54 protein-coding genes and 2 pseudogenes (2 of these 56 cut by a window edge) are annotated in these 56,205 nt (G+C 71.2%); 37 read left to right on the forward strand and 19 right to left on the reverse strand.

Translation table 11 applies throughout. The features are described 5' to 3' along the window. The 22 genes from C3492_RS16955 to C3492_RS17060 all read left to right on the forward strand — a co-directional run. Positions 1-816: the 3' portion of a homoserine dehydrogenase gene (locus C3492_RS16955; RefSeq protein WP_103812673.1), read on the forward strand. It extends 474 nt beyond the left edge of the window; 816 of the gene's 1,290 nt are visible here — the last part of the coding sequence; its start codon lies off the left edge, out of view; the stop codon is at positions 814-816. Positions 817-822: 6 nt separating this feature from the next. Further along, the gene (thrC, locus tag C3492_RS16960; RefSeq protein WP_103812593.1) at positions 823-1,881 is read left to right on the forward strand and encodes a threonine synthase; all 1,059 of its coding nucleotides are present in this window, start codon (positions 823-825) and stop codon (positions 1,879-1,881) included. Positions 1,882-2,405: 524 nt separating this feature from the next. Then, positions 2,406-3,323 carry a homoserine kinase gene (gene thrB, locus C3492_RS16965; protein ID WP_103812594.1) on the forward strand — a complete coding sequence of 306 codons (918 nt, stop codon included), beginning with the start codon at positions 2,406-2,408 and terminating at the stop codon, positions 3,321-3,323. 421 nt (positions 3,324-3,744) lie between these two features. Continuing rightward, positions 3,745-5,760 (forward strand): transcription termination factor Rho, encoded by a 2,016-nt coding sequence (rho, locus tag C3492_RS16970; protein ID WP_103812595.1) that lies wholly within the window; start codon positions 3,745-3,747, stop codon positions 5,758-5,760. Between the two features lie 353 nt (positions 5,761-6,113). Continuing rightward, a complete protein-coding gene (locus C3492_RS16975; protein WP_103812596.1) occupies positions 6,114-7,247 on the forward strand; it encodes an LCP family protein in 1,134 nt (377 codons plus the stop codon). A gap of 227 nt (positions 7,248-7,474) precedes the next feature. After that, entirely contained in the window at positions 7,475-7,699 is a 225-nt protein-coding gene (rpmE, locus tag C3492_RS16980) for a 50S ribosomal protein L31 (RefSeq protein ID WP_014675000.1), read from the forward strand. 106 nt (positions 7,700-7,805) lie between these two features. Beyond that, positions 7,806-8,873 carry a peptide chain release factor 1 gene (prfA, locus tag C3492_RS16985; protein ID WP_103812597.1) on the forward strand — a complete coding sequence of 356 codons (1,068 nt, stop codon included), beginning with the start codon at positions 7,806-7,808 and terminating at the stop codon, positions 8,871-8,873. Positions 8,874-8,918: 45 nt separating this feature from the next. After that, on the forward strand, positions 8,919-9,764 hold the full coding sequence (gene prmC, locus C3492_RS16990) for a peptide chain release factor N(5)-glutamine methyltransferase (protein ID WP_030656095.1): 846 nt from the start codon (positions 8,919-8,921) through the stop codon (positions 9,762-9,764). A gap of 52 nt (positions 9,765-9,816) precedes the next feature. Beyond that, positions 9,817-10,464, forward strand: a complete 648-nt coding sequence (locus C3492_RS16995; RefSeq protein ID WP_103812598.1) for an L-threonylcarbamoyladenylate synthase — start codon at positions 9,817-9,819, stop codon at positions 10,462-10,464. Next, on the forward strand, positions 10,461-11,138 hold the full coding sequence (locus C3492_RS17000) for a protein-tyrosine-phosphatase (RefSeq protein ID WP_103812599.1): 678 nt from the start codon (positions 10,461-10,463) through the stop codon (positions 11,136-11,138). Before C3492_RS16995 ends, C3492_RS17000 begins: the two co-directional genes overlap by 4 nt. 84 nt (positions 11,139-11,222) lie before the next feature. Continuing rightward, positions 11,223-12,461, forward strand: a complete 1,239-nt coding sequence (gene glyA / locus C3492_RS17005) for a serine hydroxymethyltransferase (RefSeq protein ID WP_103812600.1) — start codon at positions 11,223-11,225, stop codon at positions 12,459-12,461. A 128-nt stretch (positions 12,462-12,589) separates the two neighbouring features. Further along, positions 12,590-13,915, forward strand: coding sequence for an MraY family glycosyltransferase (locus tag C3492_RS17010; protein WP_103812601.1), 1,326 nt, complete (start codon positions 12,590-12,592; stop codon positions 13,913-13,915). 300 nt (positions 13,916-14,215) lie between these two features. Further along, positions 14,216-14,653, forward strand: a complete 438-nt coding sequence (locus tag C3492_RS17015) for a hypothetical protein (RefSeq protein WP_103812602.1) — start codon at positions 14,216-14,218, stop codon at positions 14,651-14,653. Positions 14,654-14,926: 273 nt separating this feature from the next. Beyond that, on the forward strand, positions 14,927-15,697 hold the full coding sequence (gene atpB, locus C3492_RS17020; RefSeq protein WP_031100754.1) for a F0F1 ATP synthase subunit A: 771 nt from the start codon (positions 14,927-14,929) through the stop codon (positions 15,695-15,697). Positions 15,698-15,775: 78 nt separating this feature from the next. Continuing rightward, positions 15,776-16,021 (forward strand): ATP synthase F0 subunit C, encoded by a 246-nt coding sequence (gene atpE, locus C3492_RS17025; protein WP_014675009.1) that lies wholly within the window; start codon positions 15,776-15,778, stop codon positions 16,019-16,021. A 39-nt stretch (positions 16,022-16,060) separates the two neighbouring features. Continuing rightward, a complete protein-coding gene (locus tag C3492_RS17030) occupies positions 16,061-16,609 on the forward strand; it encodes a F0F1 ATP synthase subunit B (protein WP_103812603.1) in 549 nt (182 codons plus the stop codon). Continuing rightward, positions 16,606-17,421, forward strand: a complete 816-nt coding sequence (locus C3492_RS17035) for a F0F1 ATP synthase subunit delta (protein WP_103812604.1) — start codon at positions 16,606-16,608, stop codon at positions 17,419-17,421. The genes C3492_RS17030 and C3492_RS17035 overlap by 4 nt, the downstream gene beginning before the upstream one ends. Positions 17,422-17,553: 132 nt before the next feature. Further along, positions 17,554-19,146, forward strand: a complete 1,593-nt coding sequence (atpA, locus tag C3492_RS17040) for a F0F1 ATP synthase subunit alpha (protein WP_103812605.1) — start codon at positions 17,554-17,556, stop codon at positions 19,144-19,146. A 21-nt stretch (positions 19,147-19,167) separates the two neighbouring features. Next, positions 19,168-20,085 carry a F0F1 ATP synthase subunit gamma gene (locus C3492_RS17045; RefSeq protein WP_014675013.1) on the forward strand — a complete coding sequence of 306 codons (918 nt, stop codon included), beginning with the start codon at positions 19,168-19,170 and terminating at the stop codon, positions 20,083-20,085. After that, positions 20,086-21,522, forward strand: coding sequence for a F0F1 ATP synthase subunit beta (gene atpD / locus C3492_RS17050; protein ID WP_014675014.1), 1,437 nt, complete (start codon positions 20,086-20,088; stop codon positions 21,520-21,522). Between the two features lie 119 nt (positions 21,523-21,641). After that, the gene (locus C3492_RS17055; RefSeq protein ID WP_014675015.1) at positions 21,642-22,016 is read left to right on the forward strand and encodes a F0F1 ATP synthase subunit epsilon; all 375 of its coding nucleotides are present in this window, start codon (positions 21,642-21,644) and stop codon (positions 22,014-22,016) included. A gap of 149 nt (positions 22,017-22,165) precedes the next feature. Then, positions 22,166-22,612, forward strand: coding sequence for a DUF2550 domain-containing protein (locus tag C3492_RS17060; protein WP_014675016.1), 447 nt, complete (start codon positions 22,166-22,168; stop codon positions 22,610-22,612). A gap of 5 nt (positions 22,613-22,617) precedes the next feature. Here C3492_RS17060 and C3492_RS17065 read toward each other — a convergent pair whose 3' ends face one another. From C3492_RS17065 to C3492_RS17075, 3 genes are all read right to left on the reverse strand, one after another. Beyond that, positions 22,618-24,438 carry a glycoside hydrolase family 18 chitinase gene (locus C3492_RS17065; RefSeq protein WP_103812606.1) on the reverse strand — a complete coding sequence of 607 codons (1,821 nt, stop codon included), beginning with the start codon at positions 24,436-24,438 and terminating at the stop codon, positions 22,618-22,620. Between the two features lie 125 nt (positions 24,439-24,563). Further along, positions 24,564-25,205 carry a response regulator transcription factor gene (locus tag C3492_RS17070; RefSeq protein WP_103812607.1) on the reverse strand — a complete coding sequence of 214 codons (642 nt, stop codon included), beginning with the start codon at positions 25,203-25,205 and terminating at the stop codon, positions 24,564-24,566. After that, complete coding sequence (locus C3492_RS17075; RefSeq protein WP_103812608.1) at positions 25,202-26,371, reverse strand: sensor histidine kinase; 1,170 nt, start codon at positions 26,369-26,371, stop codon at positions 25,202-25,204. The genes C3492_RS17070 and C3492_RS17075 overlap by 4 nt, the downstream gene beginning before the upstream one ends. Positions 26,372-26,522: 151 nt before the next feature. On the opposite strand from C3492_RS17075, the gene C3492_RS17080 reads away from it, so the two are divergent. Further along, complete coding sequence (locus C3492_RS17080) at positions 26,523-27,119, forward strand: hypothetical protein (protein ID WP_103812609.1); 597 nt, start codon at positions 26,523-26,525, stop codon at positions 27,117-27,119. Then, positions 27,116-27,619: a DinB family protein gene (locus tag C3492_RS17085; RefSeq protein ID WP_103812610.1), complete on the forward strand. Its 504-nt coding sequence runs from the start codon at positions 27,116-27,118 to the stop codon at positions 27,617-27,619. Before C3492_RS17080 ends, C3492_RS17085 begins: the two co-directional genes overlap by 4 nt. Positions 27,620-27,629: 10 nt before the next feature. Here the strand turns inward: C3492_RS17085 and C3492_RS17090 are convergent, their stop codons facing one another. From C3492_RS17090 to C3492_RS45815, 3 genes and pseudogenes are all read right to left on the reverse strand, one after another. Continuing rightward, on the reverse strand, positions 27,630-28,202 hold the full coding sequence (locus tag C3492_RS17090) for a cob(I)yrinic acid a,c-diamide adenosyltransferase (protein ID WP_103812611.1): 573 nt from the start codon (positions 28,200-28,202) through the stop codon (positions 27,630-27,632). A gap of 13 nt (positions 28,203-28,215) precedes the next feature. After that, positions 28,216-28,854, reverse strand: a pseudogene (locus tag C3492_RS17095) (ABC transporter permease); the annotation flags it as partial. Further along, positions 28,854-28,961 (reverse strand): annotated as a pseudogene (locus C3492_RS45815) (XRE family transcriptional regulator); the annotation flags it as partial. The pseudogenes C3492_RS45815 and C3492_RS17095, both read right to left, overlap by 1 nt. A gap of 256 nt (positions 28,962-29,217) precedes the next feature. On the opposite strand from C3492_RS45815, the gene C3492_RS17105 reads away from it, so the two are divergent. From C3492_RS17105 to C3492_RS17115, 3 genes are all read left to right on the forward strand, one after another. After that, entirely contained in the window at positions 29,218-30,066 is an 849-nt protein-coding gene (locus C3492_RS17105; RefSeq protein WP_103812613.1) for a 3-hydroxyacyl-CoA dehydrogenase family protein, read from the forward strand. Between the two features lie 158 nt (positions 30,067-30,224). Further along, positions 30,225-30,548: an STAS domain-containing protein gene (locus C3492_RS17110; protein WP_030656141.1), complete on the forward strand. Its 324-nt coding sequence runs from the start codon at positions 30,225-30,227 to the stop codon at positions 30,546-30,548. Between the two features lie 223 nt (positions 30,549-30,771). Further along, positions 30,772-33,390, forward strand: coding sequence for an ATP-binding protein (locus tag C3492_RS17115; protein ID WP_103812614.1), 2,619 nt, complete (start codon positions 30,772-30,774; stop codon positions 33,388-33,390). 148 nt (positions 33,391-33,538) lie between these two features. Here the strand turns inward: C3492_RS17115 and nucS are convergent, their stop codons facing one another. Further along, positions 33,539-34,210: an endonuclease NucS gene (nucS, locus tag C3492_RS17120; RefSeq protein WP_103812615.1), complete on the reverse strand. Its 672-nt coding sequence runs from the start codon at positions 34,208-34,210 to the stop codon at positions 33,539-33,541. A 275-nt stretch (positions 34,211-34,485) separates the two neighbouring features. Between nucS and C3492_RS17125 the strand changes: the two genes are divergently transcribed. Beyond that, a complete protein-coding gene (locus C3492_RS17125) occupies positions 34,486-34,878 on the forward strand; it encodes an SCO5389 family protein (RefSeq protein ID WP_103812616.1) in 393 nt (130 codons plus the stop codon). A 119-nt stretch (positions 34,879-34,997) separates the two neighbouring features. Here the strand turns inward: C3492_RS17125 and C3492_RS17130 are convergent, their stop codons facing one another. Next, positions 34,998-36,026, reverse strand: a complete 1,029-nt coding sequence (locus tag C3492_RS17130; protein WP_103812617.1) for an LLM class flavin-dependent oxidoreductase — start codon at positions 36,024-36,026, stop codon at positions 34,998-35,000. 222 nt (positions 36,027-36,248) lie between these two features. Here C3492_RS17130 and C3492_RS17135 point away from each other — a divergent pair, with 222 nt between their 5' ends. Beyond that, a complete protein-coding gene (locus C3492_RS17135; protein ID WP_103812618.1) occupies positions 36,249-36,581 on the forward strand; it encodes an ATP/GTP-binding protein in 333 nt (110 codons plus the stop codon). 40 nt (positions 36,582-36,621) lie between these two features. On the opposite strand, the gene C3492_RS17140 is transcribed toward C3492_RS17135, so the two are convergent. The 4 genes from C3492_RS17140 to C3492_RS17155 form a co-directional block, all read right to left on the reverse strand. Then, a complete protein-coding gene (locus tag C3492_RS17140; protein ID WP_103812619.1) occupies positions 36,622-37,488 on the reverse strand; it encodes an ABC transporter permease in 867 nt (288 codons plus the stop codon). Further along, a complete protein-coding gene (locus C3492_RS17145; RefSeq protein WP_103812620.1) occupies positions 37,485-38,903 on the reverse strand; it encodes an ABC transporter ATP-binding protein in 1,419 nt (472 codons plus the stop codon). The genes C3492_RS17140 and C3492_RS17145 overlap by 4 nt, the downstream gene beginning before the upstream one ends. A 131-nt stretch (positions 38,904-39,034) precedes the next feature. Next, positions 39,035-39,808 carry an ABC transporter permease gene (locus tag C3492_RS17150; RefSeq protein WP_103812621.1) on the reverse strand — a complete coding sequence of 258 codons (774 nt, stop codon included), beginning with the start codon at positions 39,806-39,808 and terminating at the stop codon, positions 39,035-39,037. Between the two features lie 4 nt (positions 39,809-39,812). Beyond that, positions 39,813-40,766 (reverse strand): ABC transporter ATP-binding protein, encoded by a 954-nt coding sequence (locus C3492_RS17155; protein ID WP_103812622.1) that lies wholly within the window; start codon positions 40,764-40,766, stop codon positions 39,813-39,815. Positions 40,767-40,866: 100 nt separating this feature from the next. On the opposite strand from C3492_RS17155, the gene C3492_RS17160 reads away from it, so the two are divergent. Beyond that, entirely contained in the window at positions 40,867-42,396 is a 1,530-nt protein-coding gene (locus tag C3492_RS17160) for a PQQ-like beta-propeller repeat protein (RefSeq protein ID WP_258055741.1), read from the forward strand. A 63-nt stretch (positions 42,397-42,459) separates the two neighbouring features. On the opposite strand, the gene C3492_RS17165 is transcribed toward C3492_RS17160, so the two are convergent. The 3 genes from C3492_RS17165 to mce form a co-directional block, all read right to left on the reverse strand. After that, on the reverse strand, positions 42,460-43,395 hold the full coding sequence (locus C3492_RS17165) for a cellulose-binding protein (RefSeq protein ID WP_014675036.1): 936 nt from the start codon (positions 43,393-43,395) through the stop codon (positions 42,460-42,462). 187 nt (positions 43,396-43,582) lie between these two features. Further along, positions 43,583-47,683, reverse strand: a complete 4,101-nt coding sequence (scy, locus tag C3492_RS17170) for a polarized growth protein Scy (RefSeq protein ID WP_103812623.1) — start codon at positions 47,681-47,683, stop codon at positions 43,583-43,585. A 206-nt stretch (positions 47,684-47,889) separates the two neighbouring features. Beyond that, positions 47,890-48,330, reverse strand: coding sequence for a methylmalonyl-CoA epimerase (mce, locus tag C3492_RS17175; RefSeq protein ID WP_030656158.1), 441 nt, complete (start codon positions 48,328-48,330; stop codon positions 47,890-47,892). A gap of 149 nt (positions 48,331-48,479) precedes the next feature. Between mce and C3492_RS17180 the strand changes: the two genes are divergently transcribed. Beyond that, the gene (locus C3492_RS17180) at positions 48,480-49,688 is read left to right on the forward strand and encodes an acetyl-CoA C-acetyltransferase (RefSeq protein ID WP_181140411.1); all 1,209 of its coding nucleotides are present in this window, start codon (positions 48,480-48,482) and stop codon (positions 49,686-49,688) included. Between the two features lie 63 nt (positions 49,689-49,751). Beyond that, positions 49,752-50,708: a methylmalonyl Co-A mutase-associated GTPase MeaB gene (gene meaB / locus C3492_RS17185; RefSeq protein WP_103812625.1), complete on the forward strand. Its 957-nt coding sequence runs from the start codon at positions 49,752-49,754 to the stop codon at positions 50,706-50,708. 353 nt (positions 50,709-51,061) lie between these two features. On the opposite strand, the gene C3492_RS17195 is transcribed toward meaB, so the two are convergent. The 4 genes from C3492_RS17195 to C3492_RS17210 form a co-directional block, all read right to left on the reverse strand. Further along, positions 51,062-51,538, reverse strand: a complete 477-nt coding sequence (locus C3492_RS17195) for a MarR family winged helix-turn-helix transcriptional regulator (protein WP_103812626.1) — start codon at positions 51,536-51,538, stop codon at positions 51,062-51,064. A 92-nt stretch (positions 51,539-51,630) separates the two neighbouring features. Further along, complete coding sequence (locus tag C3492_RS17200; RefSeq protein ID WP_103812627.1) at positions 51,631-52,440, reverse strand: AIM24 family protein; 810 nt, start codon at positions 52,438-52,440, stop codon at positions 51,631-51,633. Continuing rightward, complete coding sequence (locus tag C3492_RS17205) at positions 52,437-53,087, reverse strand: AIM24 family protein (protein ID WP_030656171.1); 651 nt, start codon at positions 53,085-53,087, stop codon at positions 52,437-52,439. Before C3492_RS17205 ends, C3492_RS17200 begins: the two co-directional genes overlap by 4 nt. A gap of 1 nt (position 53,088) precedes the next feature. Next, positions 53,089-53,721, reverse strand: coding sequence for an AIM24 family protein (locus C3492_RS17210; RefSeq protein ID WP_103812628.1), 633 nt, complete (start codon positions 53,719-53,721; stop codon positions 53,089-53,091). Positions 53,722-53,874: 153 nt separating this feature from the next. Here C3492_RS17210 and C3492_RS17215 point away from each other — a divergent pair, with 153 nt between their 5' ends. From C3492_RS17215 to C3492_RS17235, 5 genes are all read left to right on the forward strand, one after another. Beyond that, the gene (locus C3492_RS17215) at positions 53,875-54,219 is read left to right on the forward strand and encodes a DUF3817 domain-containing protein (RefSeq protein WP_030992282.1); all 345 of its coding nucleotides are present in this window, start codon (positions 53,875-53,877) and stop codon (positions 54,217-54,219) included. Continuing rightward, the gene (locus C3492_RS17220) at positions 54,216-54,509 is read left to right on the forward strand and encodes an MTH1187 family thiamine-binding protein (protein ID WP_028420262.1); all 294 of its coding nucleotides are present in this window, start codon (positions 54,216-54,218) and stop codon (positions 54,507-54,509) included. The genes C3492_RS17215 and C3492_RS17220 overlap by 4 nt, the downstream gene beginning before the upstream one ends. Before the next feature lie 139 nt (positions 54,510-54,648). Continuing rightward, entirely contained in the window at positions 54,649-55,401 is a 753-nt protein-coding gene (locus C3492_RS17225) for a hypothetical protein (protein WP_103812629.1), read from the forward strand. After that, positions 55,398-56,078 (forward strand): DUF4166 domain-containing protein, encoded by a 681-nt coding sequence (locus C3492_RS17230; RefSeq protein ID WP_103812630.1) that lies wholly within the window; start codon positions 55,398-55,400, stop codon positions 56,076-56,078. Before C3492_RS17225 ends, C3492_RS17230 begins: the two co-directional genes overlap by 4 nt. After that, positions 56,075-56,205, forward strand: the 5' portion of a protein-coding gene (locus C3492_RS17235; RefSeq protein ID WP_103812631.1) for a TetR/AcrR family transcriptional regulator. The gene runs 520 nt beyond the window's last position; only the first 131 of its 651 coding nucleotides appear in the window; its start codon is at positions 56,075-56,077; the stop codon falls past the right edge of the window. Before C3492_RS17230 ends, C3492_RS17235 begins: the two co-directional genes overlap by 4 nt.

Genomic DNA, 56,205 nt, shown 5'->3' on the forward strand with positions numbered 1-56,205 from the left:
GTCAACGGCACCACCAACTTCATCCTCGACAAGATGGACTCGACCGGCGCCGGGTACCAGGAGGCCCTGGACGAGGCCACCGCGCTGGGGTACGCCGAGGCCGACCCGACCGCCGACGTCGAGGGCTTCGACGCCGCCGCCAAGGCCGCCATCCTCGCCGGGATCGCCTTCCACACGCGCGTGCGCCTCGACGATGTGTACCGCGAGGGCATGACCGAGGTCACCGCCGCCGACTTCCGCTCCGCCAAGGAGATGGGCTGCACGATCAAGCTGCTCGCCATCTGTGAGCGGTCCGCGGACGGTACGGCCGTCACCGCGCGCGTGCACCCCGCGATGATCCCGCTCAGCCACCCGCTCGCCTCGGTGCGCGGCGCGTACAACGCCGTCTTCGTGGAGAGCGACGCGGCTGGGCAGCTGATGTTCTACGGCCCGGGCGCCGGCGGTTCGCCCACCGCCTCGGCCGTGCTCGGTGACCTGGTCGCCGTCTGCCGCAACCGGCTGAACGGCGCGACCGGGCCGGGTGAGTCGGCGTACGCCGACCTGACCGTCTCCCCGATGGGCGACGTCGTCACCCGGTACCACATCAGCCTCGACGTGGCCGACAAACCGGGCGTGCTCGCCCAGGTCGCCACCGTCTTCGCCGAGCACGGCGTGTCGATCGACACGGTTCGGCAGCAGGGCAAGGACGGCGAGGCCTCCCTCGTCGTCGTCACCCACCGGGCCTCCGACGCCTCCCTGTCCGGGACCGTCGAGGCACTGCGCAAGCTCGACACCGTGCGGGGTGTCGCCAGCATCATGCGGGTTGAAGGAGAGTAACCAGCAATGACCCACCAGTGGCGCGGAATCATCGAGGAGTACCGGGACAGGCTGCCGGTATCCGACACCACGCCGGTCGTGACGCTCCGTGAGGGCGGCACGCCCCTCGTGCCCGCGCAGGTGCTCTCCGAGCGCACGGGCTGTGAGGTCCACCTGAAGGTGGAGGGGGCCAACCCCACCGGGTCCTTCAAGGACCGCGGTATGACCATGGCCATCAGCAAGGCCAAGGAGGAGGGGGCGAAGGCCGTCATCTGCGCCTCCACGGGCAACACGTCCGCCTCCGCCGCCGCGTACGCCGTGCGGGCCGGGATGGTCTCCGCCGTGCTCGTGCCGCAGGGCAAGATCGCCCTCGGCAAGATGGGCCAGGCCCTCGTGCACGGCGCGAAGATCCTCCAGGTCGACGGCAACTTCGACGACTGCCTCACCCTGGCGCGCGCACTGAGCGAGAACTACCCCGTGGCGCTGGTGAATTCGGTCAACCCCGTGCGCATCGAGGGCCAGAAGACGGCTGCCTTCGAGATCGTGGACATGCTCGGCGACGCGCCCGACATCCACGTCCTGCCGGTCGGCAACGCGGGCAACATCACGGCCTACTGGAAGGGTTACAAGGAGTACGCCGCCGACGGCATCTCCGGCAGGACCCCCCGCATGTGGGGTTTCCAGGCATCCGGCAGTGCCCCGATCGTGCGGGGCGAGGTCGTCAAGGACCCGTCGACCATCGCCACCGCCATCCGCATCGGCAACCCCGCGTCATGGAGTTACGCCCTGGCCGCGCGGGACGAGTCCGGCGGTGCCATCGACGAGGTGACGGACCGTGAGATCCTGCGCGCCTACCGCCTGTTGGCCGCGCAGGAGGGCGTCTTCGTGGAGCCCGCCTCCGCCGCCTCCGTGGCCGGTCTGCTCAAGGCCGCCGAGCAGGGCAAGGTGGACCCGGGCCAGCGCATCGTGTGCACCGTCACCGGCAACGGCCTGAAGGACCCCGACTGGGCCGTCGCCGGCGCCCCGCAGCCGGTCACCGTCCCGGTCGACGCGGCCACCGCGGCCGAGCGCCTCGGTCTGGCCTGACCCGGTCTGGCGTGAGCCGGTCCAGCCTGAGCGCCGGGAGCCGGAGCACGGACCGAAGCCGGAATCCGGACCGGAGCCGGAGCACGGACCGAAGCCGGCATCCGGACCGGAGCCGGGGCTCGCGCACCCGGGTGCCCGAGCCGGAGCGCGGGGGCAGCTGAGCCCCAGGCACCGGCGCCGGGGCTCCAGCGCACCGGCGCCGGGGTTCCAGCGCACCGGCGCCGGGGTTCCAGCGCACCGGCGCCCGGGCCCCAGCGCACCGGCGCCCGAGCCCGGGCGTCGGCCCGAGCGCTCCGGTCCGGGGCATCCCTGTCAGGGTGCACAGGGGGCTTGCGACACGCATCGTGCGCCTCCTGTGCGCCCTATGTCGCCACAGAACCTTCCTTCGATAGGCTGTACCGAACCCCGCCCGTGGCACATGCCCTCGCACATGGGCGACGCCGCGCCGGCCGCGCGGCCTGAGGGTCTCCCGTACGTATCGAATGTCTTCGACAGTCACGCAGCTCAAGGAGAGTCAACGAGCGATGGCCGGTCCAGCGTTCCGCGCCGCCGCCGTCCGGGTGCGCGTTCCCGCCACCAGCGCCAACCTCGGTCCGGGCTTCGACGCCCTGGGCCTCGCGCTGGGGCTGTACGACGACGTCGTCGTCCGGGTGGCCGACTCCGGGCTGCACATCGACATCGCGGGAGAGGGCAGCGAGACCCTGCCGCGGGACGAGAGCCACCTCCTCGTCCGCTCCCTGCGCACCGCCTTCGACCTGCTGGGCGGGCAGCCCCGGGGCCTGGAGATCGTCTGCGCCAACCGCATCCCCCACGGCCGGGGCCTCGGCTCCTCCTCCGCCGCCATCTGCGCCGGCATCGTCGCCGCCCGCGCGGTGACCATAGGCGGCGAGGCCCGCCTGGACGACGCGGCGCTGCTGGAGCTGGCCACCGAGATCGAGGGCCACCCGGACAACGTGGCCGCCTGTCTGCTCGGCGGCTTCACCCTGTCCTGGATGGAGGCCGGCGCCGCCCGGGCCATCAGGATGGAGCCGCACCGTTCCATCGTTCCGGTGGTTTTCGTGCCCGGGAAGCCGGTCCTGACCGAGACCGCGCGCGGTCTGCTCCCGCGCTCCGTACCGCACGTCGACGCCGCCGCCAACGCGGGCCGCGCCGCCCTGCTCGTCGAGGCCCTGACCAGGCGCCCCGAGCTGCTGGTGCCCGCCACCGAGGACCGTCTGCACCAGGAGTACCGCGCGCCGGCCATGCCGGAGAGCGCCGCGCTGGTGGAGCGGCTGCGGGCCGACGGCATCCCGGCCGTCATCTCGGGCGCCGGGCCCACCGTCATGGCACTGGCCGACGCCGAAAGCGCCGACAAGGTCTCCCACCTCGCGGGTGAGGGATGGGCCGCCAACCGGCTGGACCTGGACGTCCAGGGAGCGAGCGTGCTGCCGCTTGCGACCTGACACACGGTTGCCGGATTTGGAGAGGGGGAATGTTTGTTGGATCCGGTAGTGTTAACCTCAAGTCTGCACCCGACCCCACCATGGCGAGGTGCCTCGTGTCCCCGTCCGGGACAGACATTCTTCCGGGAGCCCCCCGCGCCACTCCGTGTTCCTTGCGTCGTACCTGGGCAGTACGTCGTATGCGAGCACTGAGCGGGCCGCCGGTGGGGGTACCCCCTCTGGGGGAGCTCCGGAATCGGTGCTACCACGCCACGTGACACTGGGTGCCACGGCTCGCGGAAGCGCCATCACCGCACATTTCTTCCGCCGCTTTGGCGGACCACCGCCCCGGCACGGTTCACAGAAGACAGGACCGTAGCCGGACAGCACAACCGGTCGCCGAGCCAGACAGGCCGACGTCCGCTCCAGGGAAGGACCCTTCGTGAGCGACACCACCGATCTGATGGGCGCACGTGTCGAGGAGACCGCTGCCGCGCCCGCCACGGACGCCTCCGCGCCTGCCACCGGTGCCGGCTCCCGGCGGCGCCGCGGTACCGGCCTTGAGGGCATGGTGCTGGCCGAGCTGCAGCAGGTCGCCTCGGGCCTCGGGATCAGGGGCACCGCGCGGATGCGCAAGAGCCAGCTGATCGAGGTCATCAAGGAGGCGCAGGCCGCCGGGGGTGCCCCCGCTGCCAAGGCCGACACCGCCGCCGAGACCAAGCCGAAGCGCCGGGCCACCTCCAAGGCCCGCACCGGCGAGTCCGCCGAGAACGGCGAGAGCACGGCGAAGAAGGCGGAGGCCAAGAGCGAGGCCGCCGCCGAGAAGGCCGTGGCCCAGCAGCAGATCGAGATCCCCGGCCAGCCGGCCTCCGACGACGCCCCGGCCGAGCGCCGTCGCCGCCGCGCCACCGCCGAGGCGGGCAGCCCGGCCGCGGGCGGCGCCGAGACCGTCGCCGCCGAGGCCAGGAGCGAGTCCAGGGCCGAGACGCCCGCGCAGCAGCAGTCGCAGCCGCAGGGCGAGGCCAAGGGCGACGCCGACGGCGACGGCCGTGGCCGCCGGGACCGCCGCGAGCGCGGCCGGGACCGCGACCGCCGCAACAAGGGCGACGACCAGCAGGGCCAGGGCGGCGGCCGCCAGGACCGCCAGGACCGGCAGCAGCAGGGCCAGCAGCAGGGCGGCGGCCGGCAGGACCGCAACACCGGTCCGCAGGACGACGACGACTTCGAGGGCGGCCGTCGCGGCCGTCGGGGCCGCTACCGCGACCGCCGGGGCCGCCGTGGCCGCGACGAGATCGCCGAGCCGCAGGTCGCCGAGGACGACGTCCTGATCCCCGTCGCGGGCATCCTGGACATCCTCGACAACTACGCCTTCATCCGGACCTCCGGCTACCTGCCCGGCCCGAACGACGTGTACGTCTCCCTCGCCCAGGTCCGCAAGAACGGCCTGCGCAAGGGTGACCACATCACCGGTGCTGTCCGCCAGCCGAAGGAGGGCGAGCGCCGCGAGAAGTTCAACGCGCTGGTCCGGCTGGACTCCGTCAACGGCATGGCGCCCGAACACGGCCGTGGCCGCCCGGAGTTCAACAAGCTGACCCCGCTCTACCCGCAGGACCGGCTCCGCCTGGAGACCGACCCGGGTGTGCTCACCACCCGCATCATCGACCTGGTCTCGCCGATCGGTAAGGGTCAGCGCGGTCTGATCGTGGCCCCGCCGAAGACCGGTAAGACCATGATCATGCAGGCGATCGCCAACGCGATCACGCACAACAACCCCGAGTGCCACCTGATGGTCGTCCTCGTCGACGAGCGTCCGGAAGAGGTCACCGACATGCAGCGGTCGGTCAAGGGCGAGGTCATCTCCTCGACCTTCGACCGCCCGGCCGAGGACCACACGACCGTCGCCGAGCTGGCCATCGAGCGGGCCAAGCGCCTGGTCGAGCTGGGCCACGACGTGGTCGTGCTGCTCGACTCGATCACGCGTCTGGGCCGTGCCTACAACCTGGCGGCGCCCGCCTCCGGCCGCATCCTGTCCGGTGGTGTCGACTCGACCGCGCTCTACCCGCCGAAGCGGTTCTTCGGTGCGGCGCGCAACATCGAGGACGGCGGCTCGCTGACCATCCTGGCCACGGCCCTCGTGGACACCGGCTCCCGCATGGACGAGGTGATCTTCGAGGAGTTCAAGGGCACCGGCAACATGGAGCTGAAGCTCGACCGGAAGCTCGCCGACAAGCGCATCTTCCCGGCGGTGGACGTGGACGCGTCCGGTACCCGCAAGGAAGAGATCCTGCTCGGCAACGAGGAGCTGGCCATCGTCTGGAAGCTCCGCCGCGTCCTGCACGCGCTGGACCAGCAGCAGGCGATCGAGCTGCTTCTCGACAAGATGAAGCAGACCAAGTCGAACGTCGAGTTCCTGATGCAGATCCAGAAGACGACGCCAGCGCCCGGCAACGGCGACTGACGGTCCGTCCCAGGGAACAGAACAGAAGCCCGCCCCGTCCACAGTGACGGGGCGGGCTTCTGCCGTCCGGGCTTCCGGCACAAGGGACGCAAGGGAGATCTTTGCCACAGGGGCCCCGGTGGGCACCGGCTTCCGGGCGTGCGACGTCCTGGTCTGAACGCGCAGGTGAGCGCAGTGCTCCCGTACCGAACGACTACACAGCGTGCTCATCGCCGTACCCGGTGGGCACCGTGCGTTGTGCAACCCTTTCCCGAGTTTCTCCGTCTGATCGGGCGGAGCGACGATGGAGCGGTGACGACCGCGCCTGACCCTGACCGCAGGGGGTAACCGACCACACGAGACCTAGGAGCGAAGTGGCCGCCGAGAGCACGCCTCAGCCCGCCATAACCGAGCCGGGCACCACCTCGCGCCGCCGGGGCAAGGGCCGCCGCCGCAAGGCGCCCAGCGCGGGACGCAAGGCCCTGCGCGCGACCGCCTGGACGGCGGCCGGCGTGGTGGTGCTGGGCGGGTCCGGAGCCGCCTACGTGTACTTCAAGCTCAACGGCAACCTCCACAGCGTCGACATCAACCAGGCCCTCGGCACCGACCGGCCCTCGAAGGTCGACAACGGCTCCGAGAACATCCTGGTCCTCGGCTCGGACACCCGTTCCGGCAAGAACAAGAAGCTCGGCGGCGGCACGGACGACGGCAGCGCCCGCTCCGACACGGCGATGATCGTCCACGTGTACGAGGGCCACAAGAAGGCCAGTGTGGTCTCCATCCCCCGGGACACCCTGGTGGACCGCCCCCGGTGCACCGACACCAAGGGCGCCACCCACCCCGCCGCGTCCGGCGTGATGTTCAACGAGGCGTACTCCACCGGCGGCGCGGCCTGCGCGGTCAGGACCGTCGAGTCCATCACCGGCATCCGCATGGACCACTACCTGGAGGTCGACTTCGAGGGCTTCCAGAAGCTCATCGACGACCTCGGCGGGGTCCGGGTCACCACGACCAAGGACATCGACGACCAGCAGAGCCACCTGAGGCTCAAGGCCGGCACCCACACCCTGAACGGTGAGCAGGCCCTCGGCCTGGTCCGCACCCGGCACGGCGTGGGCGACGGCTCGGACCTGGGCCGCATCCAGCTCCAGCAGGCGTTCATCAAGGCCCTGATCGACCAGGTCAAGCACGTCGGCGTCCTCTCGAACCCGAAGAAGCTGTACGACCTCGCCGACACCGCCACCAAGGCCGTCACCACCGACTCCGACCTCGGCTCGGTGAACTCCCTGATCGACTTCGCCGACGGCCTGAAGGGCATCAGCTCGTCCCACATGAAGATGGTGACGATGCCGGTCCAGTACGACCCGGCCAACCCCAACCGCGTCCTCCTGGCCAAGACCAAGGCCCAACTGGTCTGGAACGCCCTGAAGAACGACAGACCGATCCCGAAGCCGGCCACGGAAGGCACGGCCACGGGTGAGGCCAAGGGCGTCGTCAGCGCCGGTTAGGGGCGCGGGGAACCTCGCGGACCACCCACGACGACCCGCAGCCGCACACGGTGACCAAGCGGCTCCCCCCGGGGCGGGCCCACCGCTCACCTGAGCCGGAATAGAACAACCGCACCCCCGGTTTTGGGGGATGGCCCCAGTCCTGGCAGACTGGTACGTCGGCTCCGGTTCACGCCTCCGCACCCCGCGGCAGCGACCCGGCGCCCTCCCGAAACCTAGGAGACACCTTGAAGCGCGACATCCACCCCGCGTACGTCGAGACGCAGGTCAGCTGCACCTGCGGCGCGTCGTTCACCACCCGCAGCACCATCGAGTCCGGCACCATCCGGGCCGAGGTCTGCTCCGAGTGCCACCCGTTCTACACGGGCAAGCAGAAGATCCTCGACACCGGTGGCCGTGTGGCCCGCTTCGAGGCCCGCTTCGGCAAGGCTGCCGCCGGCTCCAAGAAGTAGCGAGCCCCATTTCGCCGGTCCACGGTCACGCCCTCACGGGGGTGTGCCCGGGACCGGCGTTTTTGGTCGCCCGCCCCTTCCCACCACCGCAGTACAGGAGCCCAAGATGTTCGAGGCCGTCGAGGAACTCGTCGCCGAGCACGCCGACCTGGAGAAGAAGCTCGTCGACCCGTCGGTCCACGCCGACCAGGGACACGCGCGCAAGCTGAACAAGCGCTACGCCGAGCTGACCCCGATCGTCGCCACGTACCGCTCCTGGAAGCAGAACGGCGACGACATCGAGACCGCGCGCGAGCTGGCCGCCGACGACCCCGACTTCGCCGCCGAGGTCAAGGACCTGGAGAAGCAGCGCGAGGAGCTCACCGAGAAGCTGCGCCTGCTGCTCGTCCCGCGCGACCCCAGTGACGACAAGGACGTCATCCTGGAGATCAAGGCGGGCGCCGGCGGCGACGAGTCGGCGCTGTTCGCGGGCGACCTGCTGCGCATGTACCTGCGGTACGCCGAGCGCGTCGGCTGGAAGACCGAGATCATCGACGCCACCGAGTCCGAGCTGGGCGGCTACAAGGACGTCCAGGTCGCGGTGAAGGCCCGCGGGCAGATCGAGCCTGGCCAGGGCGTGTGGGCCCGGCTGAAGTACGAGGGCGGGGTGCACCGCGTGCAGCGGGTCCCGGCCACCGAGTCCCAGGGCCGCATCCACACCTCCGCCGCCGGTGTCCTCGTGACCCCCGAGGCCGAGGAGGTCGACGTGGAGATCAATCCCAACGACCTCCGCATCGACGTGTACCGGTCCTCCGGCCCGGGCGGCCAGTCCGTCAACACCACCGACTCCGCCGTGCGCATCACGCACATCCCGACCGGAGTCGTCGCCTCCTGCCAGAACGAGAAGAGCCAGTTGCAGAACAAGGAGCAGGCGATGCGTATCCTGCGCTCCAGGCTGCTCGCCATGGCGCAGGAGGAGGCGGAGAGGGAGGCCGCCGACGCCCGCCGCAGCCAGGTCCGCACCGTCGACCGCTCCGAGAAGATCCGCACCTACAACTTCCCGGAGAACCGCATCTCGGACCACCGCGTCGGCTTCAAGGCGTACAACCTGGACCAGGTCCTGGACGGCGACCTCGAAGCCGTCATCCAGGCCTGTGTCGACGGCGACTCGGCGGCGAAGCTCGCCGCCGCCTGAGAGCCGTACGCACGCACGAGCACGAGTACGACACGGAGGACTCGCGTGAACCTGCTGCTCGCGGAGGTGGCCCAGGCCACCCAGCGGCTGGCCGACGCCGGCGTGCCCTCGCCGCGCACCGACGCGGAGGAGCTGGCCGCGTTCGTGCACGGGGTGAAGCGCGGCGAACTGCACTCCGTGAAGGACGCCGACTTCGACGCCCGGTACTGGGAGGTCATCGCCCGGCGCGAGCAGCGCGAGCCGCTCCAGCACATCACCGGGCGGGCCTACTTCCGGTACCTGGAGCTCCAGGTCGGGCCCGGGGTGTTCGTGCCCCGGCCGGAGACCGAGTCGGTGGTCGGCTGGGCCATAGACGCCGTGCGTGCCATGGACGTGGTCGAGCCCTGCATCGTCGACCTGTGCACCGGCTCCGGCGCCATCGCGCTCGCCCTCGCCCAGGAGGTCCCGCGCTCGCGCGTGCACGCCGTGGAGCTGTCCGAGGACGCCCTGGTGTGGACCCGCAAGAACATGGCCGGCTCCCGCGTCGACCTGCGCCAGGGCGACGCGCTGACCGCCTTCCCGGACCTCGACGGCCAGGTCGACCTGGTCATCTCCAACCCGCCGTACATCCCGCTCACCGAGTGGGAGTACGTCGCCCCGGAGGCCCGTGACTACGACCCGGAGATGGCGCTGTTCTCCGGTGAGGACGGCCTGGACCTCATCCGGGGCATCGAACGCACCGCGCACCGGCTGCTGCGCCCGGGCGGGGTCGTCGTGATCGAGCACGCCGACACCCAGGGCGGCCAGGTGCCGTGGATCTTCACCGAGGAGCGGGGCTGGGCCGACGCGGCCGATCACCCCGACCTCAACAACCGCCCGCGGTTCGCCACCGCCCGCAAGGCGCTGCCGTGAGCACCACCCAGTTCTCAACCCCGCAGTACGTGTACGAGGAGGCCAGCTAGACATGGCACGGCGATACGACACCAACGACGCGACCGACCGTGTGACGGGTCTGCGCGAGGCCGCGTCCGCCGTCCGCCGGGGCGAGCTGGTGGTCCTGCCGACCGACACGGTGTACGGCATCGGCGCCGACGCGTTCTCCTCGGAGGCCGTCGCCGACCTGCTCGCCGCCAAGGGCCGGGGCCGCAACATGCCCACCCCCGTCCTCATCGGCTCCCCGAACACCCTGCACGGCCTCGTCACGGACTTCTCCGAGCTGGCCTGGGAGCTGGTCGACGCGTTCTGGCCGGGCGCCCTCACGCTCGTCGCCAAGCACCAGCCGTCCCTCCAGTGGGACCTCGGCGACACCCGCGGCACCGTCGCCGTGCGCATGCCGCTGCACCCGGTCGCCATCGAACTGCTCACCGAGGTCGGCCCCATGGCCGTCTCCTCGGCGAACCTCACCGGCCACCCGGCGCCGGAGAACTGCGACGCCGCGCAGGAGATGCTCGGCGACTCCGTCTCCGTCTACCTCGACGGCGGCCCCACCCCGGGCAACATGCCGTCGTCCATCGTGGACGTCTCGCGCGAGGTGCCGGTGCTGCTGCGCGCGGGCGCGCTCTCCGCGGAGGAGCTGCGCAAGGTCGTACCCGACCTTGAGGTGGCGAATTGACGGCCCCTGAAGCGGGGCGTGGCATAGGCGGCGGGGGCTACAGCGCGGAGGAGACGACGACGTTCGGGTTCCCCCGCGACACCTTCCGCATCCTCCACGTCAGCACCGGCAATGTGTGCCGCTCGCCCATCACCGAGCGGCTGACCCGCCACTTCGTCGCGGAGCGGCTCGGTGTACTCGGTGGCGGGCTGATCGTGGAGAGCGCCGGCACCTGGGGCCACGAGGGCGCGCCCATGGAGTCCCACGCGGAGACCGTGCTGGCCGAGTTCGGGGCGGACGCCTCCGGTTTCGTCGGCCGGGAGCTGCTGGACGAGCACGTGATCAGGGCGGACCTGGTGCTGACCGCCACCCGCGACCACCGCGCCCAGGTCATCTCCATGGGCCATTCGGCGGGCCTGCGCACCTTCACCCTGAAGGAGTTCACCCGCCTGGTCCGGGCGATAGATCCGGCCACCCTGCCGCCCCTGGAGGACGGCGTGGTCATGCGGGCCCGGGCGCTGGTGCGCGCGGCGGCGGCGCTGCGCGGCTGGCTGCTCGCCCCGACCGCCGAGGCCGACGAGGTGTACGACCCGTACGGCGCCCCGCTCACCTTCTTCCGGTCGATCGGCGACGAGATACGGGACGCCCTGGACCCGGTGGTGACGGCGCTGACCGGCGTTCCGGCACGGATGTAGGGCGCGCGGCCGCAATACCGGGCGACCCGCACCTGCGCGGCCTACATTGGGGATACGTCACCGCCGACCGCCCGGGAGCCCGCCATGTCGGTCACCCATTCCCTTGAGACCGACGTCCTGCGCCGGCAGGACCCGGCCATGGCCGAGATCCTCCTGGCCGAGCTGGACCGGCAGTCGACCACACTCCAGCTGATCGCCGCCGAGAACTTCTGCTCGCCGGCCGTGCTCGCCGCCCTCGGCTCCGCGCTCGCCAACAAGTACGCCGAGGGCTACCCCGGTGCCCGGCACCACGGCGGCTGCGAGCTCGTCGACGTCGCCGAACGCGCGGCCATCGACCGGGCCAAGGCCCTGTTCGGCGCCGAGCACGCCAACGTCCAGTCGCACTCCGGTTCCTCGGCCGTCCTGGCCGCCTACGCGGCCCTGCTGCGCCCCGGCGACACCGTCCTCGCTCTCGGCCTGCCCTACGGCGGACACCTCACCCACGGCTCCCCGGCGAACTTCTCCGGCCGCTGGTTCGACTTCGTCGGCTACGGCGTCGACGCCGAGACCGGGCTGATCGACCACGACCAGGTGCGCCACCTCGCCCGCAACCACCGGCCCAAGGCGATCGTGTGCGGTTCCATCGCCTACCCCCGGCACATCGACTACGCCTTCTTCCGTGAGGTCGCCGACGAGGTCGGGGCCTATCTGATCGCCGACGCGGCGCATCCGATCGGGCTGGTGGCCGGGGGAGCGGCGCCGAACCCGGTGCCGTACGCGGACATCGTGTGCGCGACCACCCACAAGGTGCTGCGCGGCCCGCGCGGCGGGATGATCCTGTGCGGCGCGGAGCTGGCCGAGCGCGTGGACCGGGCCGTCTTCCCCTTCACCCAGAGCGGCGCCCAGATGCACACCATCGCCGCCAAGGCCGTCGCGTTCGGCGAGGCGGCGACCCCGGCGTTCACGGTGTACGCCCATCAGGTGGTCGCCAACGCGCGCGTGCTGGCCGGTCACCTGGCCGCGGAGGGGCTGGTCGTCACCACCGGCGGCACGGACACCCACCTGATCACCGCCGATCCCGCCCCGCTCGGTGTGGACGGCCGCACCGCGCGCGGCCGGCTGCTGGCGGCCGGCCTGGTGCTGGACTGCTGCGCGCTGCCGCACGGCGACGGCCGCGGGCTGCGCCTGGGCACGGCCGCGGTGACCACCCAGGGCATGGGCGAGCCGGAGATGGTGCGGATCGCGGCGCTGCTGGCGGCCGTGCTGCGCGGTGAGACGGAGCCGGTCGTGGCGCGGGAGGAGGCGCGCGCGCTCACCGGCCAGTTTCCGCCGTATCCCGGCTGAACCGGGGTAGCCGACAGGGGTGCACAGCCTCTCGTGCAACCATCGTCGCTACCCGGAAGTCCTCATCCATATGCGTCCGTCGCTAGGGTGTGGGGCTGTGATGGCCAGCGAGACCTGTGGGGAAGCCCGTGCGTGAATACCTGCTGACGCTCTGCATCACGGCTGCGGTGACGTACCTCCTGACGGGACCGGTACGGAAGTTCGCGATCGTGGCCGGGGCGATGCCGGAGATCCGTGCCCGGGACGTGCACCGGGAACCCACTCCGCGCCTCGGCGGTATCGCGATGTTCTTCGGGCTGTGCGCGGGTCTGCTGGTCGCCGACCACCTGACCAACCTCAACGAGGTCTTCGCGAAGTCCAACGAGCCGCGGGCCCTGCTCTCCGGCGCGGCCCTGATCTGGCTGATCGGCGTCCTGGACGACAAGTTCGAGATCGACGCGCTGATCAAGCTGGGCGGCCAGATGATCGCCGCGGGCGTGATGGTCATGCAGGGTCTGACGATCCTGTGGCTGCCCATCCCGGGCGTCGGCAACGTCGCCCTGACCCAGTGGCAGGGCACGCTGCTGACGGTCGCCCTGGTGGTCATCACGATCAACGCGGTGAACTTCGTGGACGGCCTGGACGGCCTCGCGGCCGGCATGGTGTGCATCGCGGCGGGCGCGTTCTTCCTGTACGCCTACCGGATCTGGTACTCGTACGGCATCGAGGCCGCCGCCCCCGGCACGCTGTTCGCGGCGATCCTGATGGGCATGTGCCTGGGCTTCCTGCCGCACAACATGCACCCGGCGCGGATCTTCATGGGCGACTCGGGGTCGATGCTCATCGGCCTGGTGCTGTCGGCCGGCGCGATCTCGATCACCGGCCAGGTGGACCCGGACGCGCTGAACCTGTACGCGGGCTCGGAGAAGGCGGCGGTCCACCAGACGGTCCCGGTCTACATCCCGCTGCTGCTGCCGCTGACGATCATCGCCGTACCGGCCGCCGACCTGGTGCTGGCGATCGTGCGCCGCACCTGGCGCGGCCAGTCGCCGTTCGCCGCCGACCGCGGTCATCTGCACCACCGTCTGCTGGAGATCGGCCACTCGCACAGCCGGGCCGTGCTGATCATGTACTTCTGGTCGGCGCTGATCGGCTTCGGGGCGCTGGCGTACTCGGTCAACTCGGCGTCGATGTGGATCGTGCTGGGCGTGGTCTTCCTGAGCGCGGTCGGTCTGGTCCTGCTGCTGCTCCCGCGCTTCACCCCCCGCGTGCCGGTGTGGGCCCAGCGGTTCGTGCCGCCGCGGTACCGGAGGCGGCGCCGGGCTCCCGAGGCCACGGCGGCTGCGGAGACCGCCACCGCGACGGAAGCGGAGGCTCCGGACGACGAGGAGCGCACCCCGGTCACGGCCGGTGTCTCCGGTGTCAACGGGGCCACCGCGATCGGCGCCAGGTCACGATTCCTCGATCGCCGTTGACGGCCAAGGTAAGAATCTGACTAGAGCATTGCCAACTCGTGGGGGAGCAAAGGCCCCTAATACCAGACAAGTGGGCGCGGTTTTTGCACAGACGCGCACTGTCACTCTCATGTGTGACAGCAAGCACACCCACCAGGTAAAGACCTCATCAAATAGTTTGTGATACGGTTCACGAGAACCCCGGATAGAACCGAAGGACCCGAGTGCGACGGTCCATTGGTGTGAGGTCTCGATCACTCAGCCCGGGACTACGCTCGTCCATGACGACACCCTGCCCCCTGTGAAAGCGGAGTTGCCGCCATGCCGTCCAATGACGTCCGGAACCTTGCGCAGATCGCTGTGCCCACAGCGGCTGCCGGCGTGATCGCCGTCGCCGTGAGCGCCGCGGTCGCGGGGGGCAAGGGCGCGCTCGGCGCGGTCGTCGGCACGGTGCTGGCCATCCTGTTCATGGGAATCGGCCTCTACGTGCTGCAGTGGACGGCAAAAACGCTCCCGCAGCTCTTCCAGGCGATGGGGCTGCTGCTCTACGTCGCCCAGCTGCTGCTCCTCCTGATCTTCGTCGCCGTCTTCAAGGACACCTCACTCTTCAACGCGAAGACGTTCGCCGTGTCGCTCGTCGTCGCGACCGTCGTGTGGATGGCCGCGCAGGCGCGCGCGCACATGAAGGCCAAGATCTTCTACATCGACCCGGACTCCGCGAAGAGTGAGAAGCCCGAGAAGACAGGGCCGAAGCCGTGAGGGGTAGGGGCGGGATAAAGGCTTGTGAGATCTCCTGCTATCGTCCGGTGCCAACTGCGGCATCGCGGGCGCGGGCATCTGAGCTGACGCCTGCTCGATCGCGAGGCTCGATGCCCCCCAGCCGCCCCCACATCCGTAACACCAGTCCGGTGCCGATCCGCGGCCGTGTGCCGCGCCGACACAACGAGGTTGCCGAACCCATGCGTCACGCCGAAGGAGCCCGCGGTGAGTGCTGACCAGACCCAGCTCGCCTTCGACTGGAGTTGTCGGATCATGTCCGACAACGGGTGTGGCTTCCCGGCTCCGGGCCTGCACTCCTTCCTGTTCAAGCCGCTCGCCACGGTCGGGGGCTTCGAGTTCAACAAGGTGATGCTGCTCGCGCTCGTCACCACCGTGCTCGTCGTCGCCTTCTTCTGGGCCGCCTTCGGCAAGGCCAAGGTCGTCCCGGGCAAGCTCCAGATGATCGGCGAGGCCGGCTACGACTTCGTCCGCCGCGGCATTGTGTACGAGACCCTCGGCAAGCGCGAGGGCGAGAAGTGGGTGCCGCTCATGGTCTCCCTCTTCTTCTTCATCTGGATCATGAACGTCTGGTCCGTGGTCCCGCTCGCGCAGTTCCCGGTCTCCTCGATCATCGCCTACCCGGCGGTGCTGGCCGCGGTCGTCTACGTCACCTGGGTCGCGCTGACCTTCAAGAAGCACGGCTTCGTCGGCTTCTTCAAGAACGTCACGGGCTACGACAAGACGCTCGGCCCGGTCCTGCCGCTCGTCATGGTCATCGAGTTCTTCTCGAACCTGCTGGTCCGCCCGTTCACGCACGCGGTGCGACTCTTCGCCAACATGTTCGCCGGTCACCTGATGCTGGTGATGTTCACCGTCGCCTCCTGGTACCTGCTGAACAGCTGGATGATCCCGGCCGCCGGCGTCTCCTTCGTGATGACGATGGCCATGATCTGCTTCGAGCTCTTCGTCCAGGCCGTCCAGGCGTACGTCTTCGTCCTGCTGGCCTGCTCCTACATTCAGGGCGCTCTCGCCGAGCACCACTGAGTCGTACCACCGCCCCGAAACCCCCAGTCGTCCGGTGGCCAACCCCCACCGGTCCATGAAAGAGAAGGAAGAACCGGCATGTCCGCTCTCCAGACCCTTGCTGCTGAAACCGGCGTCCACGGCTCCGTCGGCTCCATCGGTTACGGCCTCGCCGCGATCGGCCCCGGCATCGGCGTCGGCATCATCTTCGGTAACGGCACCCAGGCCCTGGCCCGTCAGCCCGAGGCCGCCGGTCTGATCCGCGCCAACCAGATCCTGGGCTTCGCCTTCTGTGAGGCGCTCGCCCTCATCGGCATCGTGATGCCGTTCGTGTTCGGTAAGTAATCAGCACTTACCTGACACGAACCGACGAAAGGCACTGATGTGATCGCCAACCTGGTTGCGCTCGCGGCCGAGGAGGAGCAGAACCCGCTCGTTCCTCCGGGTCCCGAGCTGCTCATCGGCACCATCGCCTTCGCCATCGTGTTCTTCTTCTTCTGGAAGAAGCTGCTTCCGAACATCAACAAGGTTCTGGAGGAGCGTCGCGCGGCGATCGAAGGCGGCATCGAAGAGGCCGACGCCATGAAGGTCGAGGCCCAGAGCGTCCTTGAGCAGTACAAGGCCCAGCTCGCCGAGGCCCGGCACGAGGCCGCGCGCCTGCGCCAGGAGGCGCAGGAGCAGGGTGCCGCGCTCATCGCCGAGATGCGGGCCGAGGGCCAGCGGCAGCGCGAGGAGATCGTCACCGCCGGCCACGCCCAGATCGAGGCCGACCGCAAGGCCGCCGCGTCCGCGCTGCGTCAGGACGTCGGCAAGCTCGCCACCGAACTGGCCGGCAAGCTCGTCGGCGAGTCCCTTGAGGACCACGCCCGCCAGAGCCGTGTGATCGACCGCTTCCTCGACGAGCTTGAGGAGAAGGCCGAGGCCGCGCGATGAACGGAGCGAGCCGCGAGGCCCTGTCAGCCGCACGTGAGCGTCTCGACGCGCTGACGGACTCCACGTCCGTCGACGCCGCGAAGCTCGCGGACGAGCTGGCGGCCGTCACCGCGCTGCTCGACCGCGAGGCCGGCCTGCGCCGGGTCCTCACCGACCCGGCGCAGCCCGGGGAGGCGAAGGCGCAGCTGGTCCAGCGCCTGATCGGCGGCCAGGTCAGCGGCACCGCCGCCGACCTGGTGTCCGGACTGGCCCGGTCCCGCTGGTCGCAGCCCCGCGACCTGGTGGACGCGCTGGAGGAGCTGGCGAACATCGCCGACCTCACGGCCGCGGAGAAGACCGGCACCCTCGACGACGTCGAGGACGAGCTGTTCCGGTTCGGCCGGATCGTCTCCTCCAACACCGAGCTGCGCGCCGCGCTCACCGACCGTGCCGCCGGCACCTCGGCCAAGACCGAGCTGCTGAACCGGCTCCTGGGCGGGCGGGCCAAGCCGGCCACCGAGCGGCTGGTGACGCGCCTCGCGACCGCGCCGCGTGGACGTAGCCTGGAGACGGGACTGGAGTCCCTGTCCAAGCTCGCCGCCGAGCGTCGGAACCGCATGGTCGCCGTCGTCACCTCGGCGGTGCCGTTGAGCGACGGGCAGCGCGAGCGCCTCGGTGCCGCCCTGACCAAGCTCTACGGGCGTCGGATGCACCTCAACCTCGACGTCGACCCCGAGGTCGTCGGCGGGATCCGGGTGCAGGTCGGTGACGAGGTCATCAACGGCTCCATCGCGGACCGGCTGGACGAGGCCGCCCGCCGCATGGCGAGCTAGCAGCAACTCGATATTTCGAGAAGAGCAGTACGTACTTACGGCCCTGGTTGGGCCGTGCAGAGGATTCCTGGGGGTCGCCCCCAGACCCCCAAAGTGAAACTTCGGGCCCAACAAGGAGAGCAGGGAACCCAGATGGCGGAGCTCACGATCCGGCCGGAGGAGATCCGGGACGCGCTGGAGAACTTCGTCCAGTCGTACAAGCCGGACGCGGCCTCGCGCGAGGAGGTCGGTACGGTCACCCTTGCCGGCGACGGCATCGCGAAGGTCGAGGGCCTGCCCTCGGCCATGGCCAACGAACTGCTGAAGTTCGAGGACGGCACCCTCGGCCTCGCGCTGAACCTGGAAGAGCGCGAGATCGGTGCCATCGTCCTCGGTGAGTTCAGCGGCATCGAGGAGGGTCAGCCGGTCACGCGCACCGGTGAGGTCCTCTCCGTGGCGGTCGGCGAGGGCTACCTCGGCCGTGTCGTCGACCCGCTCGGCAACCCGATCGACGGCCTCGGCGAGATCGAGACCGACGGCCGCCGCGCCCTTGAGCTGCAGGCCCCCACGGTCATGCAGCGCAAGTCGGTGCACGAGCCGATGGAGACGGGCTACAAGGCCGTCGACGCGATGACCCCGATCGGCCGTGGTCAGCGCCAGCTGATCATCGGTGACCGCCAGACCGGCAAGACCGCCCTGGCCGTCGACACGATCATCAACCAGCGCGACAACTGGCGCTCGGGCGACCCGAAGAAGCAGGTCCGCTGCATCTACGTCGCCATCGGCCAGAAGGGCTCCACCATCGCCGGCGTGCGCCGCGCGCTGGAGGAGAACGGCGCGCTGGAGTACACGACCATCGTCGCCGCCCCGGCGTCCGACCCGGCCGGCTTCAAGTACCTGGCGCCGTACACCGGTTCGGCCATCGGCCAGCACTGGATGTACCAGGGCAAGCACGTCCTGATCATCTTCGACGACCTGTCGAAGCAGGCCGACGCCTACCGTGCCGTGTCGCTGCTGCTGCGCCGCCCGCCGGGCCGTGAGGCCTACCCGGGTGACGTCTTCTACCTGCACTCCCGGCTGCTGGAGCGCTGCGCCAAGCTCTCCGACGACATGGGTGCCGGTTCGATGACCGGTCTGCCGATCGTCGAGACCAAGGCCAACGACGTCTCGGCGTTCATCCCGACCAACGTCATCTCCATCACCGACGGCCAGTGCTTCCTGGAGTCGGACCTGTTCAACGCCGGTCAGCGTCCCGCGCTGAACGTCGGTATCTCCGTCTCCCGAGTCGGTGGTTCCGCGCAGCACAAGGCGATGCGCCAGGTCTCCGGCCGCCTCCGTGTGGACCTCGCCCAGTTCCGTGAGCTGGAGGCGTTCGCCGCCTTCGGTTCCGACCTGGACGCGGCCTCGAAGGCCCAGCTGGAGCGCGGTCAGCGCATGGTCGAGCTGCTGAAGCAGGACCAGTACCAGCCGATGGCCACCGAGGACCAGGTCGTCTCCGTCTGGGCCGGCACCAACGGCCGCATGGACGACGTGCCGGTCGCCGACATCCGCCGCTTCGAGAAGGAGCTGCTGGACTTCCTGCACCGGAAGCACCAGGGCCTGCTCACCTCCATCCGCGAGGGCGCCAAGATGTCGGACGACACGATCCAGGCGATCGACGACGCCGTGGCGGAGTTCAAGAAGCAGTTCGAGACGAGCGACGGCAAGCTGCTCGGCGAGGACGTTCCTGCCGCTGCCGCCAAGTGACGTAAGGAAGGGACCTGACTCATGGGAGCCCAGCTCCGGGTCTACAAGCGTCGCATCCGATCCGTCAGCGCGACCAAGAAGATCACCAAGGCGATGGAGATGATCGCCGCCTCGCGCGTCGTCAAGGCGCAGCGCAAGGTGGCGGCCTCCACGCCGTACGCGCAGGAGCTCACGCGCGCGGTCACGGCGGTCGGTACCGGTTCGAACACCAAGCACCCGCTCACCACGGAGACGGAGAACCCGACCCGTGCCGCGGTCCTGCTCCTCACGAGCGACCGCGGTCTGGCCGGCGCCTTCAACTCCAACGCCATCAAGGCGGCGGAGCAGCTGACCGAGCGCCTGGAGCGCGAGGGCAAGCAGGTCGACACGTACATCGTCGGCCGGCGCGGTGTGGCGCACTACAACTTCCGTGAGCGCAAGATCGCGGAGTCGTGGAGCGGCTTCACCGACGAGCCGACGTACGCGGACGCCAAGAAGGTGGCGGCGCCGCTGATCGAGGCCATCGAGAAGGAGACGGCCGAGGGCGGCGTGGACGAACTCCACATCGTCTTCACCGAGTTCGTCTCGATGATGACGCAGACGGCGCTCGACGCCCGGCTGCTGCCGCTGCGCCTCGAAGAGGTCGCCGAGGAGGCTCACCCCAAGGGCGAGATCCTCCCGCTGTACGACTTCGAGCCCTCGGCGGAGGACGTCCTCGACGCCCTGCTGCCGCGCTACGTGGAGAGCCGCATCTACAACGCGCTGCTCCAGTCGGCCGCTTCGAAGCACGCCGCCACGCGGCGCGCGATGAAGTCGGCCACCGACAACGCGGGCGAGCTGATCAACACGCTCTCCCGTCTTGCCAACGCGGCCCGCCAGGCCGAAATCACCCAGGAAATCAGCGAGATCGTCGGTGGCGCGAGCGCCCTGGCCGACGCGACCGCGGGGAGTGACCGATAAATGACCACCACTGTTGAGACCGCGACGGCTACGGGCCGCGTCGCCCGGGTCATCGGCCCGGTCGTCGACGTGGAGTTCCCCGTCGACGCGATGCCGGACATCTACAACGCCCTCCACGTCGAGGTCGCCGACCCGGCCAACGCGGGCGAGAAGAAGACGCTGACCCTGGAGGTCGCCCAGCACCTGGGTGACGGCCTGGTCCGCACCATCTCCATGCAGCCGACCGACGGTCTGGTCCGCCAGGCCCCGGTCGTCGACACCGGCGACGGCATCACCGTCCCGGTCGGTGACTTCACCAAGGGCAAGGTGTTCAACACCCTCGGTGAGGTGCTGAACGTCGACGAGCAGTACGAGGGCGAGCGCTGGTCCATCCACCGCAAGGCCCCGAACTTCGACGAGCTTGAGTCGAAGACCGAGATGTTCGAGACCGGCGTCAAGGTCATCGACCTGCTGACCCCGTACGTCAAGGGCGGCAAGATCGGTCTGTTCGGTGGTGCCGGCGTCGGCAAGACGGTGCTCATCCAGGAGATGATCTACCGTGTCGCCAACAACCACGACGGTGTCTCCGTGTTCGCCGGTGTCGGTGAGCGCACCCGTGAGGGCAACGACCTGATCGAGGAGATGTCCGACTCGGGCGTCATCGACAAGACCGCGCTGGTCTTCGGTCAGATGGACGAGCCGCCGGGCACCCGTCTGCGCGTCGCGCTGGCCGGCCTCACCATGGCCGAGTACTTCCGTGACGTCCAGAAGCAGGACGTGCTGTTCTTCATCGACAACATCTTCCGCTTCACCCAGGCCGGTTCCGAGGTCTCCACGCTGCTCGGCCGCATGCCGTCCGCGGTGGGTTACCAGCCGAACCTGGCCGACGAGATGGGCCTCCTCCAGGAGCGCATCACCTCGACCCGCGGTCACTCGATCACCTCGATGCAGGCGATCTACGTCCCCGCCGACGACCTGACCGACCCGGCCCCGGCCACCACCTTCGCCCACCTCGACGCGACGACGGTTCTGTCCCGTCCGATCTCCGAGAAGGGCATCTACCCGGCCGTGGACCCGCTGGACTCCACGTCCCGGATCCTGGACCCGCGCTACATCTCGCAGGACCACTACAACGCGGCCATGCGCGTGAAGACGATCCTGCAGAAGTACAAGGACCTCCAGGACATCATCGCGATCCTCGGTATCGACGAGCTCGGCGAGGAGGACAAGCTCGTCGTCCACCGTGCCCGTCGTGTGGAGCGCTTCCTGTCCCAGAACACCCATGTCGCCAAGCAGTTCACCGGCGTGGACGGCTCGGACGTGCCGCTCGACGAGTCGATCGCCGCGTTCAACGCGATCTGCGACGGCGAGTACGACCACTTCCCCGAGCAGGCGTTCTTCATGTGCGGTGGTCTTGAGGACCTCAAGAAGAACGCGAAGGAGCTGGGCGTCTCCTGACGTCAGGCACTCGCCTGAGTCGTGAGGGGGCGGGGTGCGTCCCGCCCCCTCACGCACGCCCACTAGAATTGACCCCAACACCCGGCGCCCCTGCCGGGTGGTGACCCGAGGAGCCACCCTTGGCTGCTGAGCTGCACGTCGAGCTGGTCGCCGCCGACCGCCAGGTCTGGTCCGGCGAGGCCACCCTGGTCGTCGCGCGCACCACGTCCGGCGACATCGGCGTCATGCCCGGTCACCAGCCGCTGCTCGGTGTGCTGGAGTCGGGCCCGGTGACCATCCGTACGAGTGAAGGCGGAACGGTCGTCGCCGCGGTGCACGGCGGTTTCATCTCGTTCGCGGACAACAAGCTGTCCCTGCTGGCCGAGATCGCCGAGCTGTCGGACGAGATCGATGTCCAGCGCACGGAGCGGGAGCTGGAGCGTGCGAAGGCGGAGGGCGACGCCGTCGCCGAGCGCCGCGCGGACGTCCGACTGCGTGCTGCGACGGCGCGCTGAACCAGCCGCGCCACGTTGACGTCACTCAGCCGCGGCCGGCCCGGAGCAATCCGGTGCCGGTCGCGGCTGAGGCAGATGTGGGTGTTTTTTCCGTTTCATTACTCAGTCGTAGAAGCAGTTCTACCTAGGAGACGAGGAGGTCGGTGCCGATGGTCCTCGCTCTGACTGTGTGCGGGATCGTGGTCGCGCTCGTGGTGGTGGGACTGTTCCTGTTCGGGCTGCGCCGCAGGCTGATCCAGCGTTCCGGCGGCACCTTCGACTGTTCGCTGCGCTGGGACCTGCCCGAGAAACCGGACACGGGCGGCAAGGGCTGGTCCTACGGCGTCGCCCGCTACAACGGCGACCGCATCGAGTGGTACCGGGTCTTCTCCTACGCCCCCCGCCCCCGCCGCGTCCTGGAGCGCGGCCAGATCGAGGTGGCCGGCCGCCGGCTGCCCGAGGGCGAGGAGGAGCTGGCGCTGCTGTCCGACGCGGTGGTACTGGCCTGTACGCACCGGGGCACGCGCCTGGAACTCGCCATGAGCGAAGACGCGCTGACCGGTTTCCTCGCGTGGCTTGAGGCAGCCCCGCCCGGTCAGCGCGTCAATGTGGCTTAGAGCGTTTACAGGTTGCTGCTGATCGCGTTCACCAGTTCACCGTTGCTGGTGTCGCCGCTGAACTCCCAGAAGAACGCGCCGCCGAGGCCCTGGTTCTTGGCCCACGCCATCTTCGAGGCGATGGTGGCGGGGGTGTCGTACGACCACCAGTTGCTGCCGCAGTGCGCGTAGGCGGTGCCGGCGACGGTGCCGGTGGCCGGGCAGGACGTCTTGAGGACCTTGTAGTCCTCGATGCCCTGCTCGTAGGTGCCGGTCGCCGGGCCGGTGGCCGTGCCGCCCGGGGCGTCCTGGGTGACGCCGGTCCAGCCGCGGCCGTAGAAGCCGATGCCGATGAGCAGCTTCTTCGCGGGCACGCCGATCGCCTTGAACTTCGCCATGGCGTCGGCGGTGGTGAAGCCCGCCTTGGGGATGCCGTCGTACGAGGTGAGCGGGGAGTGCGGGGCGGTCGGGCCCTTGGCGTCCCAGGCGCCGAAGAAGTCGTACGTCATCACGTTGTACCAGTCGACGTACTGGGCGGCGCCCGCGTAGTCCGCGGCCTCGATCTTGCCGCCGGCCGAGCCGTCGGCGGTGGTGGCCGCGGTGACCAGGTTGTTCGAGCCGAACTTGGCGCGCAGCGCGGACATCACGTTCTTGAAGGCCGCTGCCCCGCTGGTGTCACAGGTCAGACCGCAGGCGTTCGGGTACTCCCAGTCGATGTCGATGCCGTCGAAGACGTCGGCCCAGCGCGGGTCCTCGACCAGGTCGTAGCAGGACTGGGCGAAGGCGGCCGGGTTCTTGGCCGCGTCCGCGAAGCCGCCGGACCAGGTCCAGCCGCCGAAGGACCACAGGACCTTGATGTTCGGGTACTTGGCCTTCAGCTGACGGAGCTGGTTGAAGTTGCCGCGCAGCGGCTGGTCCCAGGTGTCGGCGACGCCGCTGACCGACTGGTCGGCGGTGAAGGCCTTGTCGTAGTCGGCGTAGGAGTCGCCGATCGCGCACTTGCCGCCGGTGACGTTGCCGAAGGCGTAGTTGATGTGCGTGATCTTGGCCGCGGAGCCGGACGTCACCAGGTTCTTGACGTTGTAGTTGCGGCCGTAGATGCCCCACTCGGTGAAGTAACCGAGCTTGACCTTGTCGCCGGTGGGCGGGGGAGTGGTGCCGCCGCCGGTGGTGTGCACCTTGACCGCGCCGCTGACCGGGCCGGTCTGGTCGGCGGTGTCCCGGGCCTGCACGGTGTAGGAGTAGTCGGTGCCGGCGGTCAGGCCCGTGTCGGTGTACGAGGTGGTGGTGACCGTGGCGACCTTGGTGCCGTCGCGCAGGACGTCGTAGTTCTTGACGCCCTTGTCGTCGGTGGCCGCGCTCCAGGCGAGCTTCACCGAGGTGTCGGTGACCGAGGAGGCGGTCGGGGTGCCGGGGGCGGAGGGGGCCGCGTCGCCGGGGACCGTCGTGCCGTCGCAACTGTCGCCGTTGAGCTTGCAGTTGGACGGGGAGCCGGAGCCCGCGCCGTTGAAGCCGAAGGAGACGGAGGCGCCCGGGGCGAGGGTGCCGTTGTAGGACTTGTTCTTCGCGGTCCAGTGGGTGCCGGAGCCGGTGACGTCCGCGTCCCAGGCGGAGGTGACGGACGTGCCGGAGGGGAAGTCCCACTCGACGGTCCAGGAACTGATGCTGCTGGTGCCGATGTTCTTGATGGTCCACTGACCACCGAAGCCGGTGCCCCAGTCGCTCGTCTTGGTGAAGCCGGCCGTCGCGTTCGTCGCCGCCTGGGCGGGGCTCGCGAGTCCGACCAGGCCGGCCAGGGGGAGCAACAGGGTCGCGAACCCTGCCGCGGCTCTGTGTCTGAAGCGCATGCTGCGCCTCCCTCGTCATCGGGGGTGTCTGGGGCATGACTGAGCCTTCACGCCCACGGTGCTGCGAGGGTAGAAAGGTCTGGACCACCCGTCAATAGGTCTGGACCATTCCTGGACGAGCCGCGCTAGACCCCCAACTCGCGGGCGAGGACCGCCGCTTGCACCCGGCTGCGCAGCTCCAGCTTGGCCAGCAACCGGCTGACGTGCGTCTTCACCGTGCCCTCCGCCATGTCCAGCCGGGCCGCGATCTCCGCGTTCGACAGGCCCTCGCCGACACAGCCCAGCACCTCCCGCTCCCGCCGGGTGAGGCCCTCCAGCACGGCCGGGTCGGCCTCCGCCTCCCGCGCCGGAGCCGCGGCGAACTCGGCGATCAGCCGCCGGGTCACGGCCGGGGCGACGATCCCCTCGCCCCGTGCGACCGTGCGCACCGCCTCCAGCAGCTCCCGCGCCTCGGTGTTCTTCAGCAGGAACCCGGCCGCGCCCGCCCGCAGCGCCCCGAAGACGTACTCGTCGAGGTCGAAGGTGGTCAGCACGAGCACGTCCGCGAGCCGCTCGGCCACGATCCGCCGGGTCGCGGACACCCCGTCGAGCCGGGGCATCTGTACGTCCATGAGTACGAGATCCGGCCCAAGCCTCCGGGTCAGCTCGACCGCCTGCTCGCCGTCCGCCGCCTCCCCGACCACCTCGATGTCGGCCGCGCTGCGCAGGATCAGGACGAGCCCGGCGCGGACGGCGGACTGGTCCTCGGCGACCAGGACACGGATCATGCGGGGTCTCCTTCGGTGAGCGGAAGCGTGGCGCGTACGGCCCACAGGGCGCCCTGCGGTCCGGCCTCGAACGTGCCGCCGAGCAGCGCGGCCCGCTCCCGCATCCCGGTCAGACCGGAACCGGAGCCGGGTGCGCGCGGGTCGTCGCCCGGCCGGTAGGGGCTGGTCACCCGGATGTCCAGCCTCCCGTCCCGCTGCCGGAGCGAGACCCGGACGCGCCCCTTCGCCGCGTGCTTCAGGGCGTTGGTCAGCGACTCCTGCACGATCCGGTAGGCGGCGAGCTCCACGGGCGCCGGCACCTTGCCGTGGCCGGCGTCGAGCGTGACGTCCAGGCCGCCCGCCCGAGCCCTGTCGACCAGCGCGCCGAGCCCGTCCAGGGTGGGGGACGCGGCGGGCTCCCGGTCCCCGGAGCTGTCCCGCAGGATGCCGATCAGCCGGCGCATCTCGGCCAGCCCCTCCACGCTGTTCTCCCGGATGACGGCCAGTGCCTCCTGCGAGGTCTTCGGGTCGTCGAGGGAGAGCGCGGCCGTCGAGTGGATGGCGATGGCCGACAGATGGTTGGCGACCATGTCGTGCAACTCCCTTGCCATCCGGGCCCGTTCGGCGGTGACCGCCTGGGTGCGGTCCACCTCGGCGAGCAGCGCGGTCTGTTCGGCGCGCAGCCGGGCGGCCTCGGCGGCGTCGCGGTGGTTGCGCACCAGGGCGCCGGTGGCGGCGGGGGCCAGCGCCACCACCCCGACGCCCACACCGATCAGCAGCCCCTGCGGGTCCCGCCAGAGCGCCGCCGGCACGATCCCGCCGACGACCGTCAGCATGCCGGTGATCCACGGAATGCGGCGGGCGGAGGCCGGGGTGCCGTACAGGACGGCCGCGTACACCAGGTCGGTGTACAGCACGATGGTGACGATGCTGCCGAGGGTCACGGTGTCCAGGGCCAGCGCGGCAGTGCCGGCCACCAGCCCGACGCGCGGGCGGATGCGGCGCAGCGGCTCGCACGCGGCGGTCACCGCCAGCGGCACCAGCGGTGCCCAGGACGCGTGCCACAGCACCAGCGCGTCGGACGCCAGGCGGGGATGGATGCCGAGCGCCCACAGCAGCACCCCGCCGACCAGCCCGCCCACGGCGATGCGCAAGTCGTCGCGGTGCGGGCGGGGGAGTGCGGGCATGCCCCCATCCAACACGGCCCGGGGGCGGGCCGCCTGCATCCGGGGGAGGGTCCCGGAGTGCGACTTTCGCTTACCGCGGTCTCCTCTGCGCCGACGACGAAACCGGCGGCCCCGGCCGGGAGCCTGGAAGGGTGGACGAGGGGAGCGAACCGTGATCGTCGGACTGATCATCGCCTGCGAGGTGGCGTTCTGGGTGCTGCTGGCGGCCGGACTGTCCTTCCGGTACCTGTTCCGGATGCCGCGCACCGGTCTGGCCCTGCTGCTGTGCGAGCCGCTCCTGGAGATCGTGCTCTTCGCCGTCACCGCGGTCGACCTGCGGAACGGCGCCGAACCGGACTGGCGGCACGGCCTCGCCGCGGTCTACATCGGCTTCACGGTCGGCCTCGGTCGCTCCACCATCAGGTGGGCGGACGCCCGGGTGGCCCACCGCTTCGCCGGCGGCCCGCCCCCGGTGCGGCCACCCAGGTACGGCACGGCCCGCGCCGTCCACGAGTGGAAGGTCGCGGCCCGCTGGATCCTGGCCTCGGCCGTCGCCCTCGCCCTGCTCCAGGGCGCGGTCTGGTACGTCGGCGACGGCGGGGACACCGGTCCGCTGCGGGCCTGGCAGCAGCGCATGCTGTGGGTGATCGGCATCAACGTGGTCATCGCGGCGAGCTACACGCTGTTCCCCAAGCGGGAGCGGAAGGGCGGCGCCGCCGAAAACTCCGTCGACACAGGGACGGGCGCCGGGACATCATCACCGCGATGACACGCACCGACACGCCTCCCGCCTGGGACGAGCGCACCCAGCTGACCACCTTCCTCACCTACGTCCGCGCCACCGCGCGCGCCAAGTGCGAGGAACTCTCCGGCGAGGACGCCGTGAAGGCGATCCTCCCCGGCTCACCGCTGATGACCCTGAGCGGGCTGATCAACCATCTGCGCTGGGTCGAGTACTACTGGTTCCGGGTCGTCTTCCTGGGGGAGCCGGACGAGGGCCCCTGGACCGACGAGGACCCCGACCGCGAGATGCGGATCGCCGTCGACATCCCCCTGTCCCGGCTGCTCGCCGAGTACGCCGAGGAGTCCGCCCGCCACGACGAACTCGTCGCCGCGCACGACCTGGACACCAAGGCTCAGGTGAAGCGGGGCGACGGCGATCCGGTGGACCTGCGCTGGATCCTGCTCCACCTCATCGAGGAGACGGCCCGGCACAACGGCCACATCGACATCCTGCGCGAGCAGATCGACGGCCGCACCGGCGACTAGACCAGCGGGGCTAGCGCTCCCCGCCCGGCACCCACAGCACGTCCCCGGTTTCCCGGTTGGCGCTGCGGGCCAGGATGAACAGCAGGTCGGAGAGGCGGTTCAGGTAGGTCGCGGTGAGCGGGTTCATCGTCTCGCCGTGCACCTCCAGGGCCGCCCAGGTGGAGCGCTCGGCCCGGCGTACGACCGTGCACGCCTGGTGCAGCAGGGCCGCGCCCGGGGTGCCGCCCGGCAGGATGAAGGAGCGCAGCTTCTCCAGCCGCTCGTTGAAGCGGTCGCAGTCCGCCTCCAGCCGGTCGATGTAGAACTGCTCCACCCTGAGCGGCGGGAACTCCGGGTTCTCCACCACCGGCGTCGACAGGTCCGCGCCGACGTCGAACAGGTCGTTCTGGACGCGGATGAGGACCGTGACGATCTCCTCGTCCAGGCCGCCCAGCGCGATGGCGCTGCCGATCACCGCGTTGGCCTCGTTGGCGTCCGCGTAGGCGGAGATCCTGAGGTCCGTCTTGGGCACCCGGCTCATGTCGCCGAGGCTGGTGGTGCCCCGGTCGCCGGTCCTCGTGTAGATGCGTGTCAGGTTGACCATGCGGCCAGCGTAGTTACGCCCCGGCCGTCCGGAACACCCGTGTGCCCGCCGTCACGGCCGCTACGGCGAAGCCGACGGCGACCAGGACGCCGTAGAGCATGTGCGCGCTCGTGTACTCGCCGACGTACGCGTCCCGGACGGCGTCCACCAGATAGCGGAACGGGACGAAGTGCGACAGCACGTCCAGCCAGGCGGGCGCGAGGGTCATCGGGAGCATCAGGCCGGACAGCAGCATCGACGGCATCGACACCATGTTGATCAGCGGGCCGAACTCCTGCGGGCTGCGGACCTTCATGCCGAGCGCGTACGACAGCGACGCGAGCGAGACGGTGAGCAGGGCGACGAAGGCGAAGCCGATCAGGATGCCGGCCAGCGGCGCGCGCAGGCCCATCACCAGCGCGGCCAGCACCAGCAGCACCGCCTGGAAGACGAACACCGTGGCGTCCCGCAGTACCCGGCCGAGCAGCAGGGCGAGCCGGCTGACCGGCGTCACCCGCATCCGCTCCACCACCCCCTGCCCCTTCTCCATGATGACCGTGAACCCGGCGAACAGGGCGCCGAACAGGCCGAGCTGGAGCAGTAGTCCGGGGACCAGCACCTGCCAGGAGCTGCCCTGTCCGCCCAGGGGCAGACCGGTGAGCAGGGGGCCCCATAGGTGTCCGTCTGCAACAGACGGGGCAGGATGCTCACGGGGTACTGCCAGAGACTCACCGCCTCCGCCTCCGGCGTCATGTACCGCCGGTACTGCTCCTTGAACTGGGGCACCCCCTTCGTGGTCGCCGTGTGACGGTCCGGACGCAGAGCGTGTCGGCGCGCACGGGACCGCGGTGCCGGAAGGAGCCGCGCCGTACCGGTACGGGTTGACGCCCGCTCACCCGCCGCCGCCCCGTACCCCTGCCGGTGTGATCTCCGTCAAATGGGACGTGACGCGCGTTACTTACCGGTCACACAGCGGCGCCGGAGCGCTATGGTCCGCCGAGAGGCAGACCTTTCACCGCGTTCATAGGGAGTCGGAGTGGCACGGAAGCTCGCCGTCATCGGGGCCGGTCTCATGGGTTCCGGCATCGCCCAGGTCGCCGCGCAGGCGGGCTGGGACGTCGTCCTGCGTGACGTCACCGACGAGGCGCTGAAGCGCGGCACCGACGGCATCAAGGCCTCGTACGACAAGTTCGTCGGCAAGGGCAAGCTGGCGGCCGAGGACGCCGAGGCCGCCCTCGCGCGCATCACCCCGACCACCGACCTGGACGCCGCCGCCGAGGCCGACGTCGTGGTGGAGGCCGTCTTCGAGAAGCTGGAGGTCAAGCACGAGATCTTCCGCGCGCTCGACAAGCTCGTGCGCGAGGACGCCGTGCTCGCCTCCAACACCTCCGCCATCCCGATCACCAAGATCGCGGCGGCCACCGAGCGCCCCGAGCGGGTCGTCGGCGTGCACTTCTTCTCGCCGGTGCCGATGATGCAGCTCGTCGAGCTGGTCCGCGGCTACAAGACGAGTGACGAAACCCTCGCGACCGCGCGGGAGTTCGCCGAGTCCGTCGGCAAGACCTGCATCGTCGTCAACCGGGACGTCGCCGGCTTCGTCACCACCCGGCTCATCTCCGCCCTCGTGGTCGAGGCGACCAAGCTCTACGAGTCCGGCGTCGCCACCGCCGAGGACATCGACCTCGCCTGCAAGCTGGGCTTCGGCCACGCCATGGGCCCGCTCGCCACCGCCGACCTCACCGGCGTGGACATCCTGCTGCACGCCACGAGCAACATCTACACCGAGTCCCAGGACGAGAAGTTCGCCCCGCCGGAGCTGATGCGCCGGATGGTGGATGCCGGTGACATCGGCCGCAAGAGCGGGCAGGGCTTCTACAAGTACTGAGTCAACCCGCCCACGCACAACCACCCCGGGAGTGTCACTCCCCGGGGTGAATTCGGTATCGGTTCGCTTACAAGCAGCAACCGCACCGCCACCCGAACAGTCAGACGTTGCACAGCACCGTCACCGAGTACGCCAACCGCACTCAACGGGGAGCGCATATGTACATCAGGGGCGACCACGCCGAGCTGGTCGTCGGGGGCCGCCTCGACGTCCGCAGCGCGGCGGACGCCCGTACGGCCCTGCACTCGGCCGTCGACACCGGAGTCGGCGACCTGGTGCTCGACCTGTCCGAACTGGACTCCTGGGACGCCACCGGACTCGGGGTGATCATGGGTGCCCACCGGCGGGCCGGCCGTTGCGGGCGCCGTCTGGTGCTGCGGGGCGTGCCCCCGCAGATGCAGCGTCTGCTGGTGGCGACCCGGCTGCACCGCATCCTCGCCATCGAGGGCGGCATCGGGGTGGAGTCGCTGCCCCGGGTGTGACGTACGGGGAGCGAGGCACGCAATCCTCACAAGACCGTGACGTCTCGGACCGCACGGCACCCCGCCCTGTCGGCGACACTGGGGAAAGGTTTAGGGTGCGGTCGCCCGCCGCCTCGCAACCCTCGACCGAGCGGGCCCGGACCAGAAGCGACAGCGCGGTGTGCGACAAGGCCGGGAGGGGCCGCAAACACGGGCACACGACGCTTTTGGGGGGCTTGAACCCATGGACCCGATCGAGCCGATCGACCCGGTCAACCCGGGCTCCGAAGAACACGGCCAGGCGCACGGCCGCCGCCCGCCCCGGGACTCCCTCGGCTCCGACTTCGCCGCGGGCCCGGCCGTGCCCGCCCGCATGGCCCAGCTCGTCACCGGCGACCTGCAGCTCACGGTCAATCCGGTCGACGGCAGCGAGATAGAGCCCTGCCCGCCGGCCGAGCTCCCCGGCAGGCCCCGCAAGCGCACCGCCGCCGAGCGTGCCGGGACGGAACGCGCCGCCCTGCCGCCCGTGCCGCCCGGCCCCGCCCAGCCGGAGCTCTCCCTGCTGGAACGCCAGGACATACGCGAACGCCTGGTCCGTCTCCTGGCCCGGGGCCGCTCGGTCCGGCTCACCGGCCCGGCCGGCTCCGGCCGCACCGCCCTGCTCGACCTGGTCGCCGAGGACTGCCTGGACCTCGCCCCCGACGGCGTGGTCCGCCTCAGCGGCTTCCACCGCACGGCCGGCGACCTCCTGCACGACCTCTTCCACGCCGTCCACGACGCCCCCCGGTACCGCCCCGACCGGGACGAACTCCTCGCCTGCGCCCAGGAGATCGGCGCGGTCGTCGTCCTGGACGACCTGGAGTTCGGCGGTGCCGCCCTGGACGAACTGCTCGACGCCACCCCAGAGTGCGCGTTCCTGTTCGCCGCCACCCCCGACGTGCCCGCGCCCTCCGCCGGGTCCGAGGTCGAGGAGGTCTTCCTCGGCGGCCTCGACCGCGCCGCCGGCGTGGAGATCCTGGAGCGGACCGTCGGCCGGGTGCTCACCGAGGAGGAGGCCAACTGGGCCGGCGACCTCTGGTTCGAGTCCGAGGGGCTGCCGCTGCGGTTCGTCCAGGCCGGCGCCCTGCTCCGGCAGCGCGACCAACTGCGGGCCAGCACGGGCGCGGTCGACGAGTACGGCGTCTTCGAGGACGTGCGCCTGCCGGCCGACCCGCCCCTGGACCTGGAGGACGAGGTCCCGCTGCCCTCCCTCGGCGAGGCCGCGGCCCCCGCCCCGCTGCTCGCCTCCCGGCTCAGCGCCTCCGCCCGCGCCACCCTCCGCTTCGCCGTCGCCCTCGGCGGTGAGGTACCCCACCAGGCGCACCTGCCCGCGCTGGTCGGCGACACCCACGCGGACGCCGCCCTCGGCGAGCTGGCGAGCTGCGGCCTGGTCTCGCCGGTCGGCTCCCGCTACCGCCTCGCGGCCGGCGTGCAGACCCAGCTGGAGGCCGCCGGGTACGCCGACGACGCCCCCGGCCACGCCGACACCGCGGCCCAGCACTACGCCTGGTGGGCCGGCCACCCCTCCGTCACCCCGGAGCGGGTGTGCGCGGAGGCCGACGCGGTCCTCGCCGCGCTCGCCGCCGTCGTTCCGCGGGCGACGCCGCCCGTCGAGGGCGAGGAGAGCGGCGCGGTACGGCTGGCCCGCACGGCCGCGCCGGCCTTCGCCGCCGGGCTCCACTGGAGTGCCTGGGAGCGGGCCCTGCGGTCGGGCGCGGAAGCCTCCCGGCTGTCCGGCGAGGTGACCGAACAAGCCTACTTCCACCACGAGTTGGGCATACTCGCGCTCTGCACCGGCCAACTCGACCGGGCCCGTGCCGAACTGGAGGCGTCGAGCGGGCTGCGCGGCGCCCTCGCCGACAAGCGGGGCACGGTCGCCGGCCGCCGCGCCCTGGCCCTGCTCGCCGACCGCGCGGGCGAGGCGCCCGGGCTCCCGCCGGTGGCCGTGGGGGAGGAGCCGGCGGAGGTACGGCAGGAGGAGCGCGCGCCGGCGCCGTACGAGACCGCGGTCACCCAGCGGGTTCCCGCGCCCCTCCCGCGGGGCGGCATCCGGCGCCTGGCCCGGCGCAACCTGGTGGCGGCCGGCTCCGGCGCGCTGCTCGCCGCCGTGCTCGGTACGGTCGTCACGCTCGGCATGACCTCCCCCGACGACGCGGGCCGCAACCCGGCCGGCAAGGTCGACGCCAACCCGTCCGCCGGTCAGGACATCGACGACGGCGGCCCGGGCACGGGGCCGACGGACACCGGCGACACCGGTTCGGCCGGCAGCCGGCCCACGTCACCGGGGCCCGACGGCACGTACGGCACGGCGGACGACCCGGCACCGCCCGCCGCCCCGTCGCGCCCGTCGGAGAGCATCGAGCCCTCCGGCCCCCACTCCTCTTCCGGCTCACCGTCCAAGTCACCGAAGCCGGGAGGGTCGAGCGGCGGTACGACAGGGGGCACGACCGGCGGCTCGACCGGTGGGACGACGGGCGGTACGACCGGCGGCTCCACGGGCGGCTCCACAGGCGGTTCGACGACCGGCGGTTCGACGACCGGCGGCTCGACGAGCGGCGGGACGGGCGGTACGACGACCGGCGGTACGACCACGGGTGGGAGCGGAACCGGCGGCTCGACCGGCACGACGGGCGACACCACCGGGAGCACCGGCGGTACGGACGGCACGACGAGCGGCGGCTCGACGGGTGGCGGCACCGGGGGCACCACGGGCGGCGACACCGGCGGCACGACGACAGGCGGCACGGACGGCTCCGCCGGGGGGACGTCGAGCAGCGCATCGGCATCGGAAACGGCCCCGGGGACGACCGGCACGCTGATGTGACCGGCGGTGCCCGACGCTCTCAGGCCGGTTCGGCACCGCCGGTCCCCGCCGCGGTGGGCGAGCGCCGTCGCGGCGGGAAAGCGGGCGGCGGAGAGGGAGCGGGCGGCAGGCAGGAAGGACGGTGGAGCGGGACGAGCGGAGCGCGCCGCTAGAACAGACGGAGCTTGTCGTCCTCGATGCCGCGCAGGGCGTCGTAGTCCAGGATGTGGCAGTTGATGCCGCGGTCGGTGGCGAGGACGCGGGCCTGGGGCTTGATCTCCTGGGCGGCGAAGATGCCGCGGACCGGGGCCAGGTGCGGGTCGCGGTTCAACAGGTCGAGGTAGCGCGTCAGTTGCTCCACACCGTCGATCTCGCCCCGCCGCTTGATCTCGACCGCCACCGTCTGGCCGTCCGCGTCCCGGCACAGGATGTCCACGGGGCCGATCGCCGTCATGTACTCGCGGCGGATGAGGGTGTACCCGTCGCCCAGCGTCTCGATGCGGTCGGCGAGCAGTTCCTGGAGGTGCGCTTCCACGCCGTCCTTGATCAGACCCGGGTCCACACCCAGTTCGTGCGAGGAGTCGTGGAGGATCTCCTCCATCGTGATGATCAGTTTTTCGCCCGCCTTGTTGACGACGGTCCACACGCCCTCGTCCTCGCCCGTGCCCTCCTTCAGCGTGCAGGGCGGCGACATCCAGTTGAGCGGCTTGTAGGCCCGGTCGTCGGCGTGGATGGAGACGCTGCCGTCCGCCTTGACCAGGATCAGTCGCGGGGCCGAGGGCAGATGGGCGGTGAGCCGGCCGGCGTAGTCGACCGAGCAGCGGGCAATGACGAGACGCATGGTCGGCAACGCTACTCGAAGCCCGCCGGTGCTCGCGATCCGTCCGCCCAGCTCCCAGTGGATCGCACCATTTGTCCCTTGAAACTCTTGTTCATCCCTGGCCGATTGTGGGCGTAACGGGATCGGTTCATATACGCATTCTGCTGGTGTGGTCACCGACCGTTGCCTACCGTAGGTACGGGAGGTTGCGGCCCCTGTACCGAGCGTGTTCGAAATCGCGAACTCCCTTATCTGTCCGGCAACCCCTGCTCTTCGGGGGTGCGAGAGGAGAACCCATGTCGCTCGACGTCTCACCGGCCCTACTCGAACAGGCCGAGCGAGGCGAGGTCGACGAAGCAGCATTCGTCGACTGCGTCCGGACCTCCCTGCCCTACGCATGGGAGATGATCAGCTCCCTGGTGGCCCAGCTGAAGGTGGACGGCGGACCCTTCGCCGACAACCAGACGCCCCCGCCGGACGAGCAGGCGCGCGGTCAGCTGCTGCGTGCGCTCGCGAGTGACGCGATACGCGGCGCGTTGCAGCGGCACTTCGGTGTGCGGCTGGCCTTCCAGAACTGCCACCGCGTGGCGGTGTTCCCGCTGGACGCCTCGGTGGACGACACGTTGGCCCGCTTCACGTCGGTGCGCAGCCAGTTGCTGAACCAGTCGCCGGAGCTCCGGGACTGCTGACGCGCGGTTCCGGCACGGCCGAGACGGACAGCCGCCGGCTTGCCGCTCCACCCGCCGGGGGAGGTGCATTGAGGACCGGGGCGGCAAGCCCCCCAGGTGGCTTGCGCGTGGGAGGCCGGTCAGCGCAGCTGGGGCAGCACCTCGGCGCCCAGGCGCCGTAGGTTCTCCTCCGTGGCCGCGAGGTCGCCCGAGCCCTCCACCAGGAGGGCGAAGCGGGAGATGCCGGTGCGCTCGGAGGTCGCCGCGAGCCGGTCGGCGGCGAGCCGCGGGGTGCCCACCGGGTGCAGTCCGCAGAGCAGTTCGGTGTAGGCGTACGGGTCGCGCATCGCGCGCGCCCGTCCGTCCACCGTCACATGGGCGTCCAGGCCCTGCCGCAGCCAGCCGGGCATCGCCTTCAGCAGCGTCTCCACCGCGTCCGTGCGCCGGTCGGCGAGCTGGCAGACCCCGGCGGAGACATGGGCGGCGCCCGCGATCTCCTCGGTCGGCCGGCCCGCCGCGCGGGCGCAGCGCCGCCACAGGGCGACCATCTCGGCCTTCTCCTCGTCCCCGACGTGCATGCCGAGCAGCATGGGCAGCCCGCGCTCCGCGGCCAGCCGTACGCTCGCCGGTGAGGTGCAGGCGAGGACGACCTCGGGGCCCGGCGTGTCCGTCAGGGCCTCCGACGGGCGGGGGACGACCGGCACCTCGCGGAAGGAGTACCGCTCCCCGGAGGCCGCCACGGACGGTTCGCTCAGCCAGCGCAGCAGCAGATCGAGCGACTCCGGGAACCCGTGTTCGTACGCCTGAAGTCCCGCGCCGAACACCTCCAGGTCCACCCAGGGGCCACCGCGCCCGACGCCCAGCGTGAACCGCCCGCCACTGGTCAGGTGCAGCAGCGCGGCCTGCTCGCCGAGGGCGACCGGGTGGGCCGTGGGCAGTACGCTGACGGCCGTGCCGACCCGGACGCGGCGGGTGCGGCCGAGCAGCAGCGCGGCCAGGGTGACGGCGGACGGGCATGTGCCGTAGGGCACGAAGTGGTGCTCGGCGAGCCAGACCGCGTCCAGCCCGGACTGCTCGGCGACCTCCGCCGAGCGGACGGCCCGGTGCAGGGCCTCCCCGGGGCCCTGGCCCGGGAACTGGGCCGCCAGCACAAAACTTCCTACGTGCATCGCATTTCCTGCTTCCTTGGCTCCGACCCGGAGCTCCCCCACCCGGCATAACCGTCTGACACGTGCCCAGGACACGGCCTGGGCGAAGAGATTTGCGGATTGTCTGCAGAATGGGTCGCGGGGGAGGGGGACTTGTACGGGTTGGTTCCCTACGCGTACCCGTCTCGATGGCGCGTAGGCTGGATGGAGCCGTGCTTCCTGTATAGCCCCGAGAGGTGTCCCGTGTCCCCGCGTCGCAACCGACCGAAGGCAGCCGGATCGTCGGGCCGGAGCGCCGAGGACGACCCCGCCGGCCGGTACGGCGGCTGGCAGTCCACGGAGAGCTGGCAGGGCGAGGAGTGGAGCGTGCGCCATGTCGCCGGGGCCGGCGCGGGGGGCAAGACCTACCGCTGCCCGGGCTGCGACCAGCTCATCCCCTCCGGTGTCCCGCACGTGGTGGCCTGGCCGGAGTACGCGGGCGTCGACGACCGCCGGCACTGGCACAAGGCCTGCTGGAACGCGAAGGACCGCCGCACCACGCGGGTGCAGCGGTCCCGTAACGCGCCGAGGTTCTGAGCCGTGCGGCTACCGTCCCGGCTCTTGCACGTCCCGGCCCTCACACGTCCCGGTTCTGGAGCAGCGCGTACGCGCCCGCGTACACCGCCGCCGTCAGGCCGATCATGATCCACAGCGGGTCCCAGCCGGACGGGCCGGACTCGGTCAGCGAGTTGGCGTAGAAGACGCTCAGCTGGTTCGGGATCGAGTACTCGAAGAGCCACTGGCGCAGCTTGTCCAGCGACTCCGTCACCATGAACAGCGCGAGCACCAGCGGTGCGAGCACCACGCCGATCATGATGGTGATGGCGCCCGCGGAGTGCCGGATGACCGAGCCGATGAGCAGCGAGAGCAGGCCGAGCAGCGCCATGTAGAGGCTGATGCCGACCGTGGCCTTGAACCAGTCACCGCCGGTCGGGGTGCGGGCGCCGGTGTTCCCCAGCAGGGACGCGTGGACCATGGCCACGAAGCCGGAGGTGGCCAGGGTGACGACGAAGGCGAGCGCGAAGAACACGATCGACTTGGCGGCGAGCACGCGGGCCCGGCTGGGGCAGGCGGTCATCGTCGTCCGGATCATGCCGGTGCCGTACTCCGACGCCGTGGTCAGCACGCCGAGCGTGATGATGCAGATGCTGCCGAGGAGCAGGCCGAAGAAGCCGAACGACAGCGGGTTCTCGCCGGACAGGCTGGTGGAGTCGGAGTTGGCCTCGACCAGCGCGCCGGTCAGCAGGCCGATGCCGACGACGAGCAGGACGAACACGCCGATCGTCCACATCGTGGAGCGCACCGACCTGATCTTCGTCCACTCGGAGGCCAGCGCGTGCCCCAGGTGGGTGCGCACGACCGGGATGGGCGAGGTGTAGCCGGGGTACGGCCCGCCGGGCGCGGCGGCCGGAGCCTGCGGCATGGGGGGCTGGTGGGTGCTCATCGGGCGTCCTCGGGCTGGGTCGGGTCGGCGGGGGCGGAGGCGGGAGCGGCGGCCGGGCTCGTGGCGGGGGCCGCGGGTGCCTGCTGCGGGGCGGGCGGGGCGGCGGGGGCCTGCGGGGCGGCGGCGCTCGCCGGGGCCGCCGGAGTGGCCTTGACCAAGGCGGGCGGCTGGTCCTGCGGCGCCGGACCGGCGGAGGAAGCCTGCGGTGCCTGCCCGGCCGGCTGGGCCGGTGCCGGCGGCTGCGCCTGGGGGCTCGGCTGCGCGTAGGGGTTGGCCGCCCCCGCCGCGCCACCGGGCGCCGCACCCGGTGCCGTGCCCGCAGCGCCGTACCCGGCCGAAGGTGCGCCGCCGTACGGGCCCGCGGGAGGCATCCCGAAGGGCTGGCCGCCCTGCTGGGGCGACGGCGGGGCGTACCAGCCGGGCTGGCCCTGGCCGGGCACCGGCATCGGCGGCTGGACGCCGGGCGGCAGCGGCTGCTGGAGACCCGCCTTCTGGTCGATGGTCGAGCGGTAGTCCACGGCGCCCTGCGTCATCCGCATGTACGCCTCCTCCAGCGAGGCCTGGTGCGGGGACAGCTCCCACAGCCGGACGCCCGACTCGTGCGCGAGGTCGCTGATCCGGGGCAGCGGCAGTCCGGTGACCCGGAGCGCGCCGTCCTGCTCGGGGAGCACGTGCCCGCCCGCCTCCGTGAGCGCGGAGGTCAGCTTCTCGCGCAGCTGCGGCTCGGTGTCCGGCGTGCGCACGCGCGCGAAGTCGGCCGAGTTGGCCGAGATGAAGTCCCGCACGCTCATGTCGGCGAGGAGCTGTCCGCGCCCGATGACGATGAGGTGGTCGGCGGTCAGCGCCATCTCGCTCATCAGGTGGGAGGAGACGAAGACCGTACGGCCCTCGGCGGCGAGGGCCTTCATCAGGTTGCGGACCCAGAGGATGCCCTCGGGGTCGAGGCCGTTGACCGGCTCGTCGAAGAGCAGCACCTGCGGGTCGCCGAGCAGCGCGGCGGCGATGCCGAGGCGCTGGCCCATGCCGAGCGAGAAGCCCTTGGAGCGCTTTTTGGCCACGTCCTGGAGGCCGACCACGCCGAGCACCTCGTCCACGCGCCGGGCCGGGATGCCGGAGAGCTGGGCGAGGCTCAGCAGGTGGTTGCGCGCGCTCCGGCCGCCGTGCACGGCCTTGGCGTCGAGCAGCGCGCCGACCTGCCGGGGGGCGTTGGGCAGCTTGCGGTACGGGTGGCCGCCGATGGTGACCGACCCGGATGTGGGGTTGTCCAGCCCGAGGATCATCCGCATCGTCGTGGACTTGCCCGAGCCGTTCGGCCCGAGGAAGCCGGTCACGGCTCCTGGCCGCACCTGGAAGGAAAGGTTGTACACGGCGGTCTTGTCGCCGTAGCGCTTGGTCAGGCCGACAGCCTCGATCATGCTCCGCACCCATCGAAAGGTTCAGGACAGCGGGGCACACGCCCCCGTAAGGGTTAGGAGGATATCGAGGCGCTGACGGTTCCGCCCAAAAGAAAGTAAAGCCAGAGCACTACGGCACGTGACGGCCGGGTCTACTGGGCGTCCCGGCGCTTGAGGAGGAGGTAGCCGCCCGCCAGCACGGCGACCACCCACAGCGCCATGATCCCGAGCCCGCCCCAGGGGCCGTAGGGCGTGTCGTCGGCGACGCGCGGCACCACCCGCATGATCCTGCTGCCGGCCTGGTCGGGCAGGAAGCGGCCGACCTTCTTGGTCGCGTCGACGTTGCCGAGGATGTTGGAGATCAGGAAGAAGAACGGCATCAGGATGCCGAGGGACAGCATCGGCGAGCGCAGCATCGCGGCGACGCCCATGGAGAACACCGCGATCAGGGTCATGTACAGCCCGCCGCCGAAGACCGCGCGCAGCACGCCGGGGTCGCCGATGGCGGTCCGGTGGGAGCCGAGCATGGCCTGACCGAGGAAGAAGGCGGCGAAGCTCGTCACCATGCCGACGGCGAGCGCGAGCGCGGCGGCCACCGCGACCTTGCCGAACAGAAAGGTGCCGCGCCGGGGCACGGCCGCCAGCGAGACCCGGATCATGCCGGTGCTGTACTCGGTGGAGACGACCAGCACTCCGAACACGATCATCGCGAGCTGGCCGAGGGTCATGCCCGCGAAACTGACGGCCGTGGGATCGAAGGAGAGCCGCTCCCGCGCGGGCATGTTCGCGAACTGCCGGTTCGACAGCGCGGAGATCAGCATCCCGAGGGCGACGGTGACCACCACGGCCAGCGACAGGGTCCACACCGTGGACGCCACCGACCGGATCTTGGTCCACTCGGACCGGATGACCTGTACGGCCGCCATGGTGTCAGGCCCCCTTCCAGCCGGCGCCCCAGTCCTGCGGTACGGGACCCGGACCGGCCTGCGCGTGGTACTCCACCGCTTCCGCCGTCAACTGCATGAACGCCCCCTCCAGCGAGGCCTGCCGCGGGCTCAGCTCGTGCAGCACGAGCCCGTACCGAGCGGCCAGCTCGCCGATCTGCTCCGCCTTGCCGCCCTCCACCTCCAGCGCCCCGCCGCCCGCCTCCACGACCGTGATCCCGGCCTGGTGCAGCACGTCGAGCAGCCGCTCGCGCTGCGGGGAGCGGATGCGCACGTACGACCGCGAGTTCGTCCGGATGAAGTCGGCCATGGAGGTGTCCGCGAGCAGCCGTCCCTGCCCGATGACCACCAGATGGTCGGCCGTCAGCGCCATCTCGCTCATCAGATGGCTCGACACGAACACCGTCCGGCCCTCCGCGGCCAGCGACTTCATCAGGTTCCGGATCCAGTGGATGCCCTCCGGGTCGAGACCGTTGACCGGTTCGTCGAACATCACGATCCGCGGGTCCCCGAGCAGCGCGGCGGCGATCCCGAGGCGCTGCCCCATGCCGTACGAGAACCCCTTGGCCTTCTTCCGGGCCACGGCGGTCAGCCCGACGGTCTCCAGGACGTCCGCCACCCGGCGCTCGGGGATGCCGTTGCTCTGCGCCAGGCAGAGCAGGTGGTTCCAGGCGCTCCGGCCGCCGTGCACGGCCTTGGCGTCCAGCAGCGCGCCGATGTACGTCAGCGGGTCCTTGAGCCGGTCGTAGTGCGTGCCGTCGATCCGGACGTCGCCGGCGGTGGGGCGGTCCAGCCCGAGGATCATCCGCATGGTCGTGGACTTCCCGGCGCCGTTGGGCCCGAGGAACCCCGTCACGATGCCCGGCCGGACGGTGAAGGTGAGGTGGTCGACCGCCACCTTCTCGCCGTACCGCTTGGTCAGCCCGTCCAGCTCGATCATGCGGCCACGCTAAGACGGGCTCGGGGCGGCTGCCACTTGAGCGGGCGCGGTATGCTCCAGCCCCCTTGGACGGCGCGGGGGGCGCCGGGGGCGGGACACGGTGGGGGAGACGGTGGTCCAGGACGGCAGACCGCGCACGCGATGGCGCGGGGTGCGGGCGGGTCTCGCGGTGGTGGCCGCCGGTGCGGCGGCCGGGCTCGCGGTGGAGTTCCACGCCCTGGGCTGGACGTCCATCCCGGGCGGCTCCTGCGGCGGCCGGTACCGGCCCTGCCCCGACGGCACCACACCCACCCTCATTCTGGCGTTCGCGCTCACCTTCGCCGGCTACTTCGCCCTCCTGGTCACCATCGGCAGCTTCACCGACCGGCGCCCCGGCAAGGCCGTACCCGCCGTCCTCGCCGTCACCGGCGTGCTGCTCGCCCTGTGGCCCGGGTGGCAGGCGTACCTCTGGATGCGCGGACCGGTGCTCGACCTCGCCTGGCAGGCCGACCGGGACCGGCCGTCCGGCGTCCGGGCCGAGGGCGTGTGGACCGTGGGCGAGCACGGCTCGACCGTGGTCCGGGTGCGCAGCGACGCGCTGGCCGCCTACGACGCCCACGACGGCGACCGCCGCTGGACGCTGCGGGCGCCGGTGCGCGAGTCGGTGTGCGGGATGAGCGAGGGCGTCGCGGGCGGCGTCGGCCTGGTCGCCTTCGCCCGCTACGACAAGCCCTGTGACACCGTGTGGGGCGTCGACACCCGCACCGGCCGCACGCTGTGGGAGCGGAAGATCAAGGGCGTCTCCGCCTTCACCTCCGGCAGCGACAGCCTGCTCGCGGCCGACGGCGACGTGGCCCTCGCGCTGACCGACACCGGGGTGCGGGCGTACGGCCTCACCGACGGCCGGCCGCGCTGGACCACCGACCTGCGCGGGACGAAGGCCGACGGGACATGCTCGCCGAACGTCGTCTCCGCGGCCGGCGGCACCGTACGGGTCGTGGTCACCTGCCAGGCCCAGGAGAAGGACGGCGGACGGGTGGTGACCCTGGACGGCGCCACCGGCAAGCAGCGCGGCAGCCGGGCGCTGCCCGTGGAGAGCCCGGTCGACACGGCCATGGTGCTCTCCGCCGAACCGTTCACCCTGCTGCTGGCGGAGCGCGACGAACGCGGTGTCGAGGCCGTCCTCGCCCACCCCGACGGCGACGGCGACCCGGTGCGCATCCCGCTCTCCACCGACGACGAGGACCTGATGCTCCGCCAGGTCGGCGGTGACGACTTCACGGCACGGCCCGCGCTGCCGGCGACGGTCAGCGGGAACACCCTCGTCGTCGCCACCCAGAAGCCGGGCGGCCACGACGCCGACCACGTCTCGGCCTACTCCCTCGGCGACGGACGGCGGCTGTGGCGCACCGGCGTCGACGGGGTCGCCGGGCTGGTCTCCACCGGCCCCCGCCGGGTCGCCGTACTCGGGCCGAACGGCCGGCTGTGGACCTTCGACACCGCCGACGGGGACCGGATCGGCGAGGACGACGGCGTCATGGTCACCACCAACCGCTTGGCCGGGGGCACCCAACTGCTGCGCGCGGACGGCACCTGGATCGTCGTCAACGGCGACGGCACGAAGGAACCACCCTTATACGGCCTGCGCTAGGCAAGGCGAAGGGGCGGCGGGACCCGGTCCCACCGCCCCTCAGGGTCGTACGCCTACCCGGACCTACCGGGACTGCTGCGCGGGAACGCCCCGGGAGATCGGCTCGTCGTCGGTCGACGTGCCGGCCGCGGCCACCGCGGCACCGGTCAGCGTGGCGAGCATCTCGCGGACGTTCGTCAGCTGGGCGTTGATGCTGTCGCGGCGGTTGGTGAGCGCCGCCAGCTCACGCTCGGATTCCGAACGGATCCGGTCGGCCTTGGCGTTGGCGTCGGCCACGATGTCCTCGGCCTGGCGCTGGGCGGTCTCCACCGTCTGGCGGGCGCGGCGCTCGGCGTCGGTGCGCAGCTTCTCCGCCTCCAGGCGAAGCTGCTCGGCCCGGTGCTCGATCTCGGCGAGGCGCTTCTCGGCCTTCTGCTGACGCGAGGCCAGATCGCGCTCGGACTGCTCGCGGCGCTTGGCCAGGTTCGTCTCGAAGTCGGCGGCGGCCTGCGCGGCCTTGGCGCGGGTCTCCTCGAAGAGGGCGTCCGCCTCCTCGCGCTTGGACTGCGCGTCCTTCTGCGCCTCGGCACGCAGCTGGGCCGCGTCGGACTTGGCCTTCTCGACGATCCGGACGCCCTCGTCCTCGGCCTTGGCCTTGCGCTCGGCCGCGTACGACTCGGCGTCGTTGCGGACCTGCTGGGCCGCCGACTCGGCGAGGTCGCGGTGCTGCTCGGCCGCCCGCCGGGCCTCCTCACGCAGCTCCTTGGCCTCTTCCTCGGCCAGGCGCAGGATCTTCTCGACCCGCGCGCCGAGACCCGCGTACGACGGCTCGGCGTCCGTGATCTGGGCCTGGGCGTTCTGCGTTTCGAGGTGCAGCTCCTCGATGCGCTTCTCCAGGGCGGTGATGCGGGCGAGAGCGCTGTCACGGTCGGAGACGAGCTTGGAGATACGTTCGTCCACCTGAGCGCGGTCGTATCCACGCCGCACAAGCTCGAAGCCGTAGGGGGAAGTGTCGCTCATGGGGTTCCTGTCGAATGAGACCGGTGAGTGAGGTGATAAGGGGAATCCTAGGGGCCGAAGCGGTGTGTCATCGAGCAGATACGGTTTTGATCTGGAGAATGGCACCCCATTTGGGTGGCTGACCGTCGGACGGCTTGCCAAGGAGTCGGGCAAAGCCCCCAGAAGACACCCGAAAGTACCTCTTACGCTAGCTGTCTGACGACTTGCCACCCGAACGGGGGGCACCGACCGTGGCGCCCGCCTTGACTCCGGTGTCCTTGCCGGCCGTGGGAGCCTCGAAGGACTCCAGCGCCTCCAGCACGTCCTGGACCCGGGAGATCTCGGCGTTGATGTCCTCGCGCCGGCGCACCAGGATCTCCAGCTCCCGCTTGCCCTCCTCGACCGTGCGCCGGGCCTCGCGGATCGCCTCCGCCTTCAGCTCCTCGGCCTCCTTGACGAGGCTGGCCTTCTTCTGCTCGGCCTCCTTGAGCAGCCCCTCAGCCTTCTTCACCGCGGCGATCCGCACCTTGCCCGCCTCGGAGTTGGCGTCCGACACCAGCTCCTTGGCCTTCGCCTCGGCCTTCGCCAGCTGCTCCTCGGCGGCCTTGATGAGCGCGTCGCAGCGGTCGCCGGTGGACTTCATCGTCTCGGCGGCCTCGCGGCGGGCCCGCTCGTGGAGCTCCTCGATCTCGGCGGTGATGCGGTCGCGCAGCTCCTCCGCGCGCTGCCGGATCGCGGTGGCGTCCCGGCGGGCGCCGACCAGCAGCTCGTCCGCGTCCGTCCGGGCCTTCTCCACCAGCGAGTTGCCCTCGATGGTGGCCTCGGACACGATCCGGTCGGCCTCGCTGCGGGCCGCGCCGACCATCGTGTCGGCCTGCGACTCGGCGTCCGCGGTGGTCTTCAGCGCCTGCTGCTGCGCCTCGGTGAGCAGCTTGTCGGCCTCGGCCGTGGTCTCCGTGATGAGCTTGTCGACCTGCTCGGCCGCCTCCGAACGCCGCTTGTTGGCGTCCTTGCGGGCCTCGTCCAGGGTCCGCTCGGCCTCCTGGCGCGCGGAGTTGACGAGCCGTTCGGCCTCCGCCCGCGCCTCCGTCCTCGTGCGTTCGGCCTCGGCCCGCAGCCGCTCCGCGTGCGCCTGCGCCGAACCGACGGTCTCGGCCGCCTCGGCCCGCAGCCGCTCGGCCTCGTCGGTCGCCTCCCCGAGCAACTGCTCGGCGCTCGCGACGGCCTCGGCACGGACCCGGTCCGCCTCGCCCAGCGCCTCCGTACGCACCCGGTCCGCCTCGGCGATCGTCTCCGTCTGGAGCCGTTCGGCCTCGTTGCGGGCCTCGGTGATGAGGGTGTCGGCCTGGGTGGCCGCGTCGGAGCGGATGCGGTTGGCATCCTCGCGGGCGTCGGCACGGGTGCGGGCCGCCGCCTCGGTGGCCTCGGTGAGCGTCTCCGCCGCCTCCGTGCGGATCCGCTCGGCCTCCGCGGCGGTCTCCGTCTGGAGCCGCTCGGCCTCCGCGAGCGTCTCGGTCTGGAGCCGCTCGGCCTCGTTGCGGGCCTCGGTGATGAGGGTGTCGGCCTGGGTGGCCGCGTCGGAGCGGATGCGGTTGGCGTCCTCGCGGGCGTCCGCACGGGTGCGGGCCGCCGCCTGGTCGGCCTCGGCCAGCGCGTCCGACGCCTCGGTGCGCACCCGCTGGGCGTACTCGCCCGCGTCCGCGCGCAGCCGCTCGGCCTCCGCGACGGCCTCCGTCATCGTCCGCTCGGCCAGCGCCTTCGCGGCCTCCGACTCCTCGTTCGCCTCGCGCCGGATCCGCGAGGCGTCCTCGCTGGCCCGCTCCCGCTCGGCGTAGGCGTCGGCGCGGACCCGGTCCGCCTCCTCCTCGGCCTCCCGGCGGGTACGCTCCGCCGCGTGCTCGGCGGCCGAGCGCAGCCCGGCGATCTCCTCCTGCGCCTGCTCGTGCAGCCCGGCGACGGAGTCCCGCACCTGCTGCGCGTGCTGCTCGGCGGCGGCGACCATCTCGGTGGCGCGCCGGTCGGCCTCCTCCACCAGCCGGGTGGCCTCGGCCTGCGCCTCCTCCACGCGCTTGCGCGCGGAGGCCAGCAGTTCCTCGCTCTGCTCGCGGGCCCGCTGCCGCTCCTGGTCGGCCTCCTCGCGGGCGGCGCCGAGGAGCTCCTCGGCCTCGCGGCGGCGCCTGGCGGCCTCCTCCTGCGCGGCGGCCAGCGTCTCGGACGCCTCGGTGCCGAGGCGCTCGGCGGCGGCCTGCGCCTCCGCGCGCACCCGGTCGGCGGTGTCCTGGGCCTCCGCCTTCAGCCGCTCGGCCTCGGCGGCCGCCTCGGACCGCAGCCGTACGGCGATGGCCTCGCCCTCGGCCCGGGAGGCGGACGCGTCGGACGCGGCCTCGTCCCGCAGCCGCTCGGCCTCGGCCTCGGCCTGCTGCCGGAGCGTACGGATCCGCTCGGCGGACTCGGCACGCAGCCGCTCGGTCTCCTCGGCGGCCTCCCGGCGGATCCGGGCCGCCTCGGCGCGGGCGTCCGTCAGCGCCTGCTCGGCCGACGCCAGCCGCTCCTGCGCCTCGGTCTGAAGCCGGCTCAGCTCCTCGGCGGCCTCGGCACGACGGGACTCGACGGCCTTCTCGGTCTCCTCGCGCAGCTCCCGCGCGGCCTTCTCGGCGTCCGACCGGACCGTCTCGGCCTGCTCGGCGGCCTCGGCACGCAGCCGCTCGGCCTCCTTGCGGGTGCGCTCCAGGGTCTCCTCGGCCTGCCGGCGCAGGCCGGTGGCCCGCTCGATGGCCTCGGTGCGGACCTTCTCGCTGTCGGCGGTCGCGGTCTGCCGCAGCTCGTCGGCGTCCGCCTTGGCCTTGGCCAGCAGCTCCTCGGCGGACCTGGCCGCCTCCTCGATCTGCGCCACCGCCTCCCGGCGGGCCTCGGCACGGATCGACTCGCCCTCGGCGACCGCGTCGGCGCGCAGCTGCTCGGCCTCGCCGCGCAGCCGGCGGGCCTCCTCCTGCAGCTCGACCGTCTTGGCGCGGTACTCCTTGGTGTCGTCCTTCGCCGCGCCCTTGAGCTGCTCGGCGATGTCGTGCGCCTCGGCGCGCAGCCGGTCCGCCTCGGCCTCGGCCTCCGAACGGATCCGCTCGGCCTCCTCGGCGGCGGCCCTGGTGGTCTTCTGGGCGTCCTCGGACGCCTTGTTGAGCACGTCCTCGGCGGTCTTGGCCGCCTTGGACAGCTGGGTGGCCGTCTCCTCGGCGGTGATCGAGCGGGCCTTCTCGGCGGCCTCGGCGACGATCTTCTCGGCCTCGGCGCGGGCGTCCGCGACCAGCTGCTCGGCCTCGGACTTGGTCTGCTCGGCCTCCTTGGTGGCCTCCTCGACCAGCCGGGCCACCTGCTCCTTGGCGGTGCGCGTCCGCGTCTCGTTGGCGGCCTCGGCGGTGGCGAGGGCCTTGGCGGCGGCCTCCTTCGCCTCCGTGACCACCTTCTCGGCCTCGGCCTGCGCCTTGCGCAGCGCCTCCTCGGCCGCCGTCATCCGCTCCTCGGCGGCCCGGCTCAGCTCGGCGGCCTGCCGGCGCGCCGCGTCGGACTCGGTGACCGTGGCCGTCCGCAGCTGCTCGGCGTGCTCGGTGGCCTCCTGCGCCTGCGTGGAGGCCGCGTTCAGCAGCCGCTCGGCGTCCGTGCGGGCCCGGCGCAGGATCTGCTCGGCCTCCGCGCGCGCCGACTCGGCCTCGCTCTGGAGCCGTTCCCGGGCCTCCCGGGTCAGCCGTTCGGCCTCCGCGCGGGCGGCGGCCATCGCCTGCTCGGCCTCCGCGCGGGACTCCTCCAGCAGCCGGCGGGCCTGCTGCTCGGTGCGGGCGCGCAGCTGCTCGGCCCAGGCCACGTTCTCGTTGACGTGCGACTCGACGGTGGCCCTGCGCTCGGCCAGCTCCTGGTCGAGCTGCTGGCGCCGGGTCACCGCCTCCTGGTGCAGCTCGGCCTGGAGCCGCGCGGCCTGCTCGGCGTGCTCCTGGAGGATGCGCTGGGTCTGCGCGCGGGCCTGGCTCAGCTCCCGCTCGGCGTCCTGGCGCAGCTGCTCGGCCTGCATCTGGGCGTTGCGGAGCAACTGTTCGGCCTGGTACCCGATGTCACCCGCGTCGTAGGCGGGCCGGGTCATGAGGGTGCGCCGCGCCTCGTGCAGCTTGGCGCGCAGCACCTCGACCTGGTAGCCGAGGTCCTCGGCGTGCTGGATCGCCTTCTCGCGCTCGGTCCTCAGCCGTTTCATCTCGGCCTCGAACCGAGAGAGGTGGTCGACGTCAGCCGCCGGCTCTCGCTCCTGGCTCTCGTAGCCCCGCACTGCGCGGTCCCATCCGTCCCCTGGTCAGCTTCTCCAACGAGCTCCGTCCATCCGCCGAACGGGGCCCCCGGGGAATGGTGTCAGACAGACGGCGGAGCACGGGCTGCTGCCCCGACGCTCGTCCCCCGAAACCCGGACCCCGGCATGCGGCCGTCCCCGTTTCAGGGACGACCGCCCCCAACCCTACCGGCCCTTATGTACGGGGGTCAGTGCTCAGGTGACTCAACAGGGGCCGAAGTGACCAGTTCTGTCAGAACGCCATGGCAATCCTTGGGGTGAAGGAAGGTGATCCGTGACCCCATCGAGCCCCGTCGTGGCTCGTCGTACAGCACCCGGACGCCCTTTCCGCGGATGTCCGCGGCGTCCCCGTCGACGTCCGCCGTGCCGAAGGCGATGTGGTGGACGCCCTCCCCGTTCTTCGCCAGCCACTTGCCGACCGCCGAGTCCTCGCGGGTCGGTTCCAGCAGCTGGAGGTAGGAGGCGCCGCCGTCCGAGGTCTCGTTGATCTTGAGCATGGCCTCCCGCACGCCCTGCTCCTCGTTGACCTCGGTGTGGAACACCTCGAAGCCGTACGTGGCCCGGTAGAACTCGACGGTCGCGTCGAGGTCGTGGCAGGCGATCCCGATGTGGTCGATTCGCGTCAGCATGGATTCAGTGCAGCGCTCCCCGGATGGTTACGCAACGTGCGCGCGATCACACCGGCGGGCCGGTGACGCCATGTCCAACCGCTCAGTACATTCGAAGTAAACCCTCGTTCACTCCTCGGCTGTGTGCAGCTGGAAGGGGATCGCACCTCATGTCTTCTGGATCTTCTGGAACGACCAGCTCGGTGATCGTCGCGGGCGCGCGGACGCCCATGGGGCGGCTGCTGGGCTCGCTGAAGTCCTTCTCCGGAGCCGACCTGGGCGGCTTCGCGATCAAGGCCGCCCTCGACCGTGCGGGGATCGGCGGCGACCAGGTGCAGTACGTGATCATGGGCCAGGTGCTCCAGGCCGGCGCCGGTCAGATCCCGGCCCGCCAGGCCGCCGTCAAGGCCGGCATCCCGATGAACGTCCCGGCGCTGACCGTCAACAAGGTGTGCCTCTCCGGCCTCGACGCCATCGCCCTCGCCGACCAGCTGATCCGCGCGGGTGAATTCGACATCGTCGTGGCGGGCGGCCAGGAGTCCATGACCAACGCCCCGCACCTGCTGCCCAAGACCCGCGAAGGGTACAAGTACGGCGCGGTCCAGATGCTCGACGCGATGGCCTACGACGGCCTGACCGACCCGTGGGAGAACATCCCGATGGGCGAGTCCACCGAGAAGCACAACACCCGCCTCGGCATCAAGCGCCCCGAGCAGGACGAGATCGCCGCCCTGTCGCACCAGCGGGCCGCCGCCGCCCAGAAGAACGGCCTGTTCGAGGCCGAGATCACCCCGGTGGAGATCCCGCAGCGCAAGGGCGAGCCGGTGCTGTTCAGCAAGGACGAGGGCATCCGCGGCGACACCACCGCCGAGTCCCTGGCCAAGCTGCGCCCGGCCTTCGCCAAGGACGGCACGATCACCGCCGGCTCCTCCTCGCAGATCTCGGACGGTGCGGCGGCCGTGGTCGTGATGAGCAAGGCCAAGGCGGAGGAGCTGGGCCTGAGCTGGCTCGCCGAGATCGGCGCGCACGGCAATGTGGCCGGCCCGGACAACTCGCTGCAGTCCCAGCCCTCGAACGCCATCCTGCACGCCCTGAAGAAGGAGGGCCTGGAGGTCTCCGACCTGGACCTCATCGAGATCAACGAGGCCTTCGCCGCCGTCGCCGTGCAGTCAATGAAGGACCTCGGCGTGTCCACGGAAAAGGTGAACGTCAACGGCGGCGCGATCGCGCTGGGTCACCCGATCGGTATGTCCGGCGCCCGGCTCGTGCTCCACTTGGCGCTGGAGCTCAAGCGGCGCGGCGGCGGCGTCGGCGCGGCGGCGCTGTGCGGCGGCGGCGGCCAGGGTGACGCGCTGATCGTGCGGGTACCGAAGGCCTGAGACCCCGAGGATCTGTTTCCGGTACGCCGGTGTCCGGTACGTGGTGAACTGAACGGAGCTGTGATGCAGGACGTCTCCTCTCTGGTGGCCCAGGCCAGGGAAGGCCGGCCGCGGGCCGTGGCCCGGCTGATCTCCCTCGTGGAGGGGGCGTCCCCGCAGCTGAGGGAGGTCATGGCGGCGCTGGCCCCGCTGACCGGCAACGCGTACGTGGTCGGCCTGACGGGCTCGCCGGGCGTCGGCAAGTCCACCTCCACCTCCGCGCTCGTCACCGCGTACCGCAAGCAGGGCAAACGGGTCGGCGTCCTGGCCGTCGACCCCTCGTCGCCGTTCTCCGGCGGCGCCCTGCTCGGCGACCGGGTCCGGATGTCGGAGCACGCCTCGGACCCCGGCGTCTACATCCGCTCCATGGCGACCCGCGGGCACCTCGGCGGCCTGGCCTGGGCCGCCCCGCAGGCCATCCGGGTGCTGGACGCGGCCGGCTGCGACGTGATCCTGGTCGAGACGGTCGGTGTGGGCCAGTCGGAGGTGGAGATCGCCTCCCAGGCGGACACCAGCGTGGTCCTCCTGGCCCCCGGCATGGGCGACGGCATCCAGGCGGCGAAGGCCGGAATCCTGGAGATCGGTGACCTGTACGTCGTCAACAAGGCCGACCGGGACGGCGCCGACGCCACCGCCCGCGAGCTGAACCACATGCTGGGCCTCGGCGAGGCCCGGGGCCCCGGCGACTGGCGCCCGCCGATCGTGAAGACGGTCGCGGCGCGCGCGGAGGGCGTCGAGGAGGTCGTGGAGGCCCTGGAGAAGCACCGGGCCTGGATGGAGGAGCGCGGGATCCTCGCAGAGCGCCGGAAGGCCCGCGCGGCCCGCGAGGTGGAGACCATCGCGGTCACGGCCCTGCGCGAACGCATCGGCGACCTGCACGGCGACCGCCGCCTCAGCGCCCTCGCCGAACGCATCGTCACCGGCGAACTGGACCCGTACCGCGCGGCGGACGAACTGGTCGCGGGGCTGACGGAGGGCTGAGGAGGCGGGTCCTACGCCGTCCCCGGCACCGTCGTGCTCGCGGCCGCGGCCTGGCCCCCGACCGGGGACCCTTGCGGCGACCATGGGCTGCACGGGAGCGTTCATCGCCCCGGCCCTGCCGACGGGCCTCCGGGGCCGACGCATCGGCCTCGGAGAGTGCCCGTACGCGGGCCGGGGCATGGTGAACATGGCGGTGAGCGCGGGAAGCTCGGCGGGGCGGCGGCCGGGTTGGTGACCGGCCGACTGCCGGTGCCCCTGTGCGGGGACGGCAAGGGTGGGCGCTGCGCCCGGTCGGCGCCGGTAAGCGCGCCCATCCCCGCCCGGCTACCGCACCCTGAGCCGACGAGTCCGGCTCAGGGGCGTCCCCGCTGCCCCCGCAGATGCTCGGCGATGGGCTTCAGTGCCTTGTCCAGTTCCATCAGCGCGTCCGGCGACAGCAGATCGATGAAGTGCCGGCGCACCGATGCGACATGGTGCGGCGCGACCTTCTTCATCGTCTCCATGCCGTGATCCGTGAGCACGGCGAACAGTCCCCGCCGGTCCGTGTCACAGTTCTCGCGGCGCACCAGGTTCGCGTTCTCCATACGCGTGATCTGGTGCGAGAGCCGGCTCTTGGACTGCATCGTCGCGGAGGCGAGGTCGCTCATCCGCATCCGCACGTCTTCCGACTCGGACAGGTTCACCAGGATCTCGTAGTCGTTCATTGTCAGGCCGAACGGCTGCAGATCCTTTTCGAGCTGGTACGTCAACAGCCTGTTGACCTCCAGGTGGGTGCGCCAAGCGCACTGCTCCGCATCGGTCAGCCAGCGCGTGGCCGTCTCGGTCTCCATGAATGAAGTCTACCTAAGAAGTTGAATGACGAACTACTTCGGGTGGTGTGACAGTGCGCACGCGTTCGACGTCACACTCCGCAGACTACCGCTCACAGCCCGAAGCGACGCTGGAGGTCCCCCAGCTGTCCGGGAAGGCGCGGTACGCCCGACGATTGCGGACCGTGTCCGCTCGGCGCCGTTCCGCCACCACCCGGCACCCCCGGTTCGGGAGGAACCGCCCCCGTGGCCGCCTCGGCCATAAGGGTCTCCGTCGACTGCAGCAGGACCGTCCCGGCGCCCACGAACTCGAACTGGTGCTCCTCCCCGGAGACCCCGCCGAGGCCCGTCATCGCACGTAGACCGCCCAGTACACCCGTCAGGTACCCGTGGTCGTAGTGATGGCACGGGGACGGGCAGTCGGCCCACCCGACGAGCGCCTGAGGGTCGACCCGGATCGGAGGTTCCATGAACACCACCGGCCCGTTAGATGCCGCCACAAACTTTCCGGTTCCGATAAGGGTCAGAAAACCCGGCACGATCGACTGCTTGAGCGCGAGACTTGGCTGAAAAGCGAGCAGGTTGCCCGCGCGAATGGTCAAGTTCCCGTCGTCCAGGTCGTAGGAGTTGACGTCGAAGGCCCGGTCGGCCAGCAGCATCTTGCCGGAGCCCTCGGCCACGACCCAGTCGCTCGCGTGCAGTGGCGAATGGAACGACGTGCGGACAAGTCGGTCGAGTCGCCCGTGTCCGATGCCGTTGAACTCGATCGTCCCGTAGTAGGCGATCATCTTCCCCTTCTGCAGGAACCACTGCCCGCCCTTCAGCTCCACACAGAAGGTGTACTTGTTCACGTTGTCGTCGGCGGGCAGCGTCACCGGGTCGTGCACGACCGGCCCGGCGCCCGGAGTTCCGTAGGTGCTCACAGCTTCTCCTCCGACGCCTGGACGTACACCGTGCCGTTGCCGCTCAGCTCCAGCTGGAAGGCCTCGCCGGAGCCCCGGCCCACCATGTCGCGCCAGCCGAGCGCGGTGGACAGCTTGTTGCGGACGTCGCCGTGGTGGGCGACGTAGGCCTGGGGGTCGACGTGGACCGGGCGCTGCGGGGTGATCGGGATCTCGAAGACGCCGCCGTGCGCCATCACGGCCACCGCGCCCTGTCCCTGGAGCGTCGTCGTGAACAGGCCCTGACCCGTGACCTGGCCCCGCACCATGCCCATGACCCCGCCCTGGGAGCCCATGAACATCGTCCCCTGCCGCAGTGTGCCCTCGAAGGCGAGCAGCCTGTCCGCCTCGACGTAGAGCGTGTCGCCGGCGAGGGTGATCACATGGACGTGGTGGCCGCCGTGCCCGAAGAAGACCGTGCCGCTGCCCTCCACGGTCATCAGGGGGGTCGCCTCGCCCGCCACCCGGCGCCCGATCATCGACATCAGCCCGCCCTGGCCGCCCTGGACGTTGGGCGTGAAGGACACGTCCCCCTTGTAGGCGAGCATTGCGCCGCGCTGACTGAACAGCCGCTGCCCCGGCGCCACCGTCGCCTCGACCATCTTGGAGTTGATCTCTCGGAAGGTCATCTCACAGGTCCCCCGCGATCGTGTTCCGCTCGCTCGGCTGCACGTACACCAGTCCGTCGCCCTCGAAGCGGATCTGGAAGGCCTCGCCGCCGCCCTCCCCGAGGAGCGTGCGGAACGTCACACCGGACTGGAAGGACTGCCGGACGTCGCCCTGGTGGGCCACATAGGAGCCCGGGTCGACGATCAGCGGGTACTGCGGGGTGACCCGGAGCACGACCGCCGGCCCGTCCGAGACGATGGCCGCCTGGCCGTGGCCCTCCACGGTCGTCGTGAACAGGCCGTTGCCCTGCGAGGCCCCGCGCAGGCCCGTGAACGTCGTGCCCGTTCTGAGCCCCGCGTCCGTGGCCAGCAGGTTGCCCGCCTCGACGTAGAGCTTGTCGCCCTGGAGGCTCACCAGGTTGATCTCGGACGCCCGGTCCGCGAACCAGCAGGTCCCGTGGCCTTTCACCTCCATCACCGTCATCTGCTCACCGGTGAGCCGCCGGGTCACCATCCCGCGCAGCCCCTCGCCGCCACCGCTCAGCTTCTTGAAGGCCATCTGCCCGTCGTACGCGACCATCGAGCCGTTCTTCGCCTTCACGGCGTCCCCGGTCATGTCGACGGCGAGGACCTTGCTCCCCTGGAGCCGGAACATCGCCACGCTGTGAAAGTAGCGGCCGGGCGGGTGGACGGAACAGGGCCCATGGGTGGAGACCCACCCTGAGCGGACCCCTGAGGGCGCGGTTTGCCACAATGGGGGAACGCTTGTGCGTGCGTTCACAAACGACTCTCCCACCGAAGGTGACCCGTGGACATCAAGACCGCCACCGCCCTCCGCCGTCTCCGACTGGTCTCGGCCCCGGAGGCCGTGTCCTTCCTGATCCTGCTCCTGTGCTCGGTGCTGAAGCGGACCACGGACTTCAACGCGGTCCCCGTGATGGGCGGGGTCCACGGCGTCCTCTTCATCCTCTACGTGATCTTCTGGGCGGACGCCTGGAACCGCGCCAAGTGGCCGCTGCGGACGGCGGCCCTCTACTTCGTCCTCTCGGTGCTGCCGACCGGAGGCTTCTTCGCCGAGCGCAAGCTGCGCCGCGAGGCCGAGGACGCCGTCATCGCCGCCCGTGCCCGCAAGGAAGGGGTCGTGAACGCATGATCGTCGCCTTCTCCGTGACGCCCCTCGGCGTCGGTGAGGACGTGGGGGAGTACGTCGCCGACGCCGTGCGCGTGGTCCGCGAGTCGGGCCTGCCCAACCGCACCGACGCCATGTTCACCTCGATCGAGGGCGAGTGGGACGAGGTCATGGACGTCGTCAAGCGCGCCGTCGCCGCCGTCGAGGCGCGCGCCCCGCGGGTCTCGCTCGTCCTCAAGGCCGACATCCGCCCCGGCGTGACCGACGGGCTCACGTCCAAGGTGGAGACCGTCGAACGGCACCTCGCCCGGTAGCGCGGCCGCCGGCCGAAACCCCGGTCCCAGGGCCGGGGTTTTCTTGTGCCAGCTCTTTGAGCGACCGCTCAAAACGGTGTACGTTCGGCGCCAGACGATTTGAGCAGTCGCTCAAACTCCGTGCCACGTGGGGGAACACATGGGTCTCTACATAGAGACGCACATTCGCGCCGACCTCGATGAGCTCTGGGCCCGCACCCAGGACCCCGCCCGCCACCAGCGCTGGGACCTGCGCTTCACCGAGATCGAGTACCTCCCGCGCGCGGAGGGCGAACCGCAGCGCTTCCGGTACGCCACGCGCGTGCTGCCGTTCCTCGCGGTCTCCGGCACCGGCGTGGCCGCCGGCGAGAAGGAGCGCCCCGACGGCAGCCGGACCTCCGCCCTGCGCTTCTCCTCCCCGCACCCGCTCTCCCTGATCGCCGAGGGCAGCGGTTACTGGCGCTACGTCCCCGACGCCCATGGCGTCCGCTTCCTCACCGGTTACGACTACCGCCCCCGCTGGGGAGCCCCCGGCGCCCTCGCCGACCGTCTGCTGTTCCGCCCGCTCATGGGCTGGGCCACCGCCTGGTCCTTCGACCGGCTCCGGCTCTGGCTGGAGCGGGGCATCACCCCCGAACGGGCCCTGTACCGCTGGCTGGCGGAACTGACGGTCCGGGCGCTCCTCCTCGCCCTGTGCCTGACCGGACTGGGGCGGGGCTCGCTCCCCGGTCCGTCCGGTCCCTTCGCGGACTCGCTGGCCTACCTCTGCCCGCTCCTGCTCCTGCTCGGCATCGCCCTGGCCCTGTTCAAGGCGCCGCTCGCCGGCACCCCGGCCGCCCGCCGCTGCCTGCGCGCCCCCGCCACCCGGACCCGCGCGCCCCGCCTGCTGCGCACCCTGGAGAAGCACGGATGACCTCGATCTTCCAGACCGCCATGGGACCGGCGTTCCAGCGCCTCCACCCCGCCCTGCGACGCCGCTTCTCGGTGGGCCTGGCCGGCGGCGAGGCCTACACCGGCCGGGGGGTGATGGACCGGATCTGGCACGGGCCGGCCTTCGTGAAACCGTTCCTCGCCCTGGGCGCCACCCGGAACATCCTGGTCCCGAGGGCCGGCCGGAACGTCCCCTTCCTGATCGAGAACGTGCCCTACAGGGACACCTTCGGGCGTGAGACGGTGAGCTTCGTGCGCACCTTCCAGCTGCCCGGCCGCGCCCGCCGCTTCGACGCCCAGATGGTGCTCGGCCCCGGGGGCGACCGGGTCCTCGACTACCTCGGCACCCACCAGCACCTCGCGACCGACCTGCACTTCCACGCCGAGCCCGACGGCTCCCTGCTCATCCGCTCCGGCGCGCACCGGTTCCGGGAGGGCCCGGTGGACGTCCGCGTCCCCGAACTCATCGGCGCGACGGCCGAGGTACGGGAGTCGTACGACGAGACGGCCGGCCGCTTCCGCGTCCGGGTGCGCGGGGTGAACCGCTGGTTCGGACCGCTCTTCGGCTACGAGGGCTCCTTCACGGCGTCGTACACCGACGTCCGCGCCCATGGCGTGCGGCCCGGACTGCGCCCGGTGCGGGAGGAGGCGCGCGCGTGAGCCCGGAGACCGCGAAGGCGCAGGAGACCAAGACGAAGCTGCTGGAGGGCGCGCTGCGGACGCTCACCGAGCAGGGCATCGCCAAGACGTCGGCCCGTACGGTGGCGGCGGCCGCCGGGGTCAACCA

It is taken from the genome of Streptomyces sp. Ru62, assembly GCF_002920615.1.
Taxonomy (GTDB): domain Bacteria; phylum Actinomycetota; class Actinomycetes; order Streptomycetales; family Streptomycetaceae; genus Streptomyces.

Excerpts from the sequence above, each read along its gene's own strand:
- mce (WP_030656158.1), bottom strand. The coding sequence starts at position 48,330 with ATGCTGACGCGAATCGACCACATCGGGATCGCCTGCCACGACCTCGAC.
- C3492_RS17070 (WP_103812607.1), bottom strand. The coding sequence starts at position 25,205 with ATGATCCGTGTCCTGGTCGCCGAGGACCAGTCCGCCGTCCGCGCCGGG.
- C3492_RS17060 (WP_014675016.1), top strand. The coding sequence starts at position 22,166 with ATGGTCCTCGCTCTGACTGTGTGCGGGATCGTGGTCGCGCTCGTGGTG.
- C3492_RS17075 (WP_103812608.1), bottom strand. The coding sequence starts at position 26,371 with ATGCCCGCACTCCCCCGCCCGCACCGCGACGACTTGCGCATCGCCGTG.
- C3492_RS17015 (WP_103812602.1), top strand. The coding sequence starts at position 14,216 with ATGCCGTCCAATGACGTCCGGAACCTTGCGCAGATCGCTGTGCCCACA.
- C3492_RS17195 (WP_103812626.1), bottom strand. The coding sequence starts at position 51,538 with ATGGAGACCGAGACGGCCACGCGCTGGCTGACCGATGCGGAGCAGTGC.
- C3492_RS17150 (WP_103812621.1), bottom strand. The coding sequence starts at position 39,808 with ATGGCGGCCGTACAGGTCATCCGGTCCGAGTGGACCAAGATCCGGTCG.
- C3492_RS17115 (WP_103812614.1), top strand. The coding sequence starts at position 30,772 with ATGGACCCGATCGAGCCGATCGACCCGGTCAACCCGGGCTCCGAAGAA.
- C3492_RS17065 (WP_103812606.1), bottom strand. The coding sequence starts at position 24,438 with ATGCGCTTCAGACACAGAGCCGCGGCAGGGTTCGCGACCCTGTTGCTC.
- nucS (WP_103812615.1), bottom strand. The coding sequence starts at position 34,210 with ATGCGTCTCGTCATTGCCCGCTGCTCGGTCGACTACGCCGGCCGGCTC.
- atpE (WP_014675009.1), top strand. The coding sequence starts at position 15,776 with ATGTCCGCTCTCCAGACCCTTGCTGCTGAAACCGGCGTCCACGGCTCC.
- C3492_RS17140 (WP_103812619.1), bottom strand. The coding sequence starts at position 37,488 with ATGAGCACCCACCAGCCCCCCATGCCGCAGGCTCCGGCCGCCGCGCCC.
- C3492_RS16995 (WP_103812598.1), top strand. The coding sequence starts at position 9,817 with ATGGCACGGCGATACGACACCAACGACGCGACCGACCGTGTGACGGGT.
- C3492_RS17045 (WP_014675013.1), top strand. The coding sequence starts at position 19,168 with ATGGGAGCCCAGCTCCGGGTCTACAAGCGTCGCATCCGATCCGTCAGC.
- prfA (WP_103812597.1), top strand. The coding sequence starts at position 7,806 with ATGTTCGAGGCCGTCGAGGAACTCGTCGCCGAGCACGCCGACCTGGAG.
- C3492_RS17155 (WP_103812622.1), bottom strand. The coding sequence starts at position 40,766 with ATGATCGAGCTGGACGGGCTGACCAAGCGGTACGGCGAGAAGGTGGCG.
- C3492_RS17180 (WP_181140411.1), top strand. The coding sequence starts at position 48,480 with ATGTCTTCTGGATCTTCTGGAACGACCAGCTCGGTGATCGTCGCGGGC.
- C3492_RS17210 (WP_103812628.1), bottom strand. The coding sequence starts at position 53,721 with ATGTTCCGGCTCCAGGGGAGCAAGGTCCTCGCCGTCGACATGACCGGG.
- atpD (WP_014675014.1), top strand. The coding sequence starts at position 20,086 with ATGACCACCACTGTTGAGACCGCGACGGCTACGGGCCGCGTCGCCCGG.
- thrB (WP_103812594.1), top strand. The coding sequence starts at position 2,406 with ATGGCCGGTCCAGCGTTCCGCGCCGCCGCCGTCCGGGTGCGCGTTCCC.
- C3492_RS17220 (WP_028420262.1), top strand. The coding sequence starts at position 54,216 with ATGATCGTCGCCTTCTCCGTGACGCCCCTCGGCGTCGGTGAGGACGTG.
- C3492_RS17230 (WP_103812630.1), top strand. The coding sequence starts at position 55,398 with ATGACCTCGATCTTCCAGACCGCCATGGGACCGGCGTTCCAGCGCCTC.
- C3492_RS17145 (WP_103812620.1), bottom strand. The coding sequence starts at position 38,903 with ATGATCGAGGCTGTCGGCCTGACCAAGCGCTACGGCGACAAGACCGCC.
- C3492_RS17110 (WP_030656141.1), top strand. The coding sequence starts at position 30,225 with ATGTACATCAGGGGCGACCACGCCGAGCTGGTCGTCGGGGGCCGCCTC.
- C3492_RS17130 (WP_103812617.1), bottom strand. The coding sequence starts at position 36,026 with ATGCACGTAGGAAGTTTTGTGCTGGCGGCCCAGTTCCCGGGCCAGGGC.
- C3492_RS17090 (WP_103812611.1), bottom strand. The coding sequence starts at position 28,202 with ATGGTCAACCTGACACGCATCTACACGAGGACCGGCGACCGGGGCACC.
- C3492_RS17085 (WP_103812610.1), top strand. The coding sequence starts at position 27,116 with ATGACACGCACCGACACGCCTCCCGCCTGGGACGAGCGCACCCAGCTG.
- atpA (WP_103812605.1), top strand. The coding sequence starts at position 17,554 with ATGGCGGAGCTCACGATCCGGCCGGAGGAGATCCGGGACGCGCTGGAG.
- glyA (WP_103812600.1), top strand. The coding sequence starts at position 11,223 with ATGTCGGTCACCCATTCCCTTGAGACCGACGTCCTGCGCCGGCAGGAC.
- C3492_RS17035 (WP_103812604.1), top strand. The coding sequence starts at position 16,606 with ATGAACGGAGCGAGCCGCGAGGCCCTGTCAGCCGCACGTGAGCGTCTC.
- thrC (WP_103812593.1), top strand. The coding sequence starts at position 823 with ATGACCCACCAGTGGCGCGGAATCATCGAGGAGTACCGGGACAGGCTG.
- meaB (WP_103812625.1), top strand. The coding sequence starts at position 49,752 with ATGCAGGACGTCTCCTCTCTGGTGGCCCAGGCCAGGGAAGGCCGGCCG.
- C3492_RS17225 (WP_103812629.1), top strand. The coding sequence starts at position 54,649 with ATGGGTCTCTACATAGAGACGCACATTCGCGCCGACCTCGATGAGCTC.
- C3492_RS17125 (WP_103812616.1), top strand. The coding sequence starts at position 34,486 with ATGTCGCTCGACGTCTCACCGGCCCTACTCGAACAGGCCGAGCGAGGC.
- atpB (WP_031100754.1), top strand. The coding sequence starts at position 14,927 with ATGTCCGACAACGGGTGTGGCTTCCCGGCTCCGGGCCTGCACTCCTTC.
- C3492_RS17205 (WP_030656171.1), bottom strand. The coding sequence starts at position 53,087 with ATGACCTTCCGAGAGATCAACTCCAAGATGGTCGAGGCGACGGTGGCG.
- C3492_RS17165 (WP_014675036.1), bottom strand. The coding sequence starts at position 43,395 with ATGAGCGACACTTCCCCCTACGGCTTCGAGCTTGTGCGGCGTGGATAC.